Origin of the sequence: Massilia sp. TWP1-3-3, from assembly GCF_049897805.1 — a bacterium.
Lineage (GTDB): Bacteria > Pseudomonadota > Gammaproteobacteria > Burkholderiales > Burkholderiaceae_D > Telluria_A.
In genome coordinates this window covers 171,224-220,495 of the sequence record NZ_JAFCWX010000011.1, presented here as the reverse complement: position 1 = coordinate 220,495, position 49,272 = coordinate 171,224, and the positions used below count along the sequence as shown (strand labels likewise).

Here is a 49,272-nt window from a genome sequence, read left to right as displayed (position 1 = left end):
CCATGGTGATCACCTTTTTTTCTCCTGCCCAAAATGTGGGCAGGAGCAGTAGAACACCTGGGTCAATTTTCGATCAGCATACCCCCTGTAGGTGGGTCAATTTTCGGTCAGCGTCAACAGCACTACACTAGATGTGGCGCCTTCAGTTCGGGAAATGGAATGTCAGGTTTGGCGTCAAGGCCACCCGCTATCGTCTGGTGGACGGCGTTCAAATGGGTTGCCACCTCCGCCTGATGCGCCTGCTCGTCTTGCGCACCGTGGAGGGCTGCCAAGCGTGCCAGGTCACTGTGCTCATCGAAGGCTGCCGCCAGACGATCCGTGGTCTCCCCCATATCCTTCATATGGGATTGGGCATTTTCACGTCGCTCAGTCGTCAACAGCATGCCGCGGCCGGCCCGTGCCACGCCCCATGCATTGGTGGCTATCTCCCAACCTTCACCTCGGCTATCCTTGCGGCCCCTGTTATCCTCGATGCGGCTAATATGCCCAAGCGACAGTTGACTGCATTCATGATCGCTCTTTAACTGCGCCTGGATATGATCGTATGTATCATCCAGCACCAGATGATTACTGCGCCCTCCGGCCGCGTTGCCCTCGTCTGGCGCTAGTTCGCGGCTGCGCAACCCGGTGAGCGATTGCTGTGTAGGCAACCTCCAGGGAGGCATGTTTGCTTCATTGACGACGGCGCCGGTCACGATGGGCCGGTCTGGGTTTCCGTCCAGCCACTGGACGACCACCTCAGAGCCGACGCGCGGTATCGCCATCGCTCCCAGTTCAGCACCGGCAAACGCACTGGTGACCCGTATCCATGCCGAACTGTTCTCGTCGGCCTGGCCTAGTCTGTCCCAGTGAAACTGGACGCGAATTCGACCGTATTCATCGGTATAGATGCTGTCGGGACCGTTCGGCCCGACGACAGTTGCGGTCTGCGGCCCGTTCATCCTGGTGGCCACGCTATTGAATCCACGCCCGGGCCGCCAGGCGATATCAAGGCGGGTGCACGAGAGCCTGTTGCGGTAGTACGGCGCCTCGGCGGTGGCGTGAAGATAGTTGTTCGTTGCGGTATGGTGCACCGAAAGAATAAGGAACTGATTGCGCCCTGCCTCTTCGGCGAATTCATAAAGGTTTGCGTAGTGCACCAGCTGAAATGCACGGCCGGGCTGCAGTGCACGATTGCTCCCTTCGGCGTCAATCAGCTTGCACACGGCCTCGATTTCTTCCATCCGCAATCGGGCCAGCGCATCGCCGTCGATCCTATTCTTGAATGCGTACGCGCCCGCGTATTCATAGGACTCGACAAACGGTACATCCCCCTGATTGTTCACCGTAGGCATTGATGCGATCATCTGGCCGGGTTTTTTGAAGTCGGCCGCGCTCAGAGCAACATTCGCCGCGGAGAAGTAACGCATGGGCGACCATTCGCTGATCGAATTCTCTTCGTTCACCCCGCCGTATCGCTGAAAGAGGACGCGTGCGTCACCGTCAATCGATTGTGCTGCGGTGGAGTCATCACTGACCACCAGGCGGTGGCCTTGCGCGGTATGTTCGTACCAGTAGTGGTATCCGGCAGCTTCCCAGCGGCGGCTGAGGTAATTGAAGTCCGTCTCGTCAAACTGGCAGGCCTCCGTCACCACCGGATCCTCGCCACTGACCTGCCAGTCCCAGTCCGGGTAAATGGAATATTCAGCGAAGACTTCTTCCGTCTGCTGCCTCAGTGTCATGCCATGGAACAGGCAGCTGTCTTTCCTGAAACTCAAATACTTCAGCCAGGGACCCAACCTGGCTTCATACACGGTCAGAGACCCGGCGGATTCTTTCCGCCGGAAACTGAACACGTATCCTGTGAAATGCCGCAAGCTGCCATCTGCCTGCACCAGATCGACACATAGCAGCTTGCCCTGCATGTCCTTGAGCGGGATGTCGGCCCCGCTTGACAACAATTCCACGACATACTCAAAATCCCGCGACACACTTTCGATTGCGTCGAGACTGTTAACTAAAAGCTGCATCCGGGGACCATCTTGTCGGGGAAACGACAGGCGGAGGATGCGATTATGCTGGCGGTCTTGTATCAGGCTCAGGAGCCTATTGACGACTGCGTTCATGACATTCCCAAAAATGGCAGCGGATCATTGTATCTGTGTACTGCAATAGTATCATAACTGCAATATTTAAAATTGGAACGATACTCGACCGCTAGCTAATGCGTAGCTCCTATCCCAAAAACGGTTGAGGTAAATGAAAACAGGTTTGTTTTGCTGTGGAGAAGGCGGGCATCCGTTGGACGGCACAATTGAGTCCACGGGCGGGTTGGTAAATCAACCACTTAGCACGTATACCGACACGTCCAATTGGACGCGACGACATAACAGCTCGCACTGCGCAAGCTGACCGACTTATCCGCTCGCGCTGACGCCAATCTCGGAGAAAGATTCGCCAATTGGCAGGGCGGTAAGCGCAGGCATTTAAAGTCATAATGCCATCAGATTATGAAATACTTTGCACCGACTGCCTTTGGACACTTTGCCTGCAATGGCTGCCAGCGATCTACTACATTGAAGGAAACTTGTCGTCGTCAGACGCGCCAACAGTTCTTGAAGTGTCGCGGATAAAGAAAAAGCCTGTTCTCCTCTCGGAAAACAGGCTTCAATCAACAAAAAACACACATTCCAGATTTAAAACGGAATGTCGTCATCCATATCCGAGAAATTCGGCGCCGGTTTCGGCGCCGGACGCGCCGCTGGCGCTGGCGGCGCCTGGCGTTGCGGTGCCTGGCGCTGCGGCGGGGCGTCGTAGCCGCCTTCATCCATATCGCCGTCGCCGCCCATGCCCTGGCGTCCGCCCAGCATTTGCATGGTTTCAGCGATGATGTCGGTTGCGTACTTCTCGACGCCGTCCTTGTCGGTATACTTGCGCGTCTGCAGGCGGCCTTCGACGTAGACCGAGGAACCTTTTTTCAGGTACTGGCCGACGATTTCAGCCAGGCGTCCAAAAAACGAAATACGGTGCCATTCGGTCAGCTCTTTTTGCTCGCCGGTGTTCTTGTCTTTCGACTTGTACGAGGTGGCCACAGCGATGTTGGCGATAGCGTCACCGCTTGGCATGTAGCGAATCTCAGGATCGCGCCCCAGGTTGCCGACGATGATGACTTTGTTGACTGATGCCATGTATAACTCCTGTAGGACCGCAGTTGTCACCGCGGCACAATAATTTTTTCCCAGACGATGATTATAAGCCAGCCATCCCCAATTGAGGGCGGGTAATGAACACTCCCGACGCCGTCGCCGGACAACTTTCCCCGTCCAGAGCGACACGAATGATAACATTGCAACAATAATAGGCATGGCCGTCCGTACTGGCGGCGCTGCTGCCACCAAGCAATTTTTTTACGAAGGCACCATGAATTCTGCTCAACCGGCGCGCTACGCTCCCCCCGTCTTTCTCGTCTTTCTCGGACTCAACATTGTCCTGTTCGCCATCCAGCTGTTGCAAGGCATCGACCCGATGTCGCCCGACACGGTCGGAATGATCCGCTGGGGCGCCAACCTTGCGCCGCTGACACTGACGGGCGAACCATGGCGCCTGCTCTCAAGCATGTTCCTGCACTTTGGCTTGATTCACCTGGCGCTGAACTGCTACATGCTGCTGATGCTTGGCGGTATCGTCGAGCGCGAATTCGGTTCCGCCCGCTTTGCGCTGATCTATCTGCTGTCCGGCTTGTTCGGCAGCCTGGCCAGCGCGCTGTGGTACACCAGCTTCAAGGTCTCGGCCGGTGCGTCCGGCGCGCTGATGGGTATTGCCGGCGCCTGCCTTGCTCACGCACTGATCGCCTGGCTGCGCAAGGAACAAAGCGAGGCGGTTCGCCTCACCGGCCCGCTCACCCAGACCATCGGCATCAACCTGGTGCTGGGCGCGCTCAACCCGGCCGTGGACAACGCTTGCCACGTTGGCGGCCTGCTCGCCGGCGCGCTGATCGGCGCTGTGTTCACCGTCACCCGTTTCGAGCACAGCGCAGCCAAGCGCGCCGCCGCGGCCGCCATTGTGTCCGTTGCCGCCCTTGCACTGCTGTACGTGACAGTCAGCCGGCCGCCATCGCCAGAGCTGGTGCAGTTGAAGCTGCAACTGCAAGCAGAGCTGGACGGGAAACCGCCTATGGCAGAAGCGCCCTGAGGAGAGCAAACGCGTGCGGCCGTTTGCCTGAAGCACGAATACTGGTATTATATACAGTACTCAACCTCACGTTTTCCTGACCAGGATCAGAACGCCTTTGCCGAACCCGCGAACATACCAATCGTGGCGGCCGAACGTCGCTTCCAAATCACGGCTATAGTAGTAGCTGACCCGTTTAAGGCACATCACATGGAACAGATCCGCATCCGCGGCGCACGTACGCACAACCTCAAGAACATCAATCTCGACCTGCCGCGCAACAAGCTGATCGTGATCACCGGCCTGTCCGGCTCGGGCAAGTCATCGCTGGCGTTCGACACCTTGTATGCGGAAGGCCAGCGCCGCTATGTCGAGTCGCTGTCGGCCTATGCGCGCCAGTTCCTGCAGCTGATGGAAAAGCCCGACGTCGACCTGATCGAAGGCCTGTCGCCCGCCATTTCGATCGAGCAGAAAGCCACCTCGCACAACCCGCGCTCCACCGTCGGCACGGTTACGGAAATCCACGACTACCTGCGCCTGTTGTATGCGCGCGTGGGCACGCCCTACTGCATCAACCACCCCGAAAACGCGCTGGCCGCGCAAACCGTCTCGCAAATGGTCGACGCCGTGCTCGACATGCCGCTAGAGGCCAAGCTGATGATCCTCGCGCCCGTGGTGGCCAACCGCAAGGGCGAGCACGCCGACTTGTTCGAGGCGATGCAGGCGCACGGCTTTGTGCGCTTCCGGATCCAGAGCGGCACCAATGCCGCCAAGATCTACGAGATCGACGACCTGCCCAAGCTGAAAAAAACCGAAAAACACACCATCGACGTGGTCATCGACCGCATCAAGGTCAACCCGGAAATCAAGCAGCGCGTGGCCGAGAGCTTCGAGACGGCGCTGCGCCTGGCCGACGGGCGCGCGGTGGTGCTGGACATGGAAAGCGCCGCCGAACATGTCTACTCGAACAAGTTCGCCTGCACCGCCTGCGGCTACTCGCTGCAGGAGCTTGAGCCGCGCCTGTTCTCGTTCAATAACCCGATGGGCGCCTGCCCCGACTGCGACGGCCTGGGCCACATCGAGTTTTTCGACCCGCGCCGCATCGTCGCCTTTCCCAACCTGTCGCTCGCTTCCGGCGCCGTCAAGGGCTGGGACCGGCGCAACCAGTTTTATTTCCAGATGCTGTCGAACCTGGCCGCATTCTATGAATTCGACATCGATACGCCATTCGACAAGCTCTCCGAAGACGCGCAAAAGGCGGTGCTGTACGGTTCCGGCAAAACCAGCATCCCGTTCACCTACGTCAACGAGCGTGGCCGCACCGTGATCCGCGAGCACACCTTCGAAGGCGTGATCACCAACCTGACGCGCCGCTACCGCGAGACCGACTCGATGGCGGTCAAGGAAGAACTATCGAAGTTCATCAACGAAAAGCAGTGTCCCGCGTGCGATGGCGCGCGCCTGCGCGTCGAGGCGCGCCATGTCAAGGTCGGCACCGGCAAGCAGCAGCGCGCCATTTATGAAGTGGCGCGCAAACCCTTGCGCGACTGCCTAGAGTTTTTTGAAAAGCTCACCCTCAAGGGCGCCAAAAAGGAGATCGCCGACCGCGTGGTCAAGGAGATCATCTCGCGCCTGAAGTTCCTCAACAACGTGGGCCTCGATTACCTCTCGCTTGACCGCAGCGCCGACACCTTGTCGGGCGGCGAAGCGCAGCGCATCCGCCTGGCTTCCCAGATCGGCTCGGGCCTGACGGGCGTGATGTACGTGCTTGACGAGCCGTCGATCGGCCTGCACCAGCGCGACAACGACCGCCTGATCGAAACGCTCAAGCACCTGCGCGACATCGGCAACAGCGTGCTGGTCGTCGAGCACGATGAAGACGCGATCCGCACCGCCGACTACATCGTCGACATGGGCATTGGCGCCGGCGTGCACGGCGGCGAAATCATCGCCGAAGGCACGCTGGCCCAGATTTTAAAGAACAAGAAGTCCTTGACCGCCAAGTACCTGAACGGCTCGCTCAAGATCGCGGTGCCCAAAAAGCGCCACGTGGCCGATCCGAACCGCCAGTTGCTGATCACTGGCGCCACCGGCAACAACTTGAAAAAAGTCACGCTCAAGCTGCCGGTGGGGCTGATGACGTGCGTGACGGGCGTGTCCGGTTCGGGCAAGTCGTCGCTGGTAAACGATACGCTGTATCCGGCCCTGTCGCGCCACCTGTACGGCTCGCAGACCGAGCCGGCGCCGCATGATGCCATCAGCGGCCTGGAACACTTCGACAAGGTGATCTCGGTCGACCAGGCCCCGATCGGGCGCACGCCGCGCTCCAACCCGGCCACCTACACGGGCCTGTTCACGCCGATCCGCGATCTGTTTTCCGGCGTGCCATCGGCCAAGGAGCGCGGCTACAGCGCCGGGCGCTTCTCGTTCAACGTCAAGGGCGGGCGCTGCGAAGCGTGCCAGGGCGACGGCGTGATCAAGGTCGAGATGCACTTTTTACCGGACGTGTACGTGCCGTGCGACGTCTGCCACGGCAAGCGCTATAACCGCGAAACGCTGGAAGTGCAGTACAAGGGCAAGAACATCACCGAAGTGCTGGGCATGACGGTGGAAGAGTCGCATGAATTCTTCAAGCCGGTGCCGGTCATCGCGCGCAAGCTGCAAACGCTGCTCGATGTGGGGCTCGGTTACATCAAGCTGGGGCAGAGCGCCACCACGCTGTCGGGCGGCGAGGCGCAGCGCGTCAAGCTGTCGCTCGAGCTGTCCAAGCGCGATACGGGGCGCACGCTGTACATCCTCGACGAGCCGACCACGGGCCTGCACTTTCACGACATCGATTTGCTGCTCAAGGTGATCCACCGCCTGCGCGACCAGGGCAATACGCTGGTCATCATCGAGCACAACCTGGATGTGATCAAGACGGCGGACTGGATTGTGGACCTGGGACCGGAAGGCGGCGCCGGCGGCGGGCAGATCATCGCCTTCGGCACGCCGGAAGACGTGGCGAACAATCCCGCCAGCGTGACCGGCAAGTATCTCGGCGCCCTGCTTTGAAATAGCATTCCCCTACATCGTCCTCGCGCACGAGGGTGTTGCAAAACACTTTAGGACCAACTGGCCACTAAAAAATCGCAACAATTGAGAACCAGAAACCCCAAACAACATCGTCCTCGCGATTCGCGAGGACGATGTAACTCTGCGGCACTGCTGCCCTTTCTGCTACAGCCTCGCACGCGAGGACGATGTAGTGGGTATTCTCGAGGTTAGCAACATCGAGCGGCCGCGCAATGTTCTGCAACACGCGCGTGTTGCAACACCCTCGCCCTCGGCAACCTTGCACGCACGACGATGCGGGCTTGATCTCCCCCCAACTTCAGCCACCCACGGTCCCCAGCGGCAACACCCGCTTGTCCGTCATCTTCCAGTTTCCCTTGTCGTCGAGCTTGACGGTAAAGCGCACCGGTATCGTCGGGTTGCCGATCTTGTCCTGCGGCCCGTATACATTGCCCTGCAAGGTTAAACTGTCCTCGTTGTAGCTGACCACCCGCTTGACATAGCGCACCGGACTGTCGAACTCGATGACCGGCGACGACAGGCGCGGGTCGACGATATATTTGCCGCTGCTGATGGTCGCAACGGCCAGATGCGTCGCTTCGATCCCGGGCCCGCCGAAGCAGCCCAGGTCGCCGCTCCACAACACGGCGTATTTGGACAAGCGGCGCTCATCATCCTCGCCGGGCACCAGCGCCAGCACATCTTCCGCGCGCACCTTCACACCGGGACACGAAATGGCGTTCGCATAGCGCCGCACGGCGTCAGCGACGCCACGCTTGATTTCTTCGGCAGACTTGTCGGGGGCGGCGTGCGCGCCGGATGACAGCACCAGGGCTACCAGGAGGGAAAGGCGGACTGCCGCGGGTAGTTTCATTGCTTGTTTGATGGTTCAGGTCCCTCATCTTGCCATGAACCGGCTGCCAACAGGTACACGCTTTGTCACCGGCGCACGCGCGCGGCGAAAAAAAACCGCCGGCAAACGCCGGCGGTTTTTATCAAGCCAGGCCGCAGCTTAGAACTTGATGTTGTACTCGGCCGTCAGGCGCACCGAGCGTGGATCGGCATAGCTCGATACACGGCCGTAGCCGGCATTGACCACGTCGGTGGCCGAGTTGTAGGTCTCGTTGTAAGCCTGCACGGTCTGACGGTTGAAGAAGTTAAACACGTCCACCTTCAGCGCCAGTCCCTTGACCGCTTCCGGCATGTACGCAACGTTCACGTCGAGCCGGCGATCGATCGGCAGGCGGCCGAGCGAACCGCGCGGCGCCGGCTTGCCCGCGCAGTAGAAGTAGTTCGACTGGTAGGCGGTATCGGTCGGGTGGTTGCCGATGCAGCTGAGCGGACGGCCGCTGGCCAGCAGGAAGTTGCCGCCAACGGTCAGTTGCGGCGTCAGCTGGTAGAAACCAAAACCCTTAACCTGGTGCGTACGGTCGTTCGGCAGCAAGCCGTTCGAGTACTCGGCCAATTCGGCGCGGTCCCAGGTGGTGGTGGCGCCCGGGTTGTTCTGGCCATTGTCCGAACGGCTCTGGCCTTCGGTGTTGCCCTTGCTGCGCGACCAGGTGTAGTTGATCTTGCCATACCAGCCATTGCGCATCGGGTGCTCGGCAAACAGGTCGACCGCCGTGTAGTTGCGCTCCGCCTTCGGCAGGCCGATCATTTCCTTGGTCAGGTGGACCGGGGTGTAGACCTTGCCGGCCAGCGCAGGGTCGGCATCCTGGAAGTCGATCAGGAAGTCGTTGGCCACGCCGGGATTGAGGAATTTGCAGCCCGGTGCGCGAAATTTCGACGCGTTGACTTCAGGATGGACCGCCAGCCAGCGCGTGAAGATGCGCGGATCGCAGTTGTCGTCCAGCGTCTGGCGCAGCGTGCGGTAAGTAGCCTTGGCGCCGTAGTTGAGCGACGGCGAGTATGCCGCTTCAAAGCCGACCGTCATCTCGTCCTGGTAGTTGGGCTTCAAGCCCACTGCCGCCAGCGAGGTTTTATCCTTGGGCAGGTTGTACTCGTTATTGGCCGAGAACGGTGCTGCCAGCGCCACCAGGCCGGTCGGAGCGCCATTCGCGTCCAGGCCGGTGTAGGTGAAGGCCTGGGTGGTGTTGATCGAGCGGCTAGGCGCGCGCACCGAAATGCTGGTCGGCACTTGCAGGTAGTAGCGCCCGGCGGTGCCGAATACTTTGAGCGACGCGTCGCCGTGCACATCCCACGCAGCGCCCAGGCGCGGCGCGTACTGCTTCTTCATGTCCAGGAAGGTATCGCCTTCGCTGTTGATGTTCTTGTACTGCTCGTCGCGCAGGCCCAGCGAGATCAGCAAGTTCTTGCTGAACTGCCAGCGGTCTTCGATGAACTGCGAGGTCTGCTCGGAAGCGATCTTGGTGCCGCTGTTGAAAATGGTCTGGCTGACCCAGTAGCCGGCCGCAGCAACCGGGCTGGTGCCCACGGTGCGGATATTGATCGGGTTCGGACCCGAGCCCACCAGTGGCGCCGCACCAGCTTTTTCCTGGAACTGGTAGGTATAGGTACTACCGCCTGCACGGAAAAAACCGGCGACCGAATCGAGCTTGTTCTGGTCGCCGCCAACACGGATGGTATGGTCACCCATCTTGTATTCCAGATCCAGGCGCAGCGACTTGACGGTGTCATACGATCCGGCCGGCAGGATATTGCCGGCGATTGGCTGGTTGGTAATATAGGAGGTAAGCAGCGGTACGTAACGGGTTTTGAGGACGGACGACACTTGCGGAATCGCCGACGTCGGATTGTAGACGTCGTAGCCGTCATAGGTGTTGGTGTGCGGCGACGTCAGCTTGCCGCCTACTGCGGTGACAGTCAGCTTTTCGGTGATGTTGCCGACGTACTTGATCAGGTTGGTGCGCGACCCGACGCCCGTATTGTTGGCCGGATCGTTGACGTAGTGTTCGCCCGAATTGACCGCCGAGCCATGCATGCGCGTGGCGTAGTTGTAGCCGTAGTAGTAAGCGTCGCGCTCGGCCTTGTCATAGATGTGGGTAAATTCAAGGCGGTGGCTGTCGCTGATGTTCCAGTCGATCTTGGCCAGGGCGCGCGTGGCCTTGTCCTGCACGTCGCCCCAGCCCCATTTGCTGATGGCGTTCGGGGTTTCCGAACTGAGGCGCGCAACGCGCTCCTGGTCGGTCGTGTTCTGCTCGATCGCCACGAACATGAACAGCTTGTCCTTGATGATCGGGCCGCCCACGTAGGCGCCTTCGCGGTGGTCCTGGCGCGTGTTGTTTTCGCGGCGCTGCAAGATGGTGCCGTCGGTGCCCTTGTTGGAAGCCGTACCGGTATAGCCGTAGTACATGTCTTCGTACTTGTTGCGCAGCGCTTTAGGGGTGATGCTGGCCATTACGCCCGCTTCCCAGGTGTTGGTGCCGCTCTTGGTGGTAATGTTGACCACGCCACCGATGGAGCGGCCGAATTCCGCGCCGAAACCGCCGGTCAGGATCTGCGCCTGGGCGATCGCGCCAAACGGCAGCTCCGACGAACCGAGACCAGTCAGTGCATTGGTGACAGGAAAGCCGTTGATGTAGTACGAGTTTTCCGACGGGCCGCTGCCGCCGAAGCTGGAACCGAGGTAGCGGTAATCCGGGCGCGTGGTGTTCGGCGCCAGCTGGATGATGGCGTCCAGGCTAGGAGCGATCGGCAGGCGGGCCAATTCCTTGGCCGTGAAGTTGGAACCGTTGTTGGTGTTCGAGACGTCGATCCGGGTACGCAGGCCGCTGATCTTGACGGACTGAATCTTGCTGCCGAAGGACGCTTAGGCGCCCTGGCCGGCGATCACATCGACTTCGCTGGTATTGACAACCTTGTCGCCCTGAATGACCTCGACCTTGTAGCGGCCGACGGGCAGCGCCGTCACCTGATAGCGGCCCGAGGCGTCCGCGGTCACGCGGCGCTGCAAGTTGGTGTCGAGGTTGCGCACCAGGACCGAAGCGCCGCCGACGGTAGCGTCGCCGAAGATGGTGCCCGATGCGTTCGACTGCGCCATGGCAGGGTTGGACACACCCGCGGTCAGGGCGGCGCCCATGAAGGCCACGGTCAGCGCGTGCGCCAGGATTGTTTTCTTGAACATGCAAACTCCGGAAAAAAGAAATGGTAGCCCTCGCCAGCGCCGGGTGGGCGCCTCGGCAGGGCCGCGATCATCGCACTGGGATGCATGCCGCCGGTCGCATCGACTTGAGGTGGCATCGCAGTGCCGTTATCTGAGCATTTCTCGCTTGCAACTGTCAATACGGATTTACTATTTCGGCCTGTTGTGACACATTCATGACATCTTTTTGTTCCAATAACAACAGTCTGGACATTTGAACAGTGTGGAAGCACGTAGATGGCGCCGCCGCCAGGCAAAAAAACGGCGCGTCAACGACGCGCCGTGTCAAAGAGCTGCCGGACGCTTATGACGCCAGCCGCTTTTCGAGTTCAGCCTTGGTAGCCACCAGTTCTTGTGGCAGGTGGTAGGCAAGCTTCTCAAACAACTCCGTGTGCAGCTTGAGTTCTTCGGTCCAGGCGTTCTTGTCGATCGAGGTGATCGTGTCAAACTGCTGCTGGGTGAAATCGAGACCGTCCCAGTTCAGGTCGGTAAAGTTGGGGGTGGTGCCGAACACGTTCTCGCTGCCGCCGGCGGTGCCTTCGATCCGCTCGAGCATCCACTTGAGCACGCGCATATTGTCGCCAAAGCCAGGCCAGACGAACTTGCCCGCTTCATCGGTGCGGAACCAGTTGACGCAGTAGATTTTCGGCAGCGCTGCAGGATTTTGCGCGCCGATTTTCTCGCCCATGTTCAGCCAGTGCTGGAAATAGTCGGCCATGTTGTAGCCGATAAAAGGCAGCATCGCGAACGGATCGCGGCGCACAATGCCCATCTGGCCGGCAGCGGCAGCGGTGGTCTCGGAGCCCATGGTCGCGGCCATGTAGACGCCTTCAACCCAGTTGCGCGCTTCGGTTACCAGTGGCACGGTCGTGGAACGGCGTCCGCCAAAGATAAAGGCTGAAATCGGCACGCCGGCCGGGTCGTCCCAGGCCGGATCGATGACCGGGTTCTGGGTGGCGGCCACGGTAAAGCGCGCGTTCGGGTGCGACGCCTTGGTGCCGCCCTGGGCCGTCCAGTCCTTGCCCTGCCAGTCGACCAGGTGCGCTGGCGCTTCCTTGGTCAAGCCTTCCCACCACACGTCGCCGTCGTCGGTCAGCGCGACGTTGGTGAAGATGGTGTTCTCGTTCATCGACGCCATGCAGTTCGAATTGGTCTTGGTGTTGGTGCCGGGGGCCACGCCAAAGTAGCCCGCTTCCGGGTTGATCGCATACAGGCGCCCGTCCGCGCCCGGCTTGATCCAGGCGATGTCGTCGCCGATCGTGGTCACTTTCCAGCCATTGAAACTGGCGGGGGGAATCAGCATGGCGAAATTGGTCTTGCCGCAGGCCGATGGGAAGGCCGCCGCCACGTAGTGCTTTTTGCCTTCCGGCGACTCGACACCGAGGATCAGCATGTGTTCGGCCAGCCAGCCGGTGCCGCCGGCCTGGGCTTCCTGGAAGCCCATGTTGGAGGCGATGCGCAGCGCAAAGCATTTTTTGCCCAGCAGCGCGTTGCCGCCGTAGCCGGAACCGTAGGACCAGATCTCACGCGTTTCAGGGTAATGCACGATGTATTTGGTCGGGTTGCACGGCCAGGCCACGTCTTTTTGCCCGGCGGCAAGCGGCGCGCCAACGGTGTGGATGGCGGGAACGAAGTCGCCCTCGGCGCCCAGCACGTCATAGACGGCCTTGCCCATGCGCGTCATGATGCGCATGTTGACAGCGACATAAGGCGAATCGGACAGCTCGACGCCGATGTGGGCGATCGGCGAACCGAGCGGGCCCATCGAAAACGGCACCACGTACATGACGCGCCCGGCCATGCAGCCGTCAAACAGCGCATTGAGCGTGTTGCGCATTTCCGCCGGCGCCATCCAGTTGTTGGTGGGACCGGCCTGTTTCTTGGTTTCGGAGCAGATGAACGTACGGTCTTCCACGCGCGCCACGTCGGTCGGGTCCGAGCATGCCAGGTAGGAACCGGGACGCTTGGCGGGATTGAGTTTTTTCATGGTGCCGGCGGCAACCATCTCGGCGCACAGGCGATCGTACTCTTGTTGCGAGCCGTCGCACCAGTAGATGCTGGCCGGCTTGGTCAGGGCGGCTGTTTCGCTGACCCAGTTAAGCAGTTGCTGATGCTTGATGTAAGCTGGTGCGTTCAATGCTGCAACGCCACCCATGACGGGCTGATTCATAATACCTCCAATGCCAATAAGAATTCTTTTCTGGTTCCGGCACGGCAGGATCGTCGTCAGCTTGTGGCTTGCGCTCGGAAATCCATTCCAGGAGGATGGCTCGGCGGTACGGCGGTCATGTCGACATCTTGCTTTTATCGCAAGATTGATGGAACATTGTTGCTGGACTTGACAGGTCAAATCCTGATTTTGGGGCCGATTGTACACCTGCCAACAGCCGATTTGCAGCGAAATGTAGTAATAATAGTCGAGTATTGTAGTAGGCTATTCCGAATCTCCGAGATCCCGTTATTTACCTACGCATTTTTACCTAATTTCTGCTAACTTCCATGAAAATAGCCATTATCGACGACTATCAAGACGTTGCGCTGCAACTAGCGTGCAGCCGCTTGCTGGCCGGCCACGAGGTCAAGGTATTCACCAGTTCGACCCGCGGCGCGGGCCAGCTGGCGATCCGCCTGGCCCCGTTCGACGCGCTGGTGCTGATCCGCGAACGCACCGCGCTGCCGCGCGCGCTGCTGGCCAAATTGCCCCGGCTCAAGCTCATTTCGCAGACCGGCAAAGTGGCTGGCCATATTGATGTTAGCGCCGCAACAGAGTTCGGCATTGCGATTGCAGAAGGTGTCGGTTCGCCCGTCGCGCCGGCTGAACTGACATGGGCCTTGATCATGGCGGCCAGCCGCAAGATCGTCCCCTATGCCACCAACCTGAAAGATGGCTTGTGGCAAACGGCATCGATCAATCCGGCATTGAACGGCCTGGGCCGCGTGCTGCGCGGGCGCACGCTGGCCATCTGGGGCTACGGCAAGATCGGCAAGCTGGTTGCGGGCTTCGGCAAGGCGTTCGGCATGCACGTGCTGGTGTGGGGCGGCGACGCAAGCCGCGCTGCCGCCGTGGCCGACGGCTTTGAAGCGGCCGATTCGCGCCAGGCATTCTTCGAGCGGGCCGACGTGCTCACGCTGCACCTGCGCCTGGTCGACGCCACGCGCGGCATCGTCAGCGGCGCCGACCTGACGCGCATGAAGCCGGACGCGCTGTTCGTCAATACCAGCCGGGCCGAACTGGTGGCCGAAGGCGCGCTGGAAGCGGCCTTGCACGCGGGGCGGCCCGGCACTGCCGCCGTCGACGTGTTTCAGCGCGAGCCGCCGGGGGCGGACGCCGCGCTGCTGCGCATTCCGACCGTGCTGGCCACGCCGCATTTGGGGTATGTGGAGCAGGATAGTTATGAACTGTATTTCCGGGCCGCGTTCGAGAACATCGTCAATTTCGCGGCGGGAAAGCCGAGCAATATCCTCAATCCGGCGGCGCTGTCGACGCCGCGCCAGGACTTGTAGTCCCGAGCGAAGCAGCATCCGCCACGCGCACACAGCTGTTGCAAGAAGGGTTGGCGCGCGCGTTCGGAAAGGGCTGTCGCATTCCAGTTCCTGCGCAGCCATCCAAGGTGGGGAACAAGGTAGGGCGGAAAAGCGTTAGGCCTCGGCGCCCTCCCCTTTTCCGCCAACGCATGCGTCACGTTGGCTCGTGCATGGCGCAAAGCGCTGACGCCTTTGCGCGGCCACGATGTAGTGACCTGTCAGCAGCCGCTAATCCGATGTGGCGCGCAGCTTCGGTTCGCCGGTGATGCTGATCGGCGGCGCCGGCAGTACGTGGGTGCGCGTCCACAGGCCCGCCCAGCCCGGCGGCCAGCCAATGTCGGGCCCCGCGTAGGGCGGCAAGCCGGCCCGCACGGCGATCACCGGCACCGGCGGCGTCTCGCGCAGCGGACCGCCGGTAGACTTTTCCATGTCCAGGCTGTACATATACCCGGGCAGCAAGGCATCGCACACCGCTGCGAACCAGGCCGTGTGATCTTCGTCGCGCCCCAGCGCCTGGGCCAGCCCCTGCGGATCGAATTTGGCCAGCGCATGGACCAGCTCGGCCGTGGTGGCGCCCGGCAAATCGCCCCAGCCCATCACCGGATTGACGTTGTAATCGGCGCCCGAGCCATACCAGCCTTCGCGCCAGGGCCGCTGCATCCAGTCGCGCTTGCCGGTAAACAAGTGCCAGCGCCAGTGCAGCCCGGACGGCTTGGGCCAGGAGTACAGGTACAGCTTTTGGTAGCCGGCCTGGTGCAGCGCGCGCACCATCTGCATCAGGCGCGCGTGCGGCATGCGCTCGGGCGGGGCGCGCCGGAAGCGGATCGCTTCGCCGTCGGCATGCTGCACGTCGTCGGTGGAGAGATTCAAATCGAGCGTGCGCGCTTCGCTGCCAAAGCGCGCCGAGATCCAGCCGGTCAGCAAGTTGACGTGCGTGATAACGCCGTAGCCGCGGTGGCGGTGAAAAATAACGGTTCCGGGAGCAAGGGCTTTCATGGGATCGGAGGGCAAAAAGTCAGTGTAGCGATGCGCAAGCCAAGGATTCTAGCGCAGTCGCAAAGGGCGGTGCGCACCTTGTGGTTTTCGACAGGGGCCAGGCGACACGGTATCATGAAGCTCTTTCCTCTTCACCATCGCACACCATGAGCTTGCGCATCATCGCCACCGGCGGCACCTTCGACAAACATTACAACGAACTGAACGGCACACTGGGTTTCGCCCACAGCCACCTGCCCGAGGTGCTGGCGCGCTGCCGCATGACCATTCCCGTCCAGCTGGAAGTGCTGCCGCTGCTCGACTCGCTGGACATGCAGGATGCCGATCGCGAGCGCGTGCTCGCCGCGTGCACCGCAGCGCTTGAGACCGCGATCGTCATCGTGCACGGCACCGACACCATGAAGGAGACCGCCGCCGTGCTCGGCGCGGCGGCGCCCGCAAAGACGATCGTGCTGACCGGCGCCATGATTCCGTATGCCATCGCCAATTCGGATGCCATGTTCAACCTTGGCTTTGCCAGCGCCGCCGCGCAAATCCTGCCGGCGGGCGTGTACATTGCCATGAACGGGCAAGTGTTCGCCTGGGACAACGTCACCAAGAACCGCAGCGCCGGCGTGTTCCAGCCGCTCTGACAAGGCAAAAAAAAAGCCGGCCACTTTTGAGGTGGCCGGCTTTACCTTTCCAGTTTGCAGCTGACGCTACCTTAGCGCGCGATCACGAAGTATTTTGCACTGACTGCGTTTTGCGCTCTGGAGCCGGTCTGCACCACCGCCACGTGGCCACCGCTGGCGCCGTGGAACACCTGCAAGCCGTAGCTTTGCTCGCTGTTAATCAGCGGCAGGGCCAGGTCGCTGTCGGGGAACAGCAAGGCGCCCGTAAAGCGCTTGTAGGATGGCTCGTAGCCGAGCGCGCTGCTGACGACCACCAGCGCTTCCTGCGCAGCAACCGAATGGCTCATCGAGACGATGCCGCCGGTCACGCTCAGCTTGCCGGCGTACAGCAGCGTGTCTGCGCGGAAGTAGTTGCCGCCTGACGTGAACAGGATACTGCTGTCGTCGGACAGGAACAGCGGCGTCGACATCGCGTAGGTGCCGTGGTACGGCGAATCGCCCGCCTTGATCAGCTTGCCGCTCGCGCCATCGACGTCGAAATAGGTGACCTTGGCCGGCGACAAGCCTTGCGAGAGCAGATAGCCGCGCTGGCGCGTTTCGGAAAACGTTCCGTACTGGGTGCCGTAAAAGGTGCCATTGCCGTACGGCACATCAATATTCAGGTTGGCGCCGGTATAGCCGTTAAAGCCCCACAGTTCCGGATCGACCCACTGGCCGCCGGTCTGCCCGATCAGGTAGACCCGCCCGGCGTTGGTGACAAAGGCATCGGTCTGGGAACCGCTCGTGGCAAAGGTCTGGACAATGGCGGCCGTCTCCAGGTTGACCAGGCTCAGCGCGCCTTCGTACAGCACTGCCGCCAGCTTGCCGTCGGCGCTCACCTGCATCGCCTTGGCCATGGCGGGCAGCACCACGCTGGTTTTTACGCCCGTGTACGGATCAATGATGCGCAGCGACTTGCCGCCTTTTTCCGTCATGACCAGCTTGTCGAGCCCTTTGCTCTGGCGCACGATATCGGGCACGAAGTCCAGCGTGACGGCGCTGGCGATGCCGGCCAGGGCGCGCAACTGCACGTACGCAATGCTCGAACTCTTGCCATCGCTGACCGTGACCGAAGCGACGTACGTGCCCGGCAGGTCGGGCGTAAACGACAGGGCGGCAGCGGCTGGCGCGGCGATGGCGGCGGCCGAACCGGCGGGACGGGCGTCGATCGCCCAGGCGTAGCTCAGGCTGTCGCCGTTTTCATCGTAGCTCAGCGCGGCCGAGGCACGGGCGGGCGCGCCCGTCAAGACCGTCATGCGGCTCTTGTCGATCACGGCCACCGGCGCGTAATTGCCCACTTCCAGCGTGACCGTCTGCTCCGAAAATGCGCCGGACGGATCGGTCACGCGCAACAGGACCACGTAGCTGCCCGACACATCGGGCGTGATCTCGACCGTTGGCGTGCTGCCGGACGACAGGACCGCCGTGCTGGCGGACGGCTGGCTGGCCATGCTCCACGCGTAGCTCAGGGCGTCGCCGTCGGCGTCCACGCTGGCCGTGCCGCGCAGCGTGGTGAGCGTCTTGAGGGGCAGACGCATGGTCGGCCCGGTCGGCAGTGCCAGCGGGGTGGCGGTGCCGGTGATGGCAGCGCTTGGACGCTGATTTTTTACAGAAATGGTGGTGGTATAGGTGCTGGCGGCCCCGGCCTTATCGGTGGCAATCAGCTTGACGACATACTCGCCCAGCACGTCGGGCGTGACCTGGCTGATGGCGCCGCTCGCTGCGCTGACCGTGGCCAGGCTGCCTGCGGGTTTACTGACCATGCTCCAGGCGTAGCTCAGGCTGGTGCCTTCGGGATCGGCGCTAGTGGCGCCGTCGAGCGAGACGGTGTAGCCGGTGGCGGCCGACAGGGTGCTCGCGCCGGACGCGCCCGGCTCGTTGCTGACCGAAGCCAGTACGACGGTTTGCGGGGCGCGGTTGCTGGCCTGGAATACGTAGATGGTGTCGCTGTAAGCGCCCTTGGGGTCGGCGCCGTGCGCGGCCACCTTGTACTGGCCGGGGGCATCGAGCACGAAGCGGCCCGTCGCGCCGGCCACAGTGAGCGCGGCGCTGCTGGCGGCCGGCTTTTCAAGCATGGTCCAGGTGGTGGTGACCACGTCGCCGTCGGCGTCGGTGCTGCCGCCGGCGTCGAGCACGACGGCCGCGCCAACATTGAGTACCTGGGCCGGCTTGGTGGTGCTCGCGCCGGTATAGCTTGCGGTGACGACGATGTTGGCAACCGGAGGCGCATTCGGCTTGATCTGGATGCGCGCGCTTTTGGTGGCGTAGGCGCCCCTGGCATCGGTCACGCGCAGGTCAAATACATAGCTGCCGGCAACATCGGGCTTGACGTTCCGGGCCCCGGCGCTGCTCGAGGCGAGCACCAGCGTGCTGCCGGCCGGCTTGGCGCTGATCGACCAGCGGTAGCTCAGGGCGTCGCCGTCAGGATCGGTGCTGGTAAGCCCGTTCAGGTTGATATTGCTGCCCGCGATCGCGCTGACATCGGCGCCGATTACCGCGCTCGACTCGAACACGCCCGACAGCAGCACGGTCGGCGCGGGCGCCGCGTTGGCGGCGGGCCGCGCGGCCGGTGCCGGCGCGCTGTCGCCGCCGCATCCCGACAGCACGGCCATGGCAAGAGCGGCGCCGCTCGCCAGTCGCCCGAAGGCGCTCATACGGAAATATTTCATATTTTTTAACGTAGAGAAATGGATAAGGCGTGGATCATACCTTGCCAATTGTTCAACAAAACTGCTTATTTATTGCTTTTGATCAAATAGATGCGCCATGCCTTGAAAGCCGACATTCTTCAGGCCGAAAAAAAGCCGGCCATCGCGAGATGGCCGGCTTTTAGCAATCCAGGACGATTTAGCGCGTCAAGACATAAAACTTCGCGCCAGCGCCAGTCGACAGGCTGGTGACCGTCTGGACCAGCGCTACCTGCTTGCCCGTCGAGCTATGGTAGATCTGGATGCCATAGCTTTGCTGGCCGGCGATCAGCGGCAGCGTCAAGTCGGTGTCCGGCTGGAACAAGGCGCCGACGTAGCGCTTGTAGCTGGACTGGTAGGTCTTGCTGTTGTAATCCGGGTAGCTGCCTGCCACATAGGACATGACCAGCGTTTCCTCATTGTGCGCCGAATGGCTCAGCGACTGCATCATGCCCGTGTACGACAGCCGGCCGGCGGCAACCAGGGTATCGGTACGGTAATAAGCGCCACTCGATGTGAACAGCAAGTCGTCGTTCTCGCTCAGGTAAATAGACGACACATAGTCATAGTTGTAGGCTGACGAGCCGGTGTTGCCAACCTTGCCGGTCAGCGCATCGATATCGGCGTAGTACATATAACCGGACGACGAAGACGCATACAGGTAGGTGCGATTCTTCAGCCCCGAATACACGCCGCGGTAGTTACCGTACAGCGAAGAACTGGTCGAGCCCAGCGTGCTGGTCAGGTCCACGCCGGTACGGCCGTCGATCACGGCCACGCCCGTCCCGTACGAATTGTAGTTGGAGCGCCCCAACAGCTGGACGATGGCGCCATTGTTGACCAATGCTTCGCTATAGTTTTGGTCGGTGCTGGTCGAATGCAGCAAGGTGCCCGCTTCCAGGTCCACCAGCGACACGATGCCTTCTTGCATCACTACCGCCAGTTTGCCGTTCGGGCTCAGGCTGACTGACTTGCCGGGAAACGGCAGCAGGACGGTTTTGATCAGGCCAGTGAACGGATCGACGATCTTGACCGTATTCGGATTGGTCGCCAGGATGACCAGCTTGTCGAGGCCCTTGCTGTAGCGCGACTCCAGCGGCGCGAACGCCAATTCAACATTGGCCGCAAAAGCGCTCAGCGCGCGCACGGTGACATACGCAATATTGCTGTGCACGCCATCACTGACGGTCAGCGACAACACGTAATTGCCGGCCAGATCCGGGGTGAACGACAGCGCCGGCGACGACGGCGCGGCAATGGCGGCGCCCGAGCCGGCCGGGGCCGAATCGACTGCCCAGGCGTAGGTCAGCGCCGTGCTGTCGTCGTCAAAGCTCATCGCGCCCGACACCGTTGCCGTGCCGCCCACCAGGACGGTGGCAAAACTCTTGTCGGTCACCGCGACCGGGGAAAACGTGCCGGCCTGGAAGGTCATCGATTTTTCCGAGAACGCGCCCGACGGGTCCGTCACGCGCAGCAGCACAACATAACTGCCGGCCAGGTCGGTCGTCATCTGGACCGTGGCGCCGGTCGTGGCCGACAAGGCTGCCGCGCTGGCGGCAGGTTTGCCCGTCAGGCTCCAGGCGTAGGTCAGCGTGTCGCCATCGGCGTCGACGCTACCCGCGCCGCGCAGCGTGACGGCGGTGTTGAGCGGCAGGCGCACTGCCGGGCCGGTCTGGATCGCGGCCGGGGCGGCGTTGGTCGAAATGGTGGCGAACGGGCTGCGGTTATTCACGGTAATCGTGGTCAGGTAAGAGCTCAGCGCACCGGCACTATTGGTGGCGCTCATCTTGACCACATACTCGCCCAGCAGGTCCGGGATGATCTGGCTGGTGTAGCCGGTGGCGCTGCTCAGCACGGCATTGCTGCCGGTCGGCTTGCTCACTACGCTCCAGGCCATGCTCAAGGCACCGCCGTTCATATCGTAGCTGCCGTAGCCGTCGAGCGAGACGATATAACCGGAGTTGACATTGAGCTTGCCATTGCCGGCGGCGCCCGGGGCGACGGCCGACGACACCACCACCGTTTGCGGGGCGGTATTGTCGACATTGAAAACGTAAATGGTGTCGCTGTAGGCGCCGCGCTCGTCCACGCCATGGGCGCGCACCTTGTACAGGCCGGGCAAGTCAGTCACGAAGCGGCTGACAGCGCCATCCACGGTCAAGCCGGCCAGGCTGTTGGACGGTTTTTCCAGCAGCGTCCAGCTGGTCGTGACGACGTCGCCGTCGGCATCTTTGCTGCCGCGCGCGTCGAGCACCACGATCGCGCCGGCGTTGAGCGACTGGGTGGGGCTGGTCGTGGTCACGCCCGTATAGGCGGCGGTGATGACGACATTGGTCACCGGCGCGGCATTGTCGCGCACCAGGATCGTCACTTTTTTCTCTGAATAAGCGCCCTTGCTGTCGGTCACGCGCAAGGTGATGACGTAGATGCCGGCCACATCGGGCACGAGCGTCTGCTTGACCGCGGTGTCCGCGGCCAGCACCAGCGCGCTGGTGGCAGGTTTGCTGGTGATCGACCATTTGTAGGTCAGCGCGTCGCCGTTGGCGTCGGCGCTGCTGCTGCCGCTCAGGATCAGTTCACCGCCCGTATTGGCGCTGACGTCCGCGCCCGAACCACCGGCCTCGACCATCCCGGACAGCAGCATGGTCGTCACCGGCGGCGTATTGACGGCCGCCGGCGCGTCATTGCCGCCGCCGCCGCCGCAACCGGATACCAGGGCGGCCACCAACGCCGCACCCATGGCCCAACGGCCGCTACGGCCCAGGAAAGTCGAAATGAACATGTGTATTTAACTATAAGAAATAAATGGAAGGCGGATCATACCTTAACCATTGTTTAACAAATAACTTTTTTAAACCCAACGGTTAAAAAAAAGCCCGGAAGCTTGCGCGTCCGGGCCGATCATGGTTTTTTCGTTACTTTTATTACATCACGCCTTGGCTTCGCCGCCCAGCGCTTCGACCAGGTCGGTCATCAGCTTGGACAATTCGCCCGTCATCAGCATCATGTCATTGTCAAAACGCTCTTCATCGTTGCGCGTGCTGGCGTCGCTTTCCTTGATCACGTCCAGCGGCTTGATGCCCTTGATCGCCAGCGATTCGGTCAGCACGAACGAGATCTTGTCGTTCCACGTCATGGCAAGGCGCGTGCATTGCTTGCCGGCGGCGATGTGGCGGCGGATATCGTCCACTTCCAGCGCGTGCTTCACATAGCGCACGGCCGCCTTGCTCTCGCCGGTGGCGCGCAATTCGGTATCCTGGTCGACCGTAAAGCCGACCGGCGCCTCGTCCGTTTCCAGCCAGGCCGTCATCACGGCCACCGGCGAGCGCTGCACGCGCAAGCTTTCCAGCGGCATACGGTCGACCGCTTTCAACAGCAGCTTGATGACTTCATCGGCCTTGCCCGGGCTGGCCGCGTCTATCACCAGCCAGCCGTTGACCGGATCGATCCAGGTCCAGACATTGCTGCGGATGCTGAACGCGCGCGGCAGCAATTCGTCGGCCACGCGCTCCTTGAGTTCCTTCATGGCCTTTTTGCCCGGCGCGAAACCCTGGGCTTCTTCCATCTCGGCAGCCTTGGCCTTGGCGACCTGGTTGATCACCGAGCTTGGCAGCAGCTTTTTCTCGGTGCCCAGCAAGATCAGCATTTGTTTGTTGACCACGTGAACCAGGATGCCGTTGCCGCGCGGCGAATCCCAGCCTTGACGCAGCAATTCGTTGCTGTTGGCCGGCACGAAGCTCTGTGGCGCCAGCGCCGCTTCGAGTTGTTCAGGGGTAAATGCCCATGGTGCGGGCAGGCGATAAATCTGAAGATTCTTGAACCACATGTGCGTTTGCCTTGTTTCAGTCGATATTTCCAGCGGAACGACATTTTACACGGTCGGGTAGGCGAACCGGCAGGTGCGCTTGTCCAACTGTGGTGCCGTCGAATAACTTTTTAACGCATTCGTTGTTGACTTCACTCACACCGATGGGAACAGTTCCGCCTGCGCATTGCCGCCGGCATCAAGGCCGGACAAGTCGGTCAGCGTCGACATCCGCACGCCCAGCAGCCGGATCTTTTTTTCAAACGGGACGCGCCTCAGGCAGTCGCGCGCGGCCTTGAGGATGGTCAGCGGGTCAGCGGTGTTGCGCGGCAGCGTGATGTCGCGCGTGACGGTGGTGAAGTCCTCGAACTTGAGCTTGATGCCGACCGTCTTGCCGGCCAGCGCATGTTTTTTCAGGTCGTCGGCCACGCGCTCGCACAGCGCCTCGAATTTGGCCGACAGCACCTGCCGGTCCGTTACCACTTGCAAGTCGCGCTCGAACGTCACCTCGCGGCTGACCGACTTGGTTTCCGAGGTGGTGCGCACCGGGCGCTCGTCCACACCGTGCGCCACGCGCACCAGCCACGCGGTATAGACTTCGCCGAAGTGGGCGCGCAGCAGGTGCACGTCGGCGCCGGCCAGGTCGCCAATGGTGGCGATGCCCAGGTTGTTGAGCTTTTCGCGCGCCTTTGGTCCAATGCCGTTGATCTTGTGGGCTGGCAGCGGCCACACGCGCGTCTGGACGTCTTCGGGCGACAGGATGGTCAGGCCGTTCGGCTTTTCCAGGTCGGAGCAAATCTTGGCCAGCAGCTTGTTGGGCGCCAGGCCAATCGAGCATGACAGGCCCGTGGTGTGCGACACCAGTTCCTTGATTTGTTGGGCGACGGCGGGGGCGCGCGCGCCGAATTCGGTCAGGTCGATGTAGATTTCATCGATGCCGACGTTTTCGATGATGGGCGCCACGTCCGCAACGGCTTGCTTGAACATGCTGGAAAACTTGCGGTAGGCGTCAAAATCGGTTGGCAGCAAGATGCTGTCCGGGGCCAGCTTGGCCGCCTTCATGATGCCCATCGCCGAAAACACGCCGAGCGCGCGCGCCTCGTAGGTGGACGTGGTGACGACGCCGCGCCCGACATAGTCGCGCATCAGGGCGAACTGGCGCCGGCCGTCGGCCTGCACCACTGGATGCTGGTCGCGCCCGCCGCCGATGACAACCGCCTGGCCGCGCAGCTCCGGATACTTGAGCAATTCGACGGACGCGTAGAAGGCATCCATGTCGAGATGGGCGATGTAGCGTTGCGGCTCGCAGGCGGGGACGGGAGTGGGAAGGTTCACGATGGGGGCGAAGTACTGTGATTACATACAGTATCGCTTACCGCGCGCAATGTTGCAAGAGCTTGCCGTTTGCACCATCGTAGGGCGGAAAAGCGGCAGGCCTTATGCCCTACCTCAGGTGGCTGCGCAGGAACAGCGACACGCTGTCGGCAAACTCATCCACGCTGACCTTGGCCGCCTTGTACTTCCAGCGCTTGAGGTACCAGTCCTGGAACAGGGCCAGGATATGGGCGGCGATCAGCGTCGTATTTCCCTCGGGCAGCGGGCGCAGCTCGTCGAGCAACTGCGCGATCAGCGTCTGGATCGACAGCTCCGAGTTTTTCGCCATGTTGCGCTGGTCGAAATGGAGCACGCGCGAATCCATGTAGACGAAATAAAACCACGGCTGCAATATCTCGGACAAATAAATCGTCCCGCGCACGAGCGACTCGAGCCGCTCGCGCGGATCCTCGATGTGGGCAAACATGCGCGGCAGCTCGTAGGTTGTCTGGCGCACCACATCCTCGATCATCTCGGCCAGTTGGTCCTTGCCTTCGATATAGCCGTATAGCCCGCCCATCGACAAACCCGTCTCGCGGCACAGGTCGCGCAGGCTCATGGCGCGAAAACCCACCTCGTTGGCGAGCCGGAACGTCGCGACGAAGATTTTTTCCATGTTTTCAAGCGCCGGCTTGCGCCGCTTGACGCCAATGCGCTCGGCATGGCGGTCGACCAGATAGGCCCAGATCGTCTCACCGTTGAGCGGCGTCATGGTCTGGAATTGATCGAAGTCGAAACGTCTGGACTGGATACTTGCCATATTGCGCTCGCCGTGGCCTTAAGTTGGTTCCCAGCACGATTATATCGCTTTAAAACCACAGATAAGTTCTGGTCAGAAAAGAACGAGCGCACTTATTGCGCTGCGTCATGCTTTTTACGGAATAGGGTGCTAAATTCAAAAAACCGAGCGCTCGCTCTAATTTGAAACATAATTTCCAGGCTTGCATGAGCGGAAAGATCTGGTGAGCTCGGTAACACGAAGGAATGTGCGGCTTGAACCGCACAACTTCAGTTCCAGTAGTCGACTTCAATTCTAAAAAACCATCAGGAGACAAAATGAAGAATCGCTTTTGGAAGTGCGCATCCGTAGTCCTCGCAGCAGCGCTCGCCGTGCCTGCCCCATCCTGGGCACTGGGTTACACCCAGACCAAGTACCCCATCGTCCTCGTTCACGGCCTGTTAGGCTTCGACAACATTGGCCCCGTCGAGTATTTCTACGGCATTCCCTCATCGCTGCGCAGCGGCGGCGCGACGGTCTACACCACCAGCGTGTCGGCCGCCAACAGTACCGAAGTGCGCGGCGAACAGCTGCTGCTCCAGGTCAAGCAAATCATTGCCGCCACCCGCCTGGAAAAGGTCAACCTGATCGGCCACAGCCACGGCGGGCCGACCAGCCGCTATGTCGCCTCGGTGCGTCCCGACCTGATCGCCTCGGTCAGCTCGGTGGCCGGCGTAAACAAGGGCTCCAAAGTGGCCGACATCGCGCTTGGCCTGGTGCCGGGCGTGACCAGCACGCTGGCCAACGCCGTGGCATCCCTGCTCAGCTTTTTGTCGGGCAGCGGCGGCCTGCCGCAAAACGGCCGCGCCGCATTGACCTCGCTGTCCACCGCCGGCACCGCCGCCTTCAATGCGCGTCATCCGGCCGGCCTGCCGACCACGGCCTGCGGCGAAGGCGCGTATGTCGTCAACGGCGTGCATTATTTCTCCTGGAGCGGCGGCAAGAGCTGGACCAACGCACTCGACGCGCTGGACCCGATCTTCCTGCTCACCGGCGCGGCCATCGGCGAAAAGAACGACGGCCTGGTCGCCAGCTGCAAGAGCCACCTCGGCCGCACCATCCGCGACGACTACGGCATGAACCACGCCGATGAAGTCAACCAGCTGATCGGCATCGTCAACCTGTTTGAAACGAGTCCTGTCACGGTGTTCCGCCAGCAGGCCAACCGCCTGCAGGCACTGGGCCTGTAGGGGCTTGCCATGGCCGCCTTGAGCAGATTGACCAAGCTGGGGGCGCTCTTGCTCGCCGCCGGCCTGCTGTATGGCATGTTCGCGCGGCCGGACCTTCCCGCGCCCGCGGACAAGGTGCGGCAGGAAGCCGATCCGTTTGCGTTCGTGCGCTCGATGGAGGGCACGCGGCCCGACGGCGACATCAAGCAAAGCGCCGACGGCGACCTGGTGGTAGACGCCGAACTGGGACACCTGTTCGACTACTACCTGGCCGGGCTGGGCGAGAAAGACCTCGGTGCGATTCGCGCCGAGATCGAACGTGAGCTGGACCGGCGCCTCAAGCCTGGTCCGGCTGCGCAGGCCAAGCGCCTGCTCGCCAGCTATCTCGAGTACAAGCGCGCGCTGGTCGACGTCGAGCAGCAGATGGTCGCCACCAGCGACATGGCCAAGTCGGCGCGCGCGCGCCTGGAGGCGACGCAAAAGCTGCGCGCGCGCTTCTTTACGCCGGCCGAGAGCGCGGGCCTGTTCGGCTTTAGCGACGCCTACGACCTCGATGCGCTGGCCCGCGTCGACATCAGCGTCGACCCGAAGCTGACGGCCGAACAAAGGGCCGAAAAGCTGGCCGCGCTCGACAAGAAGCTCTCGCCTGCGATGCGCGCGGAACGCGAGGCGCCCACCCGGGTCCTGCGGACCGAGGAAAGCGTGCAGAAAATGCGCGAACAGGGCGCCAGCGACGATGAAGTGTATCGGGTGCGGGCGGCCGCGTTCTCGCCCGAAGGGGCCAGCCGCCTGGCGCAGCTAGACCGCGAGGAAGCGGACTGGAAGCTGCGCATTGCGGCCTACAAGACCGACCGCGCCGCGCTGCAACCAGGCGCGGAAGCGATGCTGCAGCAGTTACGCAGCAAATACTTCAGCGAAGAGGAACAGCGGCGCTTGGGGGCATACGAGTAGCCGCGTTGTGGGTAGGCGCGTTGCAGGTAGCCGCATGTAAAGGCGCCAAGCGGCGCCGCGCAGGAAAAAAGGGACGTGTGGCTAGCCACCCGTCCCTTTTCACATGCTTTTGTTACCATGTCAGCCGCAGCGTGTACTTGCCGCTCGCGGTGTCCGTACCGCCGCTGGCGGCGGGGTGCTGCCACCACTTAGTGCCGCGGTGGCGTCGACAATGCCCGCGCCGCAGCCGCCGCACGCCGCCGGAAAGGCGCGCGCGGTCGACTTGAAGGTGCTCTCGATCTGGTCGGCGTCAGACCCGGGGTTTTCGAGATCATCAGCGCCGCGACGCCGGCCACATGGGGCGCAGCCATCGAGGTGCCCTGGTAAAAAGCATAGCTGTCGGCGCCCGGCGTCGTGGTGCCGGCATTCAGGGTCGACAGGATGCCGCCGCCAGCCGTGCGCGCGTCGCCGCCGGGAGCGGCCACGTCGACCACGGCGCCATAGTTCGAGTAGTACGCCCGTCCCCCGGAGCGGTTGGTGGCGGCCACCGCAACCACGCCGGAGCAGTTTGCCGGGTTGGCGCCGCTGGCGTCGGCGTTCGAGTTACCGGCCGCGACCACCACCACCGTGCCGCGCGAACGGGCGCTGTTGATCGCGTTTTGCGAGGTGTTGGCGCAGGCGCCGCCGCCGCCTAGCGACATGTTGATCACGCGCGCCGGATTGGCGTTGGCGGGCACGCCGCTGACGGCGCCGCCGGAAGCCCAGATGATGGCGTCGGCAATGTCGGACGGGTAGCCGCCGCACTTGCCCAGCACCCGAACCGGGACGATTTTTGCGTTGAAGGCTACGCCCACGCCATTGTTGGTTTTGGCGGCGATCGAACCGGCGACGTGGGTGCCGTGCCAGCTGGAGTTTGATGCGCCCGAACCGGCGCCGCACTGGCCGGCGACGGTGGCGTCGCCCGGGTCGCTCGGGTCGGCGTCGCGCCCGTTGCCGTCGGCGGCCAGGGGCAATGCGGCGATCAGGGCCGCTACGCAGAGCTGCAACAACGATGGGCGATGCGAATGCTGTTCATGAAAAAGCAAAGGCGGCGCGCCATTCCCCACCATCCCCGGAGTGGACGGGGCATCAATGAAATTGAACAATTTTGGGTTTTTTTCGCAAAGCACTTGCGCACTTTGAAAAAAATAGTATATGATTCGGCCTCTTCAGACGAGGTGACAATCGTCGGATGCAGTCTCTGAATAGAAGTGTGCGGGCGCTTAGCTCAGTTGGTAGAGCGGAGCCCTTACAAGGCTTAGGTCGGGAGTTCGAGCCTCTCAGCGCCCACCAGATCAGAGACGTGGCATCATGATCAGCAGTACCGATCAGATTAATACGGAGTGGTAGTTCAGTTGGTTAGAATACCGGCCTGTCACGTCGGGGGTCGCGGGTTCGAGTCCCGTCCGCTCCGCCAGCATCAAGAAAAGGGCCCGATTCGTCGGGCCCTTTTTGCATTTGTCCATCCTCCTGCATGCCCGGCTCTCGCCTCGGCCCTACGCTCCTTGCCCGTGTGACGTTTTTAGCACCACGCGGCGCGAATCTGCTGCGCCGGCCATCCCCGTGGCGCATAATCAAACCCATCTACGTTCTTGCCGGAGCTCCCTTGATTTTTGGATTGTTCAAGCCGCAACCCCTGTCCCCGCGCCAGGCCAGCCTCAAGCTTTGTCCGCTGTTTGATTCGCTCACGCCGCTGGAACTCAAGATTGTCGACGGTCTCATGCACGAGCGCCGCTTCCTGGGCGATGAAATCGTTTTCGACGAAGGCGAGGAAGGCCAGGCGCTGTATCTGATCACGGCCGGACGCGTGGTCATCAGCCAGGCGCACGACAGCGCCTTTCGCATGGTCGCCGAACTCGGTCCCGGCGCCGTATTCGGCGACCTGGCGCTGCTCGACGATACGGCCCGCAACGCCCAGGCGCGCGCCGTCGGCCAGCTCGAAGTGGCAGTCTTCTTCCGCGCCGACTTTCTCGGGCTGATGGAAACGGACGCCAAGATCGGCTACAAGATCGCGCTCGCGCTGGCGCGCCTGATCGGGCAGCGCCTGCGCGAGTCGATGGGCGGCGCGGCGCTGGAGGAGGCGCTGTGATGTACGCGCGGCGCGCCGGGCCGGTGGTATGGGCCGGCATCATCGCGGCCACCATCGTGCTGCTGATGCTGCTCGAGCACATGATGTGGCTGGCGATCCCTTTCCTGTTCGGCACCATCCTGTACTACATCCTGCTCGGCCCGATGCAGCGCCTGATCCGCCTCGGCGTGGGCCAGGACCTGGCCGCGCTGACCGTGGGCGGCGGCTTTTTTGCGCTACTTTCACTGGTCGTGGTGGCCGCGTTTTCATGGAGCGATTCGGCCGCCGACTCGTGGCAGGCACTGATCGGGCACTATCTGGAGGGCGGCGTGGCCTTCGTGCGCAACTCGATGCACCTGCTGGAGGCGAAGTTCCCGGTGCTCGAACAGATCCACCTGACCTCGGTCGTCAACAAGCGCTTCAAGCTATTTACCGACAACTTCGCGCAGCAGCACCTGGCCGGCATCGTCGTCGCCACCGCGGGCTGGCTGCCGTCGCTGCTGCTGGCGCCCTTCCTGACGTATTTTTTCCTGCGCGACGGCGCCAAGTTTGAAAAATTCCTGGCGCGCGCGGTGCCCAATGCGTTCTTCGAGCGTACGCTGTTCCTGCTGCATGAAGTGGACCAGACCGCGCGCCGCTATTTCGTCGGGCTGATCAAGCTGACCATCATCGACACCATCATGCTGGCGCTCGGACTGTGGGCAATCGGCGTGACATCGCCCCTGGCGTTGGGGCTGATGTCGGCGCTGCTGGCCTGGGTGCCGTTTGTCGGCTCGATCCTCGGCTGCGTGATGGTGGTGGTGGTGGCCTCGACCGACGCGCCGGCCGACCCGCTGATCGCCTATAGCGCGATCGGGGTGTTCATCGCGGTGCGCCTGCTTGACGACTTTATCTTCATGCCCATGACGCTGGGGCGCAGCCTGCAGATCCATCCCCTGATGACGGTGGTGATGATTTTTGCGGGGGGCACCGTGGCCGGCGTGGCCGGCCTGATGCTGGTGCTGCCGATCCTGGGCGTGGTGATGGTGATCGGCGAGACGCTCGGGATGCTGATCACCGACCCGCGCCTGCGCGCCCGGCATCGCAACGCAATGGCGCTCAGGCGCAAGCAGGCCAGTGCCGATCTGGTCGATTAGCCCGTATACATCGTCCCCGGTGACTCACAGCGTCACTTTTTGCGCGCGCAGCAAGGCGTCGAACTCCTCGCCCGGCATCGGCCTGGCGAATAAATATCCCTGCCCGTAGTCGCAGCCCGCCGCGAGCAGCAAATCGCACTGCTGCTGCGTTTCCACCCCTTCGGCGATCACGCGCAGGCCCAGCTTGTGGGCCATGACGATGATCGCTTCCGACAAGGCCATGTCGCTGGTGTTGGGCGCCAGGTTGCGGGTGAACGAACGGTCGATCTTCAGGTAGTCGATATCGAATTTCTTCAGGTACGACAGCGACGAATAGCCGGTGCCGAAATCGTCCAACGCTACCTGGATGCCGGCGTCGCGCAGCGCCAGCAGCTTGTCGGTCACGCCGGTGCTGGCGTCAAGCAGCAAGCCCTCGGTGATCTCGACCACGACCGCGTCGCCGTCGAGCCCGAGCGCGTCCAGATGCGCGAACCAGCCTTCGTAACCCTTGCCCTCGCGCTGAAATTCGAGCGGCGACTGGTTGACGCTGACTTGAAAGCGCGCATTGTGCTCGGCCCGCCAGCGCTGGACCCAGCGTGCCGACTCCTTGAACACCCACTCGCCAATGTCCAGAATCAGCCCGCTCGCCTCGGCCAGCGGGATGAATTCCATCGGGCTGACCAGCCCGCGCTGCGGATGCTGCCAGCGGATCAGCGCCTCGGCCTTGTGGATGCTCCCGGTCTTCAGGTGGACGATGGGCTGGAAGAACACGCGGAACTGGTCGCCCTTGAGGGCGCTCCTCAAGTCATTGGTCAGCCGCATGCGGTTGAGTGCCGCGACCTGCAAGGCCGGCGTGAAGTAGCTGAAGCGGTTGCGCCCGGCACCCTTGGCCGCGTACATGGCCTGGTCGGCGTGCTTGAGCAGGTCGTCGATGTCGCGCGCGTCGTCCGGATACAGCGTGATGCCGATGCTGGCCGAGACAAACGCCTGCTCTTCGCCAAGCTGGAACGGCGCCTGCAGGACGTCGAGGATTTTCTGGGCAATCACGTCCACCGGCGAGACCGCCGACAGGTCCGACAAAATCACCGTGAACTCGTCGCCGCCCAGGCGCGCCACGGTGTCGGTCTCGCGCACGCAGGAGCGGATCCGGCGCGCGGCGTCGATCAGCAGGATGTCGCCCTGGTGGTGGCCGAGCGTGTCGTTGATTTCCTTGAAATGATCGAGGTCGATGAACAAAATCGCAATGCGCTGTCCATCGCGCCGGCTTTTCATGATGTCGTGCTCAAGGCGGTCGTGGAACATGCGCCGGTTGGGCAGTTCGGTCAGCGGATCGAAGTTGGCCTGCTGCCAGATCATCGCTTCCGACTTTTTTTGCTCCGTCACGTCTTCGATCATGCACAGGTGGTGCGGCTGGGCGTCGCTGGCCGTTTCGATTTTCGCGATCGACATGTCGACCCACACCACCGAGCCGTCCGGGCGCAGCAGGCGTTTGCTGGTCTTGAAGCCGACGGCGGCGCCTTCGCTCAGCTGCGCCATCAGCATGACGTCGTCGGCCATGTCGTCCGGGTGCGAGATGTCGGTCCAGTGGCCGCTCTTGATCTGCTCGAAGCTGCGGCCGGTGATCTCGGCGTAGCGCGGATTGACGTCCTTGAATTCGCCGGTGCGCGAGTCGATCAGCGCAATGCCCATCGGCGCCTCTTCGAACATGGTGCGAAAGCGCTGCTCGCCCTTGCGGATGGCGTACTGCGCGCGGCGCCGTTCGCGCGCCAGCAGCCACACGTGCACGCCGGCGCCGGCAAACAGCAGCACGGTGGCGCCGATCAGCACCCGGTACAGCCACGCCATCGTGTTCGCCATCGGCGAACTTTGGTACAGGAAGCCGTCGTACGTGACCCCGCGCGGCAGCATGCCCAGGTCGGCGTAGGAATCGGCGATGTGGCGCCAACGGTCCGGATTCATGTAGCCGATTTCAACCAGCACCGGCTGCACCAGCGCGACCATCTGGCGCGCCTCGAACAGCAGGTGCTGGCGGTCATGGCGCGTGGTGTATTTGGCGATGATCAGGTCGGCCATTTCCTCCTGGTGCGCCATGGCATAGGCCCAGCCCTTCATGCTGGCGGCGCGAAACGCCTTCACGCGCGCCGGATGGGCGGCGATTTCGCGCTCGCTGGTAAACAGGTTGTCGCCGTAATAATCGATGCCCGCCGCGCGCGGGCTGTAGACGTCGTAGGCGAAGCCGAGCCGGTCCAGGTAGTCGGGCTCGTTGGTGACGTAGGCCGACATCGCCTCGACCTTGCCGCTCATCAGGTCGCTGATATTGTAAGTATGCTCGACCCGTACCAGGCTCTTGACGGGCACGCCCTCCTTGGTCAGGAAGGCAATCAGTTCATCGGCCTGGGTGAGCTCGTCGACGAGCGAGCCGATCATGACGCGCTTGCCCTTGATGTGGCCGATCCCCGCCTGGTCGCGGTGGCGCACCAGCAGCACGTAGGGCGAATGCTGGAGGATCACGCCCAGCACGACCAGCGGCTTGCCGGCGGCGCGCGCCAGCAGCAGGCTGCTGCTGCCCACGCCATAGTCGGCGCTGCCGTCGATCACGCGCCGCTCCGGTTCGCCGCCATCGCGGCCTTCGGCGATGGTCACGTCGAGCCCGGCGTCGCGGTAAAATCCTTTTTCGACGGCGGCATAATAGCCGGCGAACTGGAACTGGTGGGTATGCTTGAGCTGGAGCGTGACTTTGTCCTGCGCGTGCGCCGGCAGGCATGCGCACAGGGCGAACGCGGCAGCGATGGACGCGCTCGGCCACAAGGACAGGCAGCGCCGCAACAGGAACAAAGATGTCATCAAACGGTACGCATTCTCGGATGGTGCACTATGGCAACCTAACATCCGATTGTACGATTGTTCGTTACAGAACAGGCGAAAAACCCGATCCGCCGTGCATGACAACAACGGCTTGCCAAAAAATCAAACCGGGGTCAGACCACTTTTGCAGTTTTGCAAAAGTGGTCTGACCCCGGTTTGATGGCAACGCTATTTGCGGCCGGGGCGCGCTTTGGCGGCGGGGGCTGCAGCGACCTTGTGACGCGTTTTGATGGTCGACAGGATCGAGGCGCGCACCTTCGATTCGGGCGAGATGAACGGCGTGGGCGCACTCGCGCGCTCGGTCTTGCGCTTGGGCGCGGCGGCGAACTTGTCGAGCGTGCCGGCGCCGGAGGTCTGGCGCTTGCGCTCGCCCGCAGCCAGGCCGCCGTCTTCGGACGCCTGCCAGCTCGGCACCAGGTGCCGGTCGCCATTGCCGATCAGGTCGCCACGGCCCATCTTGACCAGCGTCTCGCGCAGGATCGGCCAGTTGGCCGGGTCCTGGTAGCGCAAAAAGGCTTTGTGCGCGCGCCGCACCTTGCCGCTTTTGGCGGTCTCGACGACCTCGGAATCGGCCGTCACCTTGTGCAGCGGATTCTTGCGCGAATGGTACATGGTCGTTGCCATGGCCATCGGCGTGGGCATGAAGGTTTGCACCTGGTCGAGCTTGAAGTTGTTTTTCTTTAGCCACAGCGCCAAATTGAGCATGTCTTCATCGGTTGTGCCCGGGTGGGCGGCGATGAAGTAGGGAATCAGGTACTGCTTCTTGCCGGCTTCCAGCGAGAAACGGTCGAACATTTCCTTGAACTCGTCATAGGCGCCGATGCCCGGCTTCATCATCTTGGACAGCGTGCCTTCCTCGGTGTGCTCGGGCGCAATCTTGAGCAAGCCGCCCACGTGGTGGGTAACCAGTTCTTTGACGTATTCGGGCGAACGCACGGCCAGGTCGTAACGCAAGCCCGAGCTGATCAGCACTTTTTTGATGCCTGGAATGGCGCGCGCCTTGCGGTACAGCGAGATTAGTTTGCTGTGGTCGGTACCCAGATTGACGCAAATGGTCGGATACACGCACGACAGGCGGCGGCACGATACCTCGATCGCCTTGTCTTTGCAGGCGAGCCGGTACATGTTGGCGGTTGGCCCGCCCATGTCGGAAATGGTACCCGTAAAACCCTTGGTCTTGTCGCGGATATGCTCGATTTCGCGCAGGATCGACGGCTCCGAGCGGCTCTGGATGATCCGCCCTTCATGCTCCGTGATCGAGCAAAAGGTGCAGCCGCCAAAGCAGCCGCGCATGATGTTGACCGAAAAGCGGATCATGTCCCAGGCCGGAATCTTGGCCTTGCCGTAGCTTGGATGCGGGGCGCGCGCGTAATTCATGTCGTACACGCCGTCCATTTCATCCATCGCCAGCGGCAGCGGCGGCGGATTGATCCAGACGTCGCGCTCGCCGTGCGCCTGCACGATGGCGCGCGCATTGCCGGGGTTCGATTCCAGGTGGAACACGCGCGAGGCGTGCGCGTACATGACCGGGTCGTCCTTGACCACGTCGTACGCCGGCAGGCGCACCACGGTCTTGTTGTGCTGCTCGCGCAGCATGGCCTGGCGCTCTTCGCGCGTCATGATGCGGATCGGCTTGATGACCTCAAGCGGCGGGGTCGAGGCGATGCCTGATGCATTTTCAGTGGCGCAGGCGGCCTTGTCTTCCTGGGCCATGGCGTACGGATCGGGAAGGGGGTCAACCTTGCCGGGCACGTCGACCCGGCTCGAATTGTGCACGCCCCAGTCCGGGCCCGGCAGCCAGCCGCCCGGGGCCATGAAGGCGGTGCCGCGCAGGTCGCGGATATCCTTGATGCTTTCGCCGGCCGCCATGCGGTGGGTCAGGTCGACCAGCGCCCGCTCGGCATTGCCGAACAGTAGCAGGTCAGCCTTGGAATCGGGCAGCACCGAGCGGCGCACCTTGTCGGACCAGTAATCGTAGTGGGCAATGCGGCGCAGCGATGCTTCGATCGAGCCGATGATAACGGGCACGTCGGGAAAGGCTTCGCGCGCGCGCTGGGCGTAGACGGTGACGGTGCGGTCCGGACGCTTGTTCGGCTCGCCGTTGGGCGTGTAGGCGTCGTCGGAACGGATCTTGCGGTCGGCCGTGTAGCGGTTGACCATGGAGTCCATGTTGCCGGCGGTGATGCCGAAATACAGGCGCGGCTTGCCCAGCGCGCGGAACGGTTCGGCCGACAGCCAATCGGGCTGGCTGATGATGCCGACCCGGTAACCCTGCGCCTCGAGCAGGCGGCCGACCAGCGCCATGCCGAAACTCGGATGGTCGATATAGGCGTCGCCGGTGACCAGGATGACGTCGCACTGGTCCCAGCCCAGGTCGGCCATTTCGGCGCGGGACATGGGAAGGAAAGGCGCGGCGGAAGCGCGGCTAGACCGCTTGGGGACGGTCGCAAACAGGTTGATTGGGGAGTTCATTGGCCGGTATTGTACCGGAAAACGCGCGCTGCCGACTCGCCCTGCCGGAAAATTCCAGACGGGGATCATGCAAAAACGTCTTGATTATCAATAACTTGTGACGTTTGCGCCACAAAAACAGGCAGCGCGGTGCAATCTGCTGCGCGATCGACTGTGCAGGCAAGCTGCACAGTTAAGGCGCGATCAGATTCCCATATTGGCGAGCATGCGCCCCAGTTCGCGCAGCGCAGGCTCAAGCCGCGGATGGTCGACCGCGAAGCGGGCGGTAAGTTCCTGGGTGCGCTCGGCCAGGCCGAAGGTCTGCGATTCGGCGTCGTCAACGGCGGCGGCGGGGGCGTCAATCGCCGTGCGCCGTTCGAGCAGGGTGCGGATGTCGCCGTCGAGCTGGCGCAGCAGCGACTGCAATTCTTCATCGATGTCGCCGGTCTGGGCCAGATTGGCGTGCAAGTCCTGCAAATGGGCTTTGAGGTTTGCTGTGTCTTGATTCAACATGTCATCCTCGATTTATGGTGTGAACTGCGTCTGCAGGTACAACTCTTCCACTTTGCTGCGCGCCCAGGGGGTCTTGCGCAAAAAAGTCAGGCTGCTCTTGACGCTCGGGTCGCTGTTGAAGCATTTGATGTCGATCTGCTTGCCCAGCGCTTCCCACCCGTAATGCTCCACCAGGCGCGTCAGGATCGATTCTAATGTAATACCGTGTAATTCCTGAACACTCATTGTTGTTGCAGTCTCCAATGTTAAGTAAAGCCATACGGGTAACTTTACACCGAAATGCCCCCGGCGACCATGCCGGGCGCGCAGGCTTATTGGGAAACATGCAGGTCGTACCGCGCGCCGTTGGCAAACAGGCACGAGCCGGAACCGAGCGTGGCACTGCTCATCGCATAGTCGCAGCGCGCAAAGCCGCCGCGGTTGCCGCTGGCATTGGCCAGGCCCTTGGACGAGTGGGGCGCGCGCGTCGCTTCCCCCTGGTAAGACTCGCCGCCTACATTGAACGAAAATTGGCCGTGCCCGTCTTCCGGATTGCTGATGATGCCCGACGTGGCCCCCATGCGCGAGGCTGCTTGGTTGCCCGGATACAGGCGGGCCGTGTAAGGCGCGCGGATCGCGGCCATCGGGATGATCGCGGTGCCCGAGGCGCTGTAGCCGCCCCCGCCGGGCATGGTCTGGTTCAGCGGCATCACGTAGCAGGCCGACAGTGCGCCACCGGTGAGGCAGACAGCAAGAACACTTTTCAAATTAAACATCATTTTCACTCCTTCAGGTTATCCATCAAGGTGCAGCTCAATGGAACCAAGTATAAGGAGGCGAAACTATTTTTCCATTTTATTCGACAAGGAATCGCGGCACGATACCTTGCAGATCTTGCCGTGCTACGCGGGACGCGCGACAGTCATGGCTGGGGCGCCGGTGCCACGCCCGCACTGCTGCGGGCATACACCAGCGCCCAGCCCAGGCTGCCCAAGGTCGCCATCAGCATGTCCTTGTGCGCGTCCCACATATCGCCCTGCTGGCCGTTGTAGGCTTCGGCGTCCTTGCCGGAAAGCGTCATGGCGACGGCCAGCTCGAACCACTCATACCAGAGGCTGGCGATCATGATGGCCGAAATGGCGATCACAAAGGCGCGCAGTGGCGTGACGACATAGCGCCGGATCACGTACGAGGCAATGCACGGCGTAAAACAGGCACCGAACATGAAATGCACCAGCCGGTCGAAGTGATTGCGCGTCCAGCCCATCGTGGCATTGATGGAAAACCCGAACAGGCTCTGGCCCCATGCATCGTAGGGCACATACGAATACAGCCAGCGCGCCGCGATCGAATGCACGGACAGGAACAAGGCCATGAAGAAAAAATCCCGGTCGCCAACCTGCAGGCGCGCGCTATAGCGCCACATCAAAAACAGGGCAAGCACGGTCAGGGAGCCATGCATTGCCTGTTCCATCGGGTCGGGCGGCTTGATCCAGGTCGCTGCGATGACGAGCAGCATGAGCGCGGTGCTGATGCGTTTGGAAGGAAACATGACGTTACGGGACAATGCCAGGCACGGTCAAGGCGGGCGCGCTCACGGAAGCAACTCGACGCCGAACTGGCGCATCACGACAGCAAACGCCACGAAACAACAGGCCGTAATGCCGACACTGGCAATGAGCGTGAGCCAGAATCCCAAACGCGGCAACAGCACGGGAAAAGCGAGGAACATCGGCAGCGTCGGTACCACGTACCAGAATGTGTACCAGGCGTGATTGGCGATCTTTTCCGGCGGCTGCTTTTCAAGATACAACCAGATCAGCGCAAGGAACGTTACCAATGGCAACGCAGCGAACAGGCCGCCGAGCCGGTCGCTGCGTTTTGCCGCTTCCGATATCAGCACGACCAAGCCTGCCGTAATCAGGTATTTTGTGACCAGCCAAGCCATATTGCCTCCTTGAGCAAAAGGCAACAGTCTACCCTTTCTCCAGACGCAAAGTGTTCCTGTTCCCGCCGCGGGGCCGGCGGGTGGCCCCGCCGCCCAACCTGCTTAGTCTTCAGGCACCTCGCCGAGCTGCACCGCATCCGGCAATTTGATGCCGTTGTTGACCACTTTCAGATTCAACCTGGCCAGGCTGCGCTTGCCGTTGCCATTGAAGCGATAGCCGAAGGACGCCGGCTCATCGCCTTGTTGCAGCACTTCGTCGCGGTTGCCGCCGGCAAGTTTGACAGAAGTAGCGGACAGCGCACTGGTGATGGCATCCTTGATTGCGCCGTCTTGCGCCGTGATCGCCAGCGTGCCGTCCACCAGTTTGGTGAAGTCGTAGTTGGTCGCAACCAGCCCCGTTGCGTTGGCGCTAATGACCGCGTACCCCACTGGCGTGATGCCATTTGCGGTACTCGTTGCGTTGGCCGAACCGCTGACCACGGCGCGCGTATCCCCATTGACGAAGCCGGTGACAGTTTGCGTAAAGACCGGATTGACCGCGCCATACAGCCGGGCCTGGTCATCGGCAGTGACGGTCAGCTGTGCCTTGCTGATGCTCAAGGCGCCATTGGTGGCTGAAATCACGTAGTTGCCATTGGCAAGCGCATTGGCATTGATCGTGTAGCTTCCGACATTGTCGCCGGCCACCAGGCCACGGCTGGCGCCGGCCGCTTCCGCAGTGAAGGTCAGCGCCGGGTCGGCGCTGCCGTAGACCTTGGTCTTGGCGTCGGCGGCAAGCGTGATCGGCCGCGCGCTGATGGTCAAGGCGCCGTTGCTTGCCGTGATCAGGTAGTTGCCGTTCCTCAGTGCATTGGCGTTGATCGTGTAGCTGCCGACATTTTCGCCGGCGCTGCGGGTGAGCGCGCCGGTGAAGCTGTCGCCCGCCACCAGGCCACGGCTGGCGCCTGCCGCTTCGACCGTGTAGGTCAGGCTCGGGTCGGCGTTGGCGTAGACCTTGGTGTTGGCGTCGGCCGTCAAGGTGATCGGACGGCCGCTGATGCTCAAGACACCGTCGAGCGCCGTGATCAGGTAGTTGCCACTGGCCAGCGCGTTGCCGTTGATGCTGTAGCTGCCGACGTTCTCGCCAGCAGCGCGCACCAGTGCACCGGCAAAGGTGTCGCCGGCGACTGCGCGAGGACAATGTAACTCTGCGGCACTGCGGTCCCATCTGCTACAGCCGCGTTCGCGAGGACGATATAGTGCTGCTGCACCGTTGCCCCTTTTGCTACGGCCTCCTTGAGAGGGCACAAGTTAGGCCTTCGCCGTCCTGACCGAAAAAAAACCGCTCCAGGTACAGAGCGGTTTTTTTACGACTGACGATCGATCAGTTGCCCACCAGCCCGCGCCGTTCCAGCAAAGGCTCGATCTTCGCATCGCGGCCGCGGAACGTGCGGAACAAATCCATCGCTTCGGCCGTGCCGCCGCGCGAAAGCAGCGTTTTGCGGAAATGGTCGCCATTCTTGCGCTGCAGGCCGCCGCTTTCGCGGAACCATTCGACGGTGTCGGCATCGAGCTTTTCGCTCCACAGGTAGGCGTAATAGCCGGCGGAATAGTCGCCGCCCATGCTGTGCGAAAAATACGTGCTGCGGTAGCGCGGCGGCACCGGCGCAAAATCGACGCCCGCCTCCTTCAGCGCGGCCGCTTCAAAAGCGAGCACGTCGCCGGGAACCTTGTCCGCGCTCAGCTGGTGCCAGCGCTGGTCGAGAATCGATGCCGCCAAGTACTCGGTGGTGGTAAAGCCCTGGTTGAATTTTTTCGATGCGGCGACCTTGTCGAGCAACTCCTTCGGCATCAAGGCGCCGGTCTTGTAGTGCTTGGCATAGTTGGCCAGCACTTCGGGCGCCGTCATCCACATTTCGTTTACTTGCGATGGATACTCGACGAAATCGCGCGGCACGTTGGTGCCCGAAAAACGGGGATATTTCACATTTGACAGCATGCCGTGCAAGGCATGGCCAAACTCGTGGAAGGCCGTCTTGACTTCATCGCTGGTGAGCAAGGTCGGCTCGCCTTTTGGCGGCTTGGGAATGTTCAAGTGGTTGGCCACGACCGGCATGTTGCCAAGCAGGCTGTTCTGGGACACGTAAGCATTCATCCAGGCGCCGCCGCGCTTGTTGCTGCGCGCGTACATGTCGGCCAGGAAGATCGCCAACTGCTTGCCGTCGGCGTCATACACGTCGAACACGCGCACGTCGTCGTTGTACACGGGCAAGTCCTTGCGTTCCTTGAAGGTCAGGCCGTACAGCTTTTCAGCGGCAAAGAACACGCCCTTGACCAGCACGCTGTCGAGCTCAAAATATGGCTTGAGCTGGTTTTCGTCAAAGCTGTAGCGCGCCGCGCGCACCTTGTCGGTATAAAACGCCCAGTCGTGCGCGGCGACCTTGAAACCGCCCTTCTCGGCGTCGATGATGTTCTGGATTTCAGCTGCTTCCTTGCGCGCGTTGGCAACGGCCGGCTTGGCCAGTTCGGACAGCAGCTTGTTGACGTTGGCCGTGTTTTGCGCCGTCTGGTCCAGCAGCGAATAGGTGGCGTAGTCCGGGTAGCCGAGCAGGGCGGCGCGTTCGGCGCGCAGCTTGGCCAGCTTGAGCACGACGGCGCGGTTGTCGAACTTGCCGCCGTGGCTGCCGCGGTTCATCGACGCGGCCAGCAGGCGCTCGCGCACGGCGCGGTTGGTCAGCACCGCCAGCGCGGGCTGGCCGGTGGTGTTCATCAGCGGCACGACGAATTTTCCTTTCAGGCCGCGCTTGTCCGCTTCGGCGGCGGCGGCGGTGATCTCGGCGTCACTCATGCCGGCAAGTTCCGTGCGCACATTGACCACCAGCGCCGAGGCGTTGGTTTCCTTGAGTACGTTCTGGCCAAAGGTGCTTTGCAGCGTGGCGATCTGGCCGTTATAGGCTTTCAGACGCTTCTTGTCTTCCGGCTTGAGGTCGGCGCCGGCCAGCACAAAGTCCTTGTTGTAGCGCTCCAGCAAAAATGCCGATTCCGGGTCGAGCCCGAGCGTGGCGCGCCGCTGGTACAGGGTCTTGACGCGCTGGTACAGCTTGTCATTGAGGAAGACGGCGTCGCTGTGCGCCGCCAGCTTGGGCGCCATCTCGCGGTCGATCGCGTCGAGCTTGTCGTTGGTATTGGCCCCTTGCAGCGACGAGAAAATGGTGCGTACGCGGTTGAGCAACTGGCCCGATTTTTCCATTGCCACGATGGTGTTGTCAAAGGTGGGCGCTTGCGCATTGTTCGCAATCGCGTCCATTTCCTTGAGGTTTTCGCGCATGCCGGCAACAAAAGCCGGCTGGTAATGGCTGTCCTTGATCTTGTCGAAGGGCGGGTACTCGTAAGGCAGCGTGCTCGCCGCAGCCAGGGGATTGGTGGCCGGCAGCGCGGCGGCGGCCGGTGCGGCCAGTGCCGCGCAATTGACCAGCGCGAGGCTGGCGGCGATGATAAGCATCTGAGGACGGTTCATGGCATCTTTCACGATCGCTAATGGTGGACTGCCGGCGGGTAGCCAGCAGCGGTCAGTCGAAGATGATATCAGGATGTTATGGAAGCGTCATGCGCAAGCGTGTATGCATGTGCCGGTGCAGGTGCAACACGGACCGGCTTCAATAATGGGGCGGACGGTCGTTGATCAGGCCGGGGCCCGATGGCGCATTGTTGCGAATGTGCTCGGCGAGCTGGTGCACCATCGCCTCGAGCTGGTCGATGCGGCGGCTTTGCTGGTACACCATCTGGTTGAGGGACTCCACCAAATCTTCGGTGTGCACGAGTTTGAGTTCAATATCGACGAAACGTTCTTCCTGGCTCACTGCACTGGCTCCTGAATGTTCTTGATCATGTTTTGGCGGTCGCCAGCAGCGCTTTCAGGCTCGCGAGGCGGTCCTTGGGCGAGAGCGTTTCTGCCTCGGTCGGCACGGCATCGCCCACATCGAGTTCCATTTCCTTGATGAAGCGCGAGACGTCGCAATGGACTTGCTCGCCGGCCCGCTTGCGCTTTTTACACCAGGTGATGTGCAAGGTGCGCTGGGCGCGCGTGATACCCACGTACATCAGGCGCCGTTCTTCCTGGATGCGCGCCGCGACGATCTCGACCGGCGCGTCCGGGTCGCCCTTGTGCGGCAGGATACCTTCTTCCACGCCGACCAGGAATACGTGCGGAAACTCCAGCCCTTTCGACGCGTGCAGGGTGGACATGCGCACCGCATCCTGCTCTTCGTCCTGGCCTTCGAGCATGCTCATCAGGGCGACCATCTGCGTCAGTTCCAGCAAGTTTTTTTCTTCGCCGGATTTGTCCTTGCCGCCATTGCCCCGTTCCTTGAGCCAGTTGACAAATTCCAGCACGTTTTGCCACTTGCTTTGCGCCGCGCGGTCTTCGAAGGTATCGTACAGATAACTTTCGTAGGCGATTTCTTTCATCATGTCGTCCAGCACGGCCGCCGCATTTTCGCCGCTGCCCGACGGGCCCGGCCGGCTGGCGCGCGATTCGAGCTGGTTGATGAAGTTGGCAAACGCGCGCAGCGGCAACAACTGGCGGTCGGGCAGCTTGGCTTCGATGCCGCCCTTGAAAGTCGCCTCGAACAGCGAGCAATTCCATTGCTTGGAAAACTCGCCCAGTACTTCCAGCGTGGCCATGCCGACGCCGCGCTTGGGCGTGGTCACGGCGCGGATAAAGGCCGGGTCGTCGCCTTCATTGGCGATCAGGCGCAGGTAGCTGATGATGTCCTTGATTTCCGCCTTGTCGAAAAAACTCTGGCCGCCGGAAATTGTGTAGGGAATACGTTCCTTGCGCATCGATTGCTCGATCACGCGCGCCTGGTGGTTGCCGCGATACAGAATGGCGTAATCGGACCACTTGTTCTTGCGCTGGAAGCGGTCGCCCGAAATCATGATCGCCACCTGCTCGGCTTCCTGCTCGTCGGTCTGCATGCCCAGCACCTTGATCGGCTCGCCCAGGCCGTGTTCGGACCACAGCGACTTTTCAAACAGCTTGGGGTTGTTGCCGATGACCGCGTTGGCTGCGGCCAGGATGCGGGTGGTGGAACGGTAATTTTGCTCGAGCTTGATGACCCGCAGGTCGGGGAAATCGTCGCCCAGCGTTTTCAGGTTTTCGACCGAGGCGCCGCGCCAGGCGTAGATGGCCTGGTCGTCGTCGCCGACGGCGGTAAACATCGGCTTTTTGCCGATACCCGTCACCAGGAGCTTGACCAGTTCGTACTGGCAGGTGTTGGTGTCCTGGTACTCGTCCATGAGCAGGTAGCGCAGGCGGCGCTGCCACTTGTCGCGGATCGGGTCGTTGTTGCGGAACAGTTCCACCGGCAGGCGGATCAGGTCATCGAAGTCGACCGCCTGGTAGGCCGCCAGCGTGGCCACGTAGCTGCGAAACACGCGCGCGGCGGTTGCTTCATCTTCGTCCTTGGCCTGCTTGATCGCGTCTTCCGGGTCGACCAGGCCGTTTTTCCACAGCGAGATCGCGTTCTGGATGCTGCGGATCAGTTGCTTGTCGGTGGTGATCGCCAAGTCCTGGACCAGGCCGTAGCAGTCGTCGCTGTCCATGATTGAAAAGCGGTCCTTCAAGCCCACGCCGGCCGCTTCCTGGCGCAGGATTTTCACGCCCAGCGAGTGGAAGGTCGACACCGTCAGCTGCTTGGCCTGGCGCGGCTGCTTGAGCAGCTTGGCAATCCGCTCCTGCATTTCAAGCGCGGCCTTGTTGGTGAAAGTCAGCGCGGCGATGGTGCGCGGATCGTAGCCGCGGTCTTCGATCAGGTGCGCGATTTTCTGGGTGATCACGCGCGTCTTGCCCGAACCGGCGCCGGCCAGCACTAGGCACGGGCCGTCCAGATACATCACAGCTTCGCTCTGGGGAGCGTTCAGGCCGAACTTGGGGGTGGTGGACATCGGGAAGGGCAGCTTTCTGGAAACAACCAGGCATTGTAGCGTATCGCTGGCGCGATGCGCCGTGCTTAGCGTTAACCGTTGGGCGGAAAAGGGCAAGGCCGGCATTGCGCCAACACTTCAAAAGCCCGACAGCGCGATCTCGCCGATCGCCCTGCGCACCTTGTAGCGAATGGCTGGCGGAATGCGCTGCGCTTTTCCGCCCTACGGTCCGTGGTAAACGTCAGGCGGAAAAGGGCCAAGCCGGCATGCCGTGACAAACGTAGGGCGGAAAAGGGCAACGCCCGCATTCCGCCAACGCCTCAAAAGCCCGACAACACGATCTTGCCAATAGCCCTGCGCCCTTCCAGCGTTGCATGCCCCCGAGCGATATTGGCCGCGTTGATCGCGCCATAACTCTCGCCCAGGGTGGTCACCAGCACGCCTTCATCAACCAGCCTCGCTACTTTATCGAGTAGCTGGTGCTGTTTGACCATGTCGGCCGTACCGAACATCGAACGCGTAAACATCAGTTCATACACCAGCGTCGCGCTCTTGGTAAACAGCTCCTCCACGGCCAGCGGCCCGACGTTCTGCACAATGCTGCAAATTTTCCCTTGCGGCGCAATCGCCGCCGCCATCGCGGCAAAGTGCTTGTCGGTCTCGTTCAGGCACAAGATAAAATCCACCGTTGGCAGCCCCAGCGCGGCCAGCTGCGCCAGCATGTCGCCGTTGTGATCGATGACATGGTCCGCCCCCAGCGTCTTGCACCACGCCGCTGACTGCGCCCGCGACGCCGTGGCCACCACCGTCAGGCGAGCCAGCTTTTTGGCCAGCTGGATCGCTATCGAACCCACCCCGCCCGCCCCGCCAATGATCAATACGCTCTTGCCTTGATCAGCGCCCTCGCTGGAGACGCCGAGCCGCTCGAACAGCGCTTCCCAGGCGGTGATGCTGGTTAGCGGCAGCGCGGCGGCCTGCTCGAACCCCAGCGTGGCCGGCATGCGCCCTACGATGCGCTCGTCGACGACGTGGTATTCGCTGTTGGCGCCCTGGCGCGTGAGGCTGCCCGCGTAGAACACCTGGTCGCCCACCTTGAACAGCTTGGTCTCGGCGCCCACCGCCGCAACCACGCCCGCCACATCCCAGCCCAGCACGCGCGGCCCGTCGCCATCGGGCGCGGCGCCGCGCATCTTGTGATCGATCGGATTGACCGAAACCGCCTCCACCTTGACGACCAGGTCGCGCGCGCCAGCCTGTGGGGACGGCAGGTCAATGTCCTGCAAAATACCGTTGATGACGCCGATGGCTTTCATATTGTTTTCCTTAAGTTGTGAACATGCAGCCAGTCTAAAGCGCATTGATTCGATTGATAAGCTGCATAATGCTGAAATTACTATTCACCAAAACAATCAAATGAGCTTGGATCTGCTGGACGTCGCCCTGTTCGTGCGCGTGTGCGCCACGCACAATCTGTCGGCCGCCGGGCGCGAGTTCGGCCTGTCGCCGGCGGCGTCCAGCGCGCGCATGGCGCAGCTCGAACGTGCACTTGGCGCGCGCCTGCTGCACCGGACCACGCGCCAGATCACGCTCACGCAGGACGGCGAAGCCTTCCTGGAGCGCGCCGTGCCGCTGCTGGACGCGGCCGAACAGGCCGCATCATCGGTGGGCGGCGCCGACCGCCAGCCGCAAGGCTTGCTGCGGGTGGCGGCCTCGGTCTCGTTCGGGCGCTTGCACCTGATGCCGGCGCTGGCCGACTTTTTGGCCCGGTATCCCGGCATCCGGCTCGATTTGCGCCTGTCGGACCGCGTGATCGACATGGCGGTGCACGGGATCGACGTAGCGGTGCGGATTGGCGCGCTGCGCGACTCGGCGCTGGTGGCGCGCACGCTGGCGCCTTGCCGCATGTGGCTGTGCGCCTCGCCCGCCTACCTGGAACAATTCGGCACGCCCGCGCGCCCCGAGGACCTGGCCGATCACGCATGCCTGGTGCTGGAAGGGACCAATCCGTGGCGCTTCATGGAGGGGGATAAGGTGCTGTCGGTGCGCGTGGGCGGGCGCCTGCAAAGCGACAATGGCGAAGCCAATCGCGATGCGGCCATCGCCGGCCTTGGCATCGCGCTGCAGGCCACGTGGGCGATGTACCAGCAGATCAAGAGCGGGCAACTGGTGCGGGTGCTGGCCGGCTTTCCGCTGGCGGGGGAATCGGTGGTGTCGGCCCAGTACCTGAACCGCAATTTTTTGCCGCCCAAGACCCAGGTGTTCATCGACTATTTTGCGGCGCGTTTCGGGCCGGCGCCGTATTGGGACGAAGGCCTGCCGCTCATACCTTGACGTTCATACCTTCACGCTCGGCTCCACGTCGTGCTTGATGCACAGCTTGTTGAGCACGCGCAGCTGCTCGTGCTGCAGCTCGATTAACTGCAGCTTGAAAGCGTCCATTTTTTCGTGCAGCGCCATGATCTCAAGTTCCGCCTTCAGATTGACCTGGTAGTCATTTTGGGCCCTCAGGCGGTCTTTTTCGCCCTCGCGGTTCTGCGACATCAGAATCACCGGCGCCTGGATCGAGGCCAGCATCGACAGGAACAGATTGAGCAGGATGTAGGGGAAGGGGTCGAACGGCTGGTGGCCGCCGCGCACCAGCAGGTAAGAATTGAGCACTACCCAGCTCACCAGCACCAGCGCGAACAGGCCGATGAAGGTCCATGAACCGCCGAAGCGCGCCACCGCATCGGCCGCAGCTTGGCCGAAGGTGGCGTCGTCGTCGAGCTCCATCTGGCTGAGCGTGACCGGGCGCCGTTCGGCGATGTGCTTGGCCACCAGATCCTTGCTGCGCTTGGTCATGGCTTCGGCGTGGGCCAGGTAGTCTCGGTGTTTGGTCCGCATGGGCTTTTCTTTGGCTGTCGATTTTCAGGCGCTAGTGTAGCGCAAGGCAAGTTTTCGGTGCACACAAAGTGGCGGCGACCAAGCCCTTGCGTTACCATGCGGCTATCGGCGCAGCATGCGCCATTTGACCCGAGAGCACCATGAAATTTGAACACCTGATTGAAATTAACGACCCGCTCAATCCGCTGATCGAGACCATCACGCGCGACCAATTGTGGCGCGGACTGGTGCTGCGCGCCGACTCGCCCAAGCTGTTCGTGCCGCACCTGGACGAATGCACGATAGACGAGCGGGAAAGCGGCAGTTTCAGGCGCGTGCTGCGCTACGGTGAATTGCGCATCGCCGACCGCGTGATCCTCACGCCGCTCGAACAGGTGCGCTATGAAATCGACGAGCAGGGCGACATCAGCGCCTCGAGCCTGACCATGACGATCGAGGCGCCCGGCGAGCACACGCTGTACGTGCGCTTCAAGTACGACGACGGGCATGATGCGGCTCTGGATGCAGCCAATGCGATGTATGACGAATTTCGCAAGTCGGCGTACCAGGAGGCTGACATCGATACGATCCGCGTGCTGCGCGAACTGGCCGCCGAGGGGCGGCTGGATGCGGCGTACTTGAACTAGGCGGCGCTGGCGGAATGCGCTTGCGCTTTTCCGCCCTACGGTCCGTGGCAAACGTCGGTGGAACCCGACGGCGCCGGCATGCCGTGGCAAACGTTCGGTGGAAAACGACAGAGCCGGAATGCCGTGGCAAACGTCGGGTGGAAAACGACACGCCGACATGCCGTGGCAAACGTTCGGTGGAAAACGACATGCCGGCATGCCGTGGCAAACGTTCGGTGGAAAACGACAGAGCCGGAATGCCGTGGCAAACGTCGGGTGGAAAACGACATGCCGGCATGCCGTGGCAAACGTCGGGTGGAAAACGACACGCCGGCATGCCGTGGAAAACGTAGGGCGGAAAAGGGCAAAGCCCGCATTCCGCCAACGCCTCAAGAGCCCGACAGCACGATCTTGACGATCGCCCTGCGCGCGTTGTCGCAATTGGCTGGCGGAATGCGCTACGCTTTTCCGCCCTACGGTTCGATCTGACCGGCCAGTAGCCACCCCCGTACATTAATCTCCCGGCAGCATCTCGGCATCCTCGCAATGCGCAGGCGCGCCCTTCTCCAGCTCCGCCGCCAGGTCGCGCAGCGCGGTGCGCACGCCCTCCTCGATCACCGGATGGTAGAACGGCATCTCCAGCATCTGCGCCACCGTCATCCGTGCCTGGCACGCCCATGACAGCAAGTGCCCCAGGTTTTCCGCGCGCGGCGCGATCATCTCGGCGCCCAAAAACCGACCCGTCGCATACTCCCCGTACACGCGCAGCATGCCGTGATTTTGCAGCATCACGCGGCTGCGGCCCTGGTTGGTGAACGATACCGAACCCACCGCAAACTTGGGGCGGCCCGGCGCGCACAGCTCATGGTACGACTCGCCCAGGGTGGCGATCTGCGGCTCGGTAAACGCGATCGCCAGCGGCGTGCGGCGCAGGCCCGGGCGCACGTCGGGATACCGGCCCGCATTGTCGCCCGCGATCTTGCCATGGTCGGCCGCCTCGGGCAGCACGGGGCGCTCGTTGTTGGCGTCGCCGGCGATGAAAATATGGCTGGTCCCGCACTGCATGGTGGACGGATCGAACAGCGGAATACCCTTTGCGTCCAGCTCCAGGCCGGTGGTCTCGATGCCGATATTGTTCACGTTCGGCGTGCGCCCGACCGTCACCAGCACGTACTGAAAGCGCTCGCTGCGCTCGGCGCCGGCCGCGTCGCGCGTGGTGAGGACGACTTCGTCGCCATCCTGCTGCGCCTTGACGATGGTCTGCTGAAAGCGCAAGTCCAGTTCGGCCTCCAGTGTCTTGGCCGCCACGTGCAGCACCTCGGGGTCGCTCAGCTGGGCCACGCTACCGCCGCGCGCAAAAAAGCTCACGCGCACACCTAACCGGCTCAAGGCCTGGCCCAGTTCCAGGCCAATCACCCCGGTGCCGATGACGGCGACCGACGCCGGCAAGTCGGTCCAGGCGAACACATCGTCGCTGACGATGACGCCCGTGCCGACATCCTTGAGGATCGGCAGCATGACCGGGGTCGAACCGCTGGCGATGACGATGCGCGCCGCTTCAATGGCGGTGTGATCGTCCACCTGCAGCGCATGCGGTCCCGTAAAGCGCGCGTGGCCGCGCAGCTTGTCGGCATCCGGAATATGGTCGACGCCTTCGAGGACGAAGCCCACGAAGCGGTCGCG

At 62.2% G+C, this 49,272-nt stretch carries 37 protein-coding genes and 2 tRNA genes (1 of these 39 running past the window's edge); 12 read left to right on the top strand and 27 right to left on the bottom strand.

Features of this window, described 5'->3' with window-relative positions; all coding sequences use genetic code 11:
- Positions 1-122: 122 nt before the first annotated feature.
- Together ACP7D4_RS13895 and ssb are read right to left on the bottom strand one after the other, a co-directional pair.
- Entirely contained in the window at positions 123-2,105 is a 1,983-nt protein-coding gene (locus ACP7D4_RS13895) for a type VI secretion system Vgr family protein (RefSeq protein ID WP_426209607.1), read from the bottom strand.
- A 570-nt stretch (positions 2,106-2,675) separates the two neighbouring features.
- Positions 2,676-3,167: a single-stranded DNA-binding protein gene (gene ssb / locus ACP7D4_RS13890; protein ID WP_426103643.1), complete on the bottom strand. Its 492-nt coding sequence runs from the start codon at positions 3,165-3,167 to the stop codon at positions 2,676-2,678.
- Between the two features lie 232 nt (positions 3,168-3,399).
- On the opposite strand from ssb, the gene ACP7D4_RS13885 reads away from it, so the two are divergent.
- Both ACP7D4_RS13885 and uvrA read left to right on the top strand, forming a co-directional pair.
- The gene (locus ACP7D4_RS13885) at positions 3,400-4,170 is read left to right on the top strand and encodes a rhomboid family intramembrane serine protease (RefSeq protein ID WP_426103644.1); all 771 of its coding nucleotides are present in this window, start codon (positions 3,400-3,402) and stop codon (positions 4,168-4,170) included.
- 189 nt (positions 4,171-4,359) lie between these two features.
- Positions 4,360-7,203 carry an excinuclease ABC subunit UvrA gene (gene uvrA, locus ACP7D4_RS13880; protein ID WP_426103645.1) on the top strand — a complete coding sequence of 948 codons (2,844 nt, stop codon included), beginning with the start codon at positions 4,360-4,362 and terminating at the stop codon, positions 7,201-7,203.
- A gap of 319 nt (positions 7,204-7,522) precedes the next feature.
- Here the strand turns inward: uvrA and ACP7D4_RS13875 are convergent, their stop codons facing one another.
- The 4 genes from ACP7D4_RS13875 to ACP7D4_RS13860 all read right to left on the bottom strand — a co-directional run bounded on the left by ACP7D4_RS13875 (position 7,523) and on the right by ACP7D4_RS13860 (position 13,475).
- On the bottom strand, positions 7,523-8,077 hold the full coding sequence (locus tag ACP7D4_RS13875) for a hypothetical protein (protein WP_426103646.1): 555 nt from the start codon (positions 8,075-8,077) through the stop codon (positions 7,523-7,525).
- A gap of 138 nt (positions 8,078-8,215) precedes the next feature.
- Positions 8,216-10,918 carry a TonB-dependent receptor plug domain-containing protein gene (locus ACP7D4_RS13870; protein WP_426209615.1) on the bottom strand — a complete coding sequence of 901 codons (2,703 nt, stop codon included), beginning with the start codon at positions 10,916-10,918 and terminating at the stop codon, positions 8,216-8,218.
- A 54-nt stretch (positions 10,919-10,972) separates the two neighbouring features.
- Positions 10,973-11,287 carry a carboxypeptidase-like regulatory domain-containing protein gene (locus ACP7D4_RS13865; protein ID WP_426209605.1) on the bottom strand — a complete coding sequence of 105 codons (315 nt, stop codon included), beginning with the start codon at positions 11,285-11,287 and terminating at the stop codon, positions 10,973-10,975.
- A gap of 322 nt (positions 11,288-11,609) precedes the next feature.
- Complete coding sequence (locus ACP7D4_RS13860) at positions 11,610-13,475, bottom strand: phosphoenolpyruvate carboxykinase (GTP) (RefSeq protein ID WP_426209604.1); 1,866 nt, start codon at positions 13,473-13,475, stop codon at positions 11,610-11,612.
- 329 nt (positions 13,476-13,804) lie between these two features.
- On the opposite strand from ACP7D4_RS13860, the gene ACP7D4_RS13855 reads away from it, so the two are divergent.
- The gene (locus ACP7D4_RS13855; RefSeq protein ID WP_426209602.1) at positions 13,805-14,809 is read left to right on the top strand and encodes a D-2-hydroxyacid dehydrogenase family protein; all 1,005 of its coding nucleotides are present in this window, start codon (positions 13,805-13,807) and stop codon (positions 14,807-14,809) included.
- 249 nt (positions 14,810-15,058) lie between these two features.
- On the opposite strand, the gene ACP7D4_RS13850 is transcribed toward ACP7D4_RS13855, so the two are convergent.
- Positions 15,059-15,826, bottom strand: a complete 768-nt coding sequence (locus ACP7D4_RS13850) for an L-asparaginase (protein ID WP_426103650.1) — start codon at positions 15,824-15,826, stop codon at positions 15,059-15,061.
- Positions 15,827-15,972: 146 nt separating this feature from the next.
- Here ACP7D4_RS13850 and ACP7D4_RS13845 point away from each other — a divergent pair, with 146 nt between their 5' ends.
- On the top strand, positions 15,973-16,458 hold the full coding sequence (locus tag ACP7D4_RS13845; protein WP_426103651.1) for an asparaginase domain-containing protein: 486 nt from the start codon (positions 15,973-15,975) through the stop codon (positions 16,456-16,458).
- A 71-nt stretch (positions 16,459-16,529) separates the two neighbouring features.
- On the opposite strand, the gene ACP7D4_RS13840 is transcribed toward ACP7D4_RS13845, so the two are convergent.
- From ACP7D4_RS13840 to ACP7D4_RS13820, 5 genes are all read right to left on the bottom strand, one after another.
- The gene (locus ACP7D4_RS13840) at positions 16,530-19,145 is read right to left on the bottom strand and encodes a PKD domain-containing protein (RefSeq protein WP_426209600.1); all 2,616 of its coding nucleotides are present in this window, start codon (positions 19,143-19,145) and stop codon (positions 16,530-16,532) included.
- A gap of 178 nt (positions 19,146-19,323) precedes the next feature.
- Positions 19,324-21,945 (bottom strand): PKD domain-containing protein, encoded by a 2,622-nt coding sequence (locus ACP7D4_RS13835; protein WP_426209598.1) that lies wholly within the window; start codon positions 21,943-21,945, stop codon positions 19,324-19,326.
- A gap of 147 nt (positions 21,946-22,092) precedes the next feature.
- A complete protein-coding gene (locus tag ACP7D4_RS13830; RefSeq protein WP_426103654.1) occupies positions 22,093-22,989 on the bottom strand; it encodes a recombination-associated protein RdgC in 897 nt (298 codons plus the stop codon).
- A gap of 135 nt (positions 22,990-23,124) precedes the next feature.
- Positions 23,125-24,303, bottom strand: coding sequence for a DNA polymerase IV (gene dinB, locus ACP7D4_RS13825; protein ID WP_426103655.1), 1,179 nt, complete (start codon positions 24,301-24,303; stop codon positions 23,125-23,127).
- Positions 24,304-24,412: 109 nt separating this feature from the next.
- On the bottom strand, positions 24,413-25,102 hold the full coding sequence (locus ACP7D4_RS13820) for a TetR/AcrR family transcriptional regulator (RefSeq protein ID WP_426209596.1): 690 nt from the start codon (positions 25,100-25,102) through the stop codon (positions 24,413-24,415).
- A 296-nt stretch (positions 25,103-25,398) separates the two neighbouring features.
- On the opposite strand from ACP7D4_RS13820, the gene ACP7D4_RS13815 reads away from it, so the two are divergent.
- Both ACP7D4_RS13815 and ACP7D4_RS13810 read left to right on the top strand, forming a co-directional pair.
- Entirely contained in the window at positions 25,399-26,310 is a 912-nt protein-coding gene (locus ACP7D4_RS13815; RefSeq protein WP_426209595.1) for a lipase family alpha/beta hydrolase, read from the top strand.
- Between the two features lie 9 nt (positions 26,311-26,319).
- The gene (locus ACP7D4_RS13810) at positions 26,320-27,240 is read left to right on the top strand and encodes a lipase secretion chaperone (RefSeq protein ID WP_426209593.1); all 921 of its coding nucleotides are present in this window, start codon (positions 26,320-26,322) and stop codon (positions 27,238-27,240) included.
- 188 nt (positions 27,241-27,428) lie between these two features.
- Here the strand turns inward: ACP7D4_RS13810 and ACP7D4_RS13805 are convergent, their stop codons facing one another.
- The gene (locus ACP7D4_RS13805; RefSeq protein ID WP_426209591.1) at positions 27,429-28,268 is read right to left on the bottom strand and encodes a S8 family serine peptidase; all 840 of its coding nucleotides are present in this window, start codon (positions 28,266-28,268) and stop codon (positions 27,429-27,431) included.
- A 207-nt stretch (positions 28,269-28,475) separates the two neighbouring features.
- Here ACP7D4_RS13805 and ACP7D4_RS13800 point away from each other — a divergent pair.
- The 4 genes from ACP7D4_RS13800 to ACP7D4_RS13785 all read left to right on the top strand — a co-directional run bounded on the left by ACP7D4_RS13800 (position 28,476) and on the right by ACP7D4_RS13785 (position 30,462).
- A tRNA-Val gene (locus tag ACP7D4_RS13800) sits at positions 28,476-28,551 on the top strand.
- A gap of 47 nt (positions 28,552-28,598) precedes the next feature.
- Positions 28,599-28,675 (top strand) — tRNA-Asp (locus ACP7D4_RS13795).
- Positions 28,676-28,864: 189 nt separating this feature from the next.
- Positions 28,865-29,347, top strand: coding sequence for a cyclic nucleotide-binding domain-containing protein (locus tag ACP7D4_RS13790; protein WP_426103660.1), 483 nt, complete (start codon positions 28,865-28,867; stop codon positions 29,345-29,347).
- Positions 29,347-30,462, top strand: a complete 1,116-nt coding sequence (locus ACP7D4_RS13785; RefSeq protein ID WP_426103661.1) for an AI-2E family transporter — start codon at positions 29,347-29,349, stop codon at positions 30,460-30,462. Before ACP7D4_RS13790 ends, ACP7D4_RS13785 begins: the two co-directional genes overlap by 1 nt.
- A 24-nt stretch (positions 30,463-30,486) precedes the next feature.
- Here ACP7D4_RS13785 and ACP7D4_RS13780 read toward each other — a convergent pair whose 3' ends face one another.
- From ACP7D4_RS13780 to ACP7D4_RS13725, 12 genes are all read right to left on the bottom strand, one after another.
- On the bottom strand, positions 30,487-33,285 hold the full coding sequence (locus tag ACP7D4_RS13780) for an EAL domain-containing protein (RefSeq protein ID WP_426209589.1): 2,799 nt from the start codon (positions 33,283-33,285) through the stop codon (positions 30,487-30,489).
- A 189-nt stretch (positions 33,286-33,474) separates the two neighbouring features.
- Entirely contained in the window at positions 33,475-35,778 is a 2,304-nt protein-coding gene (locus ACP7D4_RS13775) for a YgiQ family radical SAM protein (protein WP_426209587.1), read from the bottom strand.
- Between the two features lie 183 nt (positions 35,779-35,961).
- The gene (locus tag ACP7D4_RS13770) at positions 35,962-36,270 is read right to left on the bottom strand and encodes a DUF4404 family protein (RefSeq protein ID WP_426103664.1); all 309 of its coding nucleotides are present in this window, start codon (positions 36,268-36,270) and stop codon (positions 35,962-35,964) included.
- 12 nt (positions 36,271-36,282) lie between these two features.
- Entirely contained in the window at positions 36,283-36,495 is a 213-nt protein-coding gene (locus ACP7D4_RS13765; RefSeq protein WP_426103665.1) for a VF530 family DNA-binding protein, read from the bottom strand.
- 86 nt (positions 36,496-36,581) lie between these two features.
- Positions 36,582-37,025 carry a hypothetical protein gene (locus tag ACP7D4_RS13760; protein WP_426209585.1) on the bottom strand — a complete coding sequence of 148 codons (444 nt, stop codon included), beginning with the start codon at positions 37,023-37,025 and terminating at the stop codon, positions 36,582-36,584.
- A 146-nt stretch (positions 37,026-37,171) separates the two neighbouring features.
- Positions 37,172-37,801, bottom strand: a complete 630-nt coding sequence (locus ACP7D4_RS13755) for a DUF2238 domain-containing protein (RefSeq protein ID WP_426103667.1) — start codon at positions 37,799-37,801, stop codon at positions 37,172-37,174.
- Positions 37,802-37,843: 42 nt separating this feature from the next.
- On the bottom strand, positions 37,844-38,197 hold the full coding sequence (locus ACP7D4_RS13750; RefSeq protein WP_426103668.1) for a DUF3147 family protein: 354 nt from the start codon (positions 38,195-38,197) through the stop codon (positions 37,844-37,846).
- A gap of 102 nt (positions 38,198-38,299) precedes the next feature.
- The gene (locus ACP7D4_RS13745) at positions 38,300-39,484 is read right to left on the bottom strand and encodes an MBG domain-containing protein (RefSeq protein WP_426209583.1); all 1,185 of its coding nucleotides are present in this window, start codon (positions 39,482-39,484) and stop codon (positions 38,300-38,302) included.
- 76 nt (positions 39,485-39,560) lie between these two features.
- Positions 39,561-41,693 (bottom strand): M3 family metallopeptidase, encoded by a 2,133-nt coding sequence (locus tag ACP7D4_RS13740; protein ID WP_426209580.1) that lies wholly within the window; start codon positions 41,691-41,693, stop codon positions 39,561-39,563.
- 139 nt (positions 41,694-41,832) lie between these two features.
- Positions 41,833-42,036: a SlyX family protein gene (locus tag ACP7D4_RS13735; RefSeq protein WP_426209578.1), complete on the bottom strand. Its 204-nt coding sequence runs from the start codon at positions 42,034-42,036 to the stop codon at positions 41,833-41,835.
- 25 nt (positions 42,037-42,061) lie between these two features.
- A complete protein-coding gene (locus ACP7D4_RS13730) occupies positions 42,062-44,122 on the bottom strand; it encodes a UvrD-helicase domain-containing protein (RefSeq protein ID WP_426103672.1) in 2,061 nt (686 codons plus the stop codon).
- Between the two features lie 299 nt (positions 44,123-44,421).
- Positions 44,422-45,414, bottom strand: coding sequence for a zinc-binding alcohol dehydrogenase family protein (locus ACP7D4_RS13725; protein WP_426103673.1), 993 nt, complete (start codon positions 45,412-45,414; stop codon positions 44,422-44,424).
- Between the two features lie 100 nt (positions 45,415-45,514).
- On the opposite strand from ACP7D4_RS13725, the gene ACP7D4_RS13720 reads away from it, so the two are divergent.
- On the top strand, positions 45,515-46,432 hold the full coding sequence (locus ACP7D4_RS13720; RefSeq protein ID WP_426209575.1) for a LysR family transcriptional regulator: 918 nt from the start codon (positions 45,515-45,517) through the stop codon (positions 46,430-46,432).
- Positions 46,433-46,435: 3 nt separating this feature from the next.
- Here the strand turns inward: ACP7D4_RS13720 and ACP7D4_RS13715 are convergent, their stop codons facing one another.
- A complete protein-coding gene (locus tag ACP7D4_RS13715) occupies positions 46,436-46,984 on the bottom strand; it encodes a DUF1003 domain-containing protein (protein ID WP_426103675.1) in 549 nt (182 codons plus the stop codon).
- 140 nt (positions 46,985-47,124) lie between these two features.
- Here ACP7D4_RS13715 and ACP7D4_RS13710 point away from each other — a divergent pair, with 140 nt between their 5' ends.
- Positions 47,125-47,610 carry an SRPBCC family protein gene (locus ACP7D4_RS13710; protein ID WP_426209573.1) on the top strand — a complete coding sequence of 162 codons (486 nt, stop codon included), beginning with the start codon at positions 47,125-47,127 and terminating at the stop codon, positions 47,608-47,610.
- Positions 47,611-48,102: 492 nt separating this feature from the next.
- On the opposite strand, the gene ACP7D4_RS13705 is transcribed toward ACP7D4_RS13710, so the two are convergent.
- A protein-coding gene (locus tag ACP7D4_RS13705) for a dihydrolipoyl dehydrogenase (RefSeq protein ID WP_426103678.1) crosses the window boundary here: on the bottom strand, positions 48,103-49,272 show its 3' portion. Its footprint extends 273 nt past the window's final position; the window shows 1,170 of its 1,443 coding nt (coding positions 274-1,443); its start codon lies beyond the right edge, outside the window; the stop codon is at positions 48,103-48,105.

Coding starts and splice junctions, on each gene's coding strand:
- ACP7D4_RS13895 (WP_426209607.1), bottom strand. CDS start 2,105: ATGAACGCAGTCGTCAATAGGCTCCTGAGCCTGATACAAGACCGCCAG.
- ssb (WP_426103643.1), bottom strand. CDS start 3,167: ATGGCATCAGTCAACAAAGTCATCATCGTCGGCAACCTGGGGCGCGAT.
- ACP7D4_RS13885 (WP_426103644.1), top strand. CDS start 3,400: ATGAATTCTGCTCAACCGGCGCGCTACGCTCCCCCCGTCTTTCTCGTC.
- uvrA (WP_426103645.1), top strand. CDS start 4,360: ATGGAACAGATCCGCATCCGCGGCGCACGTACGCACAACCTCAAGAAC.
- ACP7D4_RS13875 (WP_426103646.1), bottom strand. CDS start 8,077: ATGAAACTACCCGCGGCAGTCCGCCTTTCCCTCCTGGTAGCCCTGGTG.
- ACP7D4_RS13865 (WP_426209605.1), bottom strand. CDS start 11,287: ATGTTCAAGAAAACAATCCTGGCGCACGCGCTGACCGTGGCCTTCATG.
- ACP7D4_RS13860 (WP_426209604.1), bottom strand. CDS start 13,475: ATGAATCAGCCCGTCATGGGTGGCGTTGCAGCATTGAACGCACCAGCT.
- ACP7D4_RS13855 (WP_426209602.1), top strand. CDS start 13,805: ATGAAAATAGCCATTATCGACGACTATCAAGACGTTGCGCTGCAACTA.
- ACP7D4_RS13850 (WP_426103650.1), bottom strand. CDS start 15,826: ATGAAAGCCCTTGCTCCCGGAACCGTTATTTTTCACCGCCACCGCGGC.
- ACP7D4_RS13845 (WP_426103651.1), top strand. CDS start 15,973: ATGAGCTTGCGCATCATCGCCACCGGCGGCACCTTCGACAAACATTAC.
- ACP7D4_RS13840 (WP_426209600.1), bottom strand. CDS start 19,145: ATGAAATATTTCCGTATGAGCGCCTTCGGGCGACTGGCGAGCGGCGCC.
- ACP7D4_RS13835 (WP_426209598.1), bottom strand. CDS start 21,945: ATGTTCATTTCGACTTTCCTGGGCCGTAGCGGCCGTTGGGCCATGGGT.
- ACP7D4_RS13830 (WP_426103654.1), bottom strand. CDS start 22,989: ATGTGGTTCAAGAATCTTCAGATTTATCGCCTGCCCGCACCATGGGCA.
- ACP7D4_RS13820 (WP_426209596.1), bottom strand. CDS start 25,102: ATGGCAAGTATCCAGTCCAGACGTTTCGACTTCGATCAATTCCAGACC.
- ACP7D4_RS13815 (WP_426209595.1), top strand. CDS start 25,399: ATGAAGAATCGCTTTTGGAAGTGCGCATCCGTAGTCCTCGCAGCAGCG.
- ACP7D4_RS13810 (WP_426209593.1), top strand. CDS start 26,320: ATGGCCGCCTTGAGCAGATTGACCAAGCTGGGGGCGCTCTTGCTCGCC.
- ACP7D4_RS13785 (WP_426103661.1), top strand. CDS start 29,347: ATGTACGCGCGGCGCGCCGGGCCGGTGGTATGGGCCGGCATCATCGCG.
- ACP7D4_RS13780 (WP_426209589.1), bottom strand. CDS start 33,285: ATGACATCTTTGTTCCTGTTGCGGCGCTGCCTGTCCTTGTGGCCGAGC.
- ACP7D4_RS13775 (WP_426209587.1), bottom strand. CDS start 35,778: ATGAACTCCCCAATCAACCTGTTTGCGACCGTCCCCAAGCGGTCTAGC.
- ACP7D4_RS13770 (WP_426103664.1), bottom strand. CDS start 36,270: ATGTTGAATCAAGACACAGCAAACCTCAAAGCCCATTTGCAGGACTTG.
- ACP7D4_RS13765 (WP_426103665.1), bottom strand. CDS start 36,495: ATGAGTGTTCAGGAATTACACGGTATTACATTAGAATCGATCCTGACG.
- ACP7D4_RS13760 (WP_426209585.1), bottom strand. CDS start 37,025: ATGTTTAATTTGAAAAGTGTTCTTGCTGTCTGCCTCACCGGTGGCGCA.
- ACP7D4_RS13755 (WP_426103667.1), bottom strand. CDS start 37,801: ATGTTTCCTTCCAAACGCATCAGCACCGCGCTCATGCTGCTCGTCATC.
- ACP7D4_RS13750 (WP_426103668.1), bottom strand. CDS start 38,197: ATGGCTTGGCTGGTCACAAAATACCTGATTACGGCAGGCTTGGTCGTG.
- ACP7D4_RS13740 (WP_426209580.1), bottom strand. CDS start 41,693: ATGAACCGTCCTCAGATGCTTATCATCGCCGCCAGCCTCGCGCTGGTC.
- ACP7D4_RS13730 (WP_426103672.1), bottom strand. CDS start 44,122: ATGTCCACCACCCCCAAGTTCGGCCTGAACGCTCCCCAGAGCGAAGCT.
- ACP7D4_RS13725 (WP_426103673.1), bottom strand. CDS start 45,414: ATGAAAGCCATCGGCGTCATCAACGGTATTTTGCAGGACATTGACCTG.
- ACP7D4_RS13720 (WP_426209575.1), top strand. CDS start 45,515: ATGAGCTTGGATCTGCTGGACGTCGCCCTGTTCGTGCGCGTGTGCGCC.
- ACP7D4_RS13715 (WP_426103675.1), bottom strand. CDS start 46,984: ATGCGGACCAAACACCGAGACTACCTGGCCCACGCCGAAGCCATGACC.
- ACP7D4_RS13710 (WP_426209573.1), top strand. CDS start 47,125: ATGAAATTTGAACACCTGATTGAAATTAACGACCCGCTCAATCCGCTG.